Source organism: Streptomyces sp. NPDC044002 (assembly GCF_056434525.1).
In genome coordinates, this window is the sequence record NZ_JBWKEZ010000013.1 from 1 (window position 1) to 44497 (window position 44497).

A 44497-nucleotide genomic window follows, 5' to 3' on the forward strand; every position below is an offset into this window, starting at 1 on the left:
CGCGAGGTCTACAAACACCTCACCCAGCCACCAACCACAGCCAACCCCCTCCCACACACCACTTGACGATCCATAGGAGCTTCAGGCCGGCACGACACGGAAGGACGATGGGACTGACGGGAAACCCCCAGACTTCTCTGATCCGGTCCAGGGGGATACCGCCCACCCGGCCCCCGGCCCGCAGACGAGGGGGCGGGTGGGCAACCCCCGCCCCGCCCCCACCCCCTCGAGGGGGAGATAGCGGGCCCCCACCGCGAGCCCCCGCCCCCTACCCCCGCACCATCCCCGTCGACCCCCGGACCACCAGTTCCGGCTGGAACACGTACTCCGTGCGCTGGACCGGGGTGCCGGCCACCGCCTCCAGGAGGGCGCCGACCGCTGCCGTGGCCATCGCGCGGACCGGCTGGCGGACCGTCGTCAGCGGGGGGTCCGTGAAGGCGATGAGCGGGGAGTCGTCGAAGCCGACCACCGAGACGTCCTCGGGGACGCGCAGGCCCCGCTCCCTCGCAGCGCGGATGACGCCGAGGGCCATCATGTCGCTGGCGCAGACCACACCCGTGCAGCCCCGGTCCAGCAGGGCGCCGCCCGCCGCGTGGCCGCCCTCGACGGTGAACAGGGTGCGCTGGACCAGCCCTTCCTCCGCCGCCCCCGGCCGCGCGGCCAGGAACCCCTGCTCCTTGCGCGCGGAGGGGACGTACCGCGTGGGCCCGATGGCGAGCCCGATGCGCCGGTGTCCGAGCTCCTCCAGGTGCCGTACGGCCATCTCCGCCGCCGCCCGGTCGTCCGGGGAGACGAAGGGGGCGCTGATGGCCTCGTTGAAGCCGTTGATCAGTACGAACGGCAGCCCGCGCGCCGAGAGCCGCTGGTAGCGCGCCGGGTCGGCCGACGAGTCCGCGTGCAGGCCGGACAGGAAGACGATGCCGGTGACCCCCCGTTCCTCCAGCTGCTCGACCAGTTCGTCCTCCGTGGCGCCGCCCGGGGTCTGGGTGCACAGCACCGGCGTGTACCCCTGCCCGGCCAGCGCCTGTTCGATGACCTGTGCGAACGCCGGAAAGATGGGGTTGGTCAGTTCGGGGATCAGCAGCCCGACCAGACCGTTGCTGCGCCGCTTCAGCCTCACCGGCCGCTCGTAGCCGAGCAGGTCCATGGCGGCCAGCACCCGGTGCCGGGTGCCGGCCGCCACGCCCGCCTTGCCGTTGAGGACGCGGCTGACCGTCGCCTCGCTGACCTGGGCCTGCGAGGCGATGTCCGTCAGCCGCAGCGGGGAACTCACCCCTGCCACCACACCGCCGTGTCACCGGGCAGGACGTCCGCCTCCGGCAGCTCGCCGCTCGCCAGCAGCACCACGCCCACGCCCGCACCCGCACCCGCACCCGGTATCCGCACCGCGTCCGCCGTCGTGTTGGCCGCGCACACGAAGCCGCCCCGGCGGAACATCAGCACCCCTTCCGGGGCGTCCAGCCATTCCACGGCGTCCCCGGCGCCCAGGTCGGCGTGCTCGCGGCGGATCCGCAGGGCGGTGCGGTAGAGCTCCAGCGTGGAGTCCTGGTCCCCGGTCTGGGCCTCGACGCTCAGGCCGGCCCACTCCGCCGGCTGGGGCAGCCAGCTGCCGCCGGTCCCGAAGCCGTACGGGGCTTCCCCGCCCGACCACGGCAGCGGGACGCGGCATCCGTCGCGCAGCCCGTCCTGCCCGTTCGCCTTGAAGAACGAGGGGTCCTGGCGCACCTCGTCGGGGAGGTCGGTGACCTCGGGCAGTCCGAGTTCCTCGCCCTGGTAGACGTACGCGGATCCGGGCAGGGCCAGCATCAGCAGTGCGGCGGCGCGCGCCCGGTCCAGGCTGCCGAAGCGGGTCCGGTGGCGGACCACGTCGTGGTTGGACAGCACCCAGGTCGTCGGGGCGCCCACGGGCCGCATGGCGTCGAGCGACGCGTCGATGGTGGCGCGCAGCGCGGCCGCGTCCCATCCGGTCGTCAGGTAGTGGAAGTTGAACGCCTGGTGCAGCTCGTCGTGGCGTACGTAGAGGGCGGTGCGTTCGACGTTGGGGGCCCACGCCTCGGCGACGCCGATGCGGTCGCCGGCGTACTCGTCGAGGACGGTGCGCCACTTCCGGTAGATCTCGTGGACGCCGTCCTGGTCGAAGAAGGGCAGCACCTGGTTGCCGAGCAGCTTGAGCTGCTCGTCGCGCCCCAGGTCGGGCAGTCCGGCGGCCTTGACCAGTCCGTGGGCGACGTCGATGCGGAAGCCGTCCACGCCCAGGTCGAGCCAGAACCGCAGCACGGACCGGAACTCGTCCTGCACCGCCGGGTGTTCCCAGTTGAAGTCGGGCTGCTCCGGGGCGAACAGGTGCAGGTACCACTCCCCGTCCTCGACCCGGGTCCAGGCGGGCCCGCCGAAGATGGACTCCCAGTCGTTCGGCGGCTCCTCGCCCGACTCCCCCTTCCCCGGCCGGAAGTGGAAGCGCTCGCGCAGCGGGGTCCCCGGGCCTTCGCGGAGCGCCTGCTTGAACCATTCGTGCTGGTCGGAGCAGTGGTTGGGGACGAGGTCGACGATGATCCGCAGGCCCAGGCCGTGCGCTTCGCGGATCACGGCGTCGGCGTCGTGCAGGGTGCCGAACATGGGGTCGATGGCCCGGTAGTCGGCGACGTCGTAGCCGGCGTCGGCCTGCGGGGAGGCGTAGAAGGGGCTGAGCCACACGGCGTCGACACCCAGGTCGCGCAGGTAGGGCAGCCGGCTGCGGATGCCTTCGAGGTCCCCCATGCCGTCCCCGTTGGAGTCGGCGAAGCTGCGCGGATAGACCTGGTAGATCACCGCGTCTCTCCACCAGCCGGGCTGGGTCCCGGTCGGGGTGGGGAGTGCGTCGGCGAGGTGCTGGGTCATGGTGTCCTTGGAAGATCGGGCCGGTACCGGAAAACGGGAGACGGACGCCGGGTGGTCAGCCCTTGGTGGCGCCCGCCGTCATACCGGCGACGAGGTGACGCTGGGCGAAGAGGAAGAAGACCGCCGCCGGGATCGCGATGAGGACGGATGCCGCGCTCATGGCGCCCCAGTTGGAGGTGTACTGCGTGACGAAGGTCTGCAGGCCGCCCGCGAGGGTGAGGTTCTCCTCGCCGACCATGAAGGCGGAGGCGTACGCGACCTCGCCCCAGGCGGTGATGAAGGCGTAGAAGCCGGTCACGGCGAGGCCGGGCTTGGCGAGCGGCAGGATCAGGCGCCAGAAGGTGCCGAAGGGGTTGAGCCCGTCGACGCGGCCGGATTCGTCGATCTCGACCGGGATGGTGTCGAAGAAGCCCTTCATCATCCAGGCGCAGAACGGCACGGCGATGGTGAGGTAGGTGATGATCAGGCCGAGCGGCTGGTTGAGCAGCCCGAGGTCGCCCATCAGGTTGTAGAGCGGGACGATGAGGATGGCCATGGGGAACATCTGCGTGATGAGCAGGGTCCACATGAGCGGCTTCATGCCCGGGAACTTGAAGCGGCTGACGGCGTAGCCCGTCGTGGCGGCGATGAACACGCCGAGCACGGTGGTGACGCCGGCGACGAGCACGGAGTTCCAGAACCAGCTGAGGAAGTGGCTGTCCTCCAGCAGGTAGGAGTAGTTCGAGAGGGTGGGTTCCTTCACGAAGTCCGTGCTGATGGCGTACTTGGCCGGCTTGAGCGAGGTCAGCAGGATCCACAGCACGGGGAAGACGGCGATGACGGACGCGACGACGAGCGTGGCGTGCAGTCCGAAGGAGGCGAGCGGGGAGCGGCTGCCGCGCGGGCGCGCCGCCGGCGCCGGGGCCGGGGCCGTCGGCTTCGAGGCGTTGTCGTTGGTGGTCACGGTCACCACACCTCTCCCTGCTTGCGCAGCGAGCGCCGGTAGACCAGCGCGAAGATCATGAGCAGGCCGAGGATCAGCACGCCCCAGGTCGCGGAGCCGGCGAAGTCGCGCGGGCTGGCGATGAAGGCCTCGCGGAAGGCCTGGGTCACCAGGATCTCGGTGGAGTCGCCGGGGCCGCCCCGCGTCAGCAGGAAGATCACCGGGAACATGTTGAAGGTCCAGATGGTGGAGAGCAGGATCACCGTCATGCTCACGGCGCGCAGTCCGGGCAGGGTGATGTGCCGGAAGCGCTGCCAGGGGCCGGCGCCGTCCATCTCGGCGGCCTCGTAGAGCTCGCCGGGGATGGACTGGAGGCCGCCGAGGAGGGCGACCATCATGAAGGGGATGCCGAGCCAGACGTTGACGGCGATGACGGAGAACTTGGCCCAGGTGGGGTCGTCGAGCCACGGGATGGCGGAGATCCCGCCGCCGTCGAGGACCTTGTTGAGGATGCCGTTGTCGCGGTTGAAGAGGAACCGCCAGGCGAAGACGGAGACGAAGCCGGGCACGGCCCAGGGCAGGATGAGCGCCATGCGGTAGGCGGCGCGGCCCCGGAACTGCCGGTTGAGCATGGTGGCCAGGGTGAGGCCGAGGACGAAGGTGACGGAGACGCAGGCGACGGTCCACACCACCGTCCACACCAGCCGCTGCCAGAAGACGGGGTCGCCGAGGACCGCCGTGTAGTTGTCGAGCCCGACGAACTCGTACGTGGCGTCGATGTGGCGCACGCCGATGGTGCGGGCGACGTTGCGCTCGTTGGCGTTCGTCAGCGACAGGTAGACGCCGCGTACGAGTGGCCAGCCCACGATCACGCCGAGGACGATGACGACCGGGGCGGTCATGGCCCAGGCGTACCAGTGCGTGGCGAGGGCGCGGCGGAGGCCGCCGCGCGGGCTTCCGGCGTTCTTGGCAGTCGTGCGGCTGGGGCCGCGGGCGGCGAGGGTCGTCTCGCCGTCCGCGGCCTTCGCCACCGACCGGCTGGTGTCAGCAGCCATCGTCCGTACTACTTCCAGCCCTTGAGGATCTTGCGGAACTCGGCGCCGGCCGCCTTGGCCGCGTCCTCGGGGGTCGAGGCGCCGGTGACGGCCTTGGTGTACTCGACCTTCAGCGGCTCGAAGAGGGAGCCGTTCTCAGGGATCCAGGCGCGCTCGACGGCCTTGTCGACGGCCGGCTTGAAGAACTGGACCATCTCGCTGCTCTTGACGTCCGGCTGCTCGTAGGCGGCGGTGCGCGTGGGCAGCAGGCTCAGGTCCTTGGCGGACTGGACCTGGACCTCCTGGGAGGTCATGTACTCGACGAAGGCGTGCGCGGCGGCGGTGTTCTTGGAGCCGGCGTAGACGGCGAGGTCGTGGCCGCCCTGCGGGGCGCCGGCCTTGGCGGAGCCGGCCGGGACGGGGGCGACGCCGAGGTTGGACTTGTCCTTGAACTGGTCGCCGGCGTAGCTGTCCGCGACGGCCCAGGGGCCGTTGATCATCATGGCGACCTCCCCGGACTTGAAGGCGGTCTGCATGTTGGTCCAGCCGTCGGTGGCGTTGGTGACCGCCGCGCCGGAGGTGACCAGGTCGCGGGCGGCCTTGAAGCCCTTGACGCCGGCCGCGTTGTCGACGGTGACCGTCTTGGTCTTGGCGTCGACGAGGTCGCCGCCCTCGCCGTAGATGAAGGGCAGGAACCAGTAGGAGTCGTCGCCGCGCAGGTAGAGGCCGGTCTTGCCGGTCTTGGCCTTGATGGCGGTGGCGGCGGTCTTCAGCTCCTCAAGGGTCTTGGGGGGCTGGACGCCGGCGTCGGCGAGCATCTTCTTGTTGTAGAAGAGGCCGAGGGTGTCGATGACCTGCGGGACGGCGTAGGTCTTGCCCTCGAACTTGCCGCTGGCCGCGGCCTGCGGGAGGAACTCGGCGTCGATCTTCTTCGCGGTGTCGGCGGGGACCTCGTCGAGGTAGCCGAGCGAGGCGAAGTCGGCGACCCAGCCGACATCGGCGCGGATCACGTCGGGGGCGTCGGCGCCGCTGCTGAAGGCGTTCTTGACCTTGTTCTGGGCGTCGCCGTAGGGCACGTTGACGTACTTGACGGTCACCTTCGGGTGCTTCGCGGTGAACGCCTCGGCGATCTTCTGGAAGCTCGCCTTCTCGGCGTCGTTCGAGGTGTCCCACCAGGTGACGGTGCCGGACAGCTCGCCGCCGGCCTTCTGCCCACCGTCGTCCTTGGTGTCACCGCCGCAAGCCGTCGCCGCGAGCGCCAGGGTCGCGACCAGCGCGGTGGCCGCTATGCCACGCCGCATATGAACTCCTTCGATGATCCCGGCCGCGCCCTCGCGGTCCCGAGTTGCGAGGAACGTAACAAGCCTGAAAGCCGACGGAAAGACCTTGCGGCAATTTTCTGCAAGCGGAGGCGATCGTTACATCCGTGTGTCCCTACGGTTGCCGCAGCTTGCTGTTAGTTCGAGTCCGCTTCGATTGCGCAGGCCCGCAACCACGGGGTGTGTACGCGCGTTGACTGCGGTATGAACCACGAGTTGACGGCCGTCCCGCTTGCAAGAGCTTCCAGCAACGCTTTCAGCGGTGCTTCCGGCGACCCCGCCGTGAGCGGCGCCTGGTGGCGCGATGCCGTCATCTACCAGGTGTACGTCCGCTCCTTCGCGGACAGCGACGGCGACGGCGTCGGGGACCTGCGCGGGGTGCGCGAGCGGCTGCCCCACCTGGCCCGGCTGGGGGTGGACGCCGTGTGGCTCACCCCCTTCTACGTGTCCCCGCAGGCGGACGGCGGCTACGACGTCGCCGACTACCGGGCCGTCGACCCCCTCTTCGGCGACCTCGCCGACGCCGACGACCTGGTCCGGGCCGCGCACGCGCTCGGCCTGCGGGTGATCGTCGACGTGGTGCCGAACCACACCTCCGAGGCCCACCCCTGGTTCCGGGAGGCCCTCGCCGGCGTGCCCGGCGCCCGCGAGCGGTACCTGTTCCGCCCGGGGCGGGGCGCGGACGGGGAGCTGCCGCCCAACGACTGGGAGTCCGTCTTCGGCGGTCCGGCCTGGACCCGGGTGCCGGACGGCGACTGGTACCTGCACCTCTTCGCCCCCGAGCAGCCCGACCTGGACTGGGAGAACCCGGAGGTCGCGGCGGAGTTCGAGTCGGTGCTGCGCTTCTGGCTCGACCTGGGCGTCGACGGCTTCCGGGTGGACGTGGCCCACGGCATGGTCAAGGCCCCGGGCCTGCCCGACATCGGCCGGGGCGCGCAGGCCACCCTGATCGGCACCGAGCCGCTCCCCTTCTTCGACCAGGACGGGGTGCACGCCATCCACCGCTCCTGGCGGCGGCTGCTCGACTCGTACGGGGACGGGCGGATCGGGGTCGCCGAGGCGTGGGCGCCCACCTCGGAGCGGCTCGCGCTGTACGTGCGGCCCGACGAGCTGCACCAGGCCTTCAACTTCCGGTTCCTGAACTGCCCCTGGGACCCGGCGGCGATGCGGACCGTGATCGACGAGTCCCTGGCCGCGACCGCCTCCGTGGGCGCCCCGACGACCTGGGTGCTGTCCAACCACGACGTCGTGCGGCACGTCACCCGGTACGGGGGCGGGGCGCGGGGCCTGGCCCGGGCGCGGGCGGCGGCGCTGCTGATGCTGGCGCTGCCCGGGTCGGCGTACGTCTACCAGGGCGAGGAGCTCGGCCTGCCGGAGGTGACCGAGCTCCCGGACGCGGCCCGCCAGGACCCGGCGTTCCGGCGCGGCCGGCGGGGCGCGGGTGCCGACGGGGCCGGGGCGGTCGGGGCCTCCGGGGCCGAGGCCGCCTCGGCCGACGGGGCCGGGGCCGTCGAGGCCGAGGGGCAGGACGGGCTGCGCGACGGGTGCCGCGTACCGCTCCCCTGGTCCGGCGCGGAGGCCCCGTACGGCTTCGGCCCCGGCGGCAGCTGGCTGCCGCAGCCCGCCGGCTGGGCGGAGCTGAGCGTCGCCGCGCAGACCGGCGACCCGCACTCGACGCTGGAGCTGTACCGCGCCGCGCTGGAACTGCGCCGGGCCATGCCGGGGCTGGGCGCGCCGGAGTCGGGACAGGGCGGGTGCCGCGAGGAGTGGCCCGGCGTGGGGGCGGGACCTGCGGTGTTCGCACGCGGGATGCGCTGGCGGCCCGCGCCCGACGGGGTCCTCCTCTTCACCCGCCCCGGCTTCGCCTGCACCCTCAACACCAGGCCCGCCGCCGTGGAGCTGCCCTCCCCGGGCCGGCCGGTGCTCTCCAGCGCCCCGGTGGAGACCGACGGCCGCACCGTCCGTCTTCCCCCCGATTCCTGCACGTGGTGGGCGATGTGAGCCGGCTACCGGTACAGTCCAGTGCCGTGACCGCACGGCTAGCCGACATCGCAGCCCAGGCGGGGGTCAGCGAAGCCACAGTCAGCCGCGTGCTCAACGGCAAGCCCGGTGTGGCCGCCGGCACCCGTGAGTCCGTGCTGGCCGCGCTCGACGTGCTCGGCTACGAGCGGCCCGTGCGGCTGCGGCAGCGCAGCGCCGGGCTCGTCGGGCTGATAACCCCCGAGCTGGACAACCCCATCTTCCCGGCGCTCGCGCAGGTCATCGGGCAGGCGCTGACCCGGCAGGGGTACACGCCGGTGCTGGCGACGCAGACGCCCGGCGGGTCCACCGAGGACGAGCTGACCGAGATGCTGGTGGACCGGGGGGTCTCCGGGATCATCTTCGTCTCGGGGCTGCACGCCGACACCACCGCCGACATGGGCCGCTACGACCAGCTCCGGGCGCAGGGCGTCCCGTACGTCCTCATCAACGGTTTCTCCGACAAGGTGCGGGCCCCCTTCGTCTCCCCCGACGACCGGGCCGCGATGCAGCTCGCCGTGACCCACCTGACGGCGCTGGGGCACACCCGGATCGGCCTCGCGGTCGGCCCGAAGCGGTTCGTGCCGGTACTCCGCAAGATCGAGGGCTTCCGGGCCGCGATGCGGGACCGGCTCGGGCTCGGCGAGGCCGAGGCGGAGGAGCTGATCCAGCACTCCCTGTACACCCTGGAGGGCGGCCAGGCCGCCGCGGCCGCGCTCATCGGGCGGGGCTGCACGGCGGTGGTGTGCGCGAGCGACATGATGGCGCTCGGTGCGATCCGGGCCGCCCGGCAGCAGGGGCTGCGGGTGCCGCAGGACGTGTCGGTGGTCGGCTTCGACGACTCGCCGCTCATAGCGTTCACCGATCCGCCGCTGACCACCATCCGGCAGCCGGTGCAGGCGATGGGGCAGGCGGCGGTACGGACCCTGCTGGAGGAGATCGGCGGTACGCCGGCCCCGCACAGCGAGTTCGTGTTCCTGCCCGAGCTGGTGGTCCGCGGCTCGACGGCCTCGGGGCCGGCGCAGCGCCGCACCCCTTAGTACTGCCCGGTACCCCCTAGGGGTTACCGGGTAGTCCCCCGGGTTGAGAAGGGGCGGGGAAGACCGTCCCGAGGGATGATCGGAGGCGGTGACGCATCTGGCAGACTCTCTGCCCATGGGTGAAGCGAGCGTGAAGACACTGGAAACTCCCCCAGCTACCGCTGGCGGGACCCCCAGGGCGGACGTCTCGTCACCCACCGGGACAGAACACGGATCCCGTCCGGAGCCTCAGGGCGCGCTCCTGACCCGGCTGCGGGCCCCTCGACGGCCCCGGATCTGGTTCGAGATCCTGCTGATCGCCGTCAGCTACTGGACGTACTCGCTGATCCGCAACGCCGTGCCCGAGCAGAAGGCGGCCGCGCTCGCGAACGCCGACTGGATCTGGTCCGTGGAGCGCGGGCTCGGCATCGCCGTGGAGCAGTCCGTCAACCACGCCGTGAACTCGGTGACCTGGCTGGTCGTCGGGATGAACTACTACTACGCGACGCTGCACTTCATCGTGACGATCGGCGTGCTGGTGTGGATCTACCGCTTCCATCCCGGGCGTTACGCCGCCACCCGCCTCGTCCTCTTCGCCACCACGGGTGTCGCCCTGGTCGGCTACTACCTCTACCCGCTCGCGCCGCCCCGGCTGATGAACGGGGAGCACTTCATCGACACCGTGCTGGTGCACCACACCTGGGGTTCCATGGCCTCGGGGAACCTCAAGCACATGTCGAACCAGTACGCGGCGATGCCCTCCATGCACATCGGGTGGTCGCTCTGGTGCGGGCTGACAATCTTCGCGGTGGCCTCGGCTCCGTGGGCGCGGATCCTGGGGCTGCTGTACCCGACGGCGACCCTGGTCGTGATCGTGGCCACCGCCAACCACTTCTGGCTCGACGCCGTCGGCGGCGTGCTCTGCCTGGCCTTCGGGTACACCGTGTCCCGCGCCTGGTACGGATCGCTGCCGCACCGGCTGCCGCGCCGGCCGGTGCACACCGGTCCGCACCCGGCGTCGGAACTGCTGAACCGCTTCCGCAGGGCGTAGGCCTGCTGAACCCCGCTAGACCCCGTCGCGGTGGGTGATCCGGCCGCCCGAGACGGTCAGGCGTACGGGGGCCTCCGCGAGTTCACCGGGGGCGGCGGTGACCGGGTCGAGGGCGAGGGCCGTCAGGTCCGCGCGGTAGCCCGGGGCGATGCGGCCCGCGACGGCCTGCTCGCCGGCCGCGAGCGCCGCGTGGGAGGTCATGCCCTCCAGTGCCATCGCCCCGGTCAGGGCCCTGCCGCCGGATGCGGCGCCCAGGGGGCGCAGGGCGGTGGCGAGGACCCGGCGGGCGTCGTGGTGGGCGATGGGCCAGTCGGAGCCGAGGGCGAGGACCGCGCCGGCGTCGCGCAGGTCCCGGCAGCGCCAGGCGCGGGCGGCGCGTTCGCCGCCGAGCCGCCTGGACCACTCGTCGGTGTGGTCGGCGCGGGTGTAGGCGGTGTGCGGGGGCTGCATGGAGGCGATCACCCCGAGCTCGGCGAACCGCTTCAGCTGGTCGTCGGGGACGGTCTCGATGTGCTCGATCCGGTGCCGCATGCGGGCGCCCTCGCCGAGCGACGCGACCGTGTCCAGGACGTGCCGGACGGCCGCGTCGCCGATGGCGTGGGTGGCGGTGCGCACGCCGGCCGCGTGGAGGAAGCGCACGGCCCGCGCGTAGGCGTGCGGGTCGGGCCAGAAGGCCTCGGTGCCCTGGCCGTGGCAGTCGGCGTGGTCCAGCCAGGCGGTGCCTCCCTCGACGGTGCCGTCCATGAAGAACTTGACGCCGTCGACCTGCCAGTGGCGTCCGCGTACGCCCTGGAGCCCTACCAGCGCGGCCAGGGCCTCCTCGTCGGCGCCGGGCATGCACCAGGGGGCGAGGCGCAGCCGCAGCGGCAGGTCGGTCTCGTACTCGACGGTGGCGAGGAGGGCGGGGACGTCCCCGTCGCCGAGGTCCATGACGTGGGCGCCGGTGAGCCCGGTGGCGGCCATGGCGTCGAGGAGGGCGAGGAGGCGGGCGCGGCGTTCGGCGGGGGCGGGCTTGGGGGCGAGGGCGCCGACCAGGGACATGGCGGCGTGCTCGACGAGGTGCCCGGTGGGGCGGCCGTCGCCGTCGCAGACGATCTCGGAGCGCTGGTCGAAGGCGCGGGGGCCGGTGACGCCGGCGGCGGCCAGGGCCGGGCCGGTGGCGAGGGCGGAGTGGCCGTCGTAGAGGCGCAGGAAGGCGGGGGTGGCGCCGAGGACGTCCTCGACGAGGTCCCGGTCGACGGGGCGGCCGCCGAAGGCGTTGTGGTCGAGGCCGAAGCCGAGGACCCAGCCGCCGGTGCGGTCGGCGGTGCGGAGGGCGGCGCGCAGCTGGTCGAGGTCGCGGACGTGCGAGAGGTCGGTTCCGGTGGCCATCTCGACGCCCCAGACGGGGTGGCTGTGGGCGTCGGTGAAGCCGGGGGTGAGGGTGGCTCCGCCGAGGTCGAGGACCTGGGTGGCGGGGCCGAGCCAGTCGCGTACGTCGGCCGCGTCGCCGACGGCCGCGATCTCGCCGCCGCGCAGGGCGACCGCGCCGGCTTCGGGGCGGGCGGGGTCGAGGGTGCGGACGCGGGCTCCGGTGAGGACGGTGTCGGCAGCGGGCACGGGGCGGTTCTCCTTCTGGTTCCGGCCTGGGCTCGGGGTTCATCATGTCGCGGCGGCGGGGGTGGCGGGCATGCGTTCACCTCCATTCATTGCAATGACCACACACCCCGATCTTGCGTTCAATTCAGATCCACTGCAACGATTCACCCGCCTTGACCAGCGCATACACCCCCTCAATCAAAGATCTGATTGCCGGATCACTGAACGCTGCATAGCTTTCCCTTGTCGCGTACGAACCCGAGGGATCAGGAAGCGAGGCATTCCCATGCGCATCGTGCTGGGTGAATTCATCAGCCTGGACGGCGTCATCCAGGCACCGGGCGGCCCGGAGGAGGACACCGACGGGGGCTTCGCCCACGGCGGGTGGACGCACCCGTTCTTCGACCCGGAGGTCATGGGCGGCGCGCTGGCCGAGTGGGCCGCCGCCACCGACGCCCTGCTGTTCGGGCGCCGCACCTGGCAGGTCATGGCCGGGGCGTGGCCGGAGCGGGCCGGCGACCCCTTCGCGGACCACATGAACGCCGTCGCCAAGTACGTCGTGTCGGGCACGCTCGGCGAGTCCGACCTGACGTGGAACAACACCACGCTCATCCCGGCCGGCGAGGCCCTCGCGCAGATCCGCAAGCTCCGCGAGGCCGAGGGCCGCGACGTGGTGGTCATGGGCAGCGCCTCGCTGGCCCGGACCCTGCTGGCCGAGGACCTGGTCGACGAACTCCGGCTGATGATCATGCCGGTGCTCCTCGGCGGCGGCAAGAGGCTCTTCCCGGACGACGGCGTGCTCCGCACGTTCGACCTGGCCTCCACGGTCACCACCGGCACCGGCGTCCACGTCACCACCTACCGCCGCCCCGCGGCGTAGCCCCGCCCGGGCCGGCCGCCCCGAGGGGTGGCCGGCCCCCGCCGTCTCGGTCGGCGGCCTGCAGGTACACCCGGCTGGGCAGTGCGACACGGCCCGCGGGTGGACCGGGCCGCGGTCAGCGGCTACGCCCCGTAGAACAGTTCGTCCACCACCGCGCGGGCGCGGCGGGTGGTGCGGCGGTAGTCGTCCAGCATCTCGCCCACCCTGCCCTCCGGGTAGCCCAGGTAGCGGCCGACGGCGGCCAGTTCGCGGGCGTCCGCGGGGAAGGTGTCCCCGGCGCGGCCGCGGACCAGCATGACGGCGTTGCGGACGCGGGTGGCGAGGACCCAGGCCTCGTCGAGGATCTGCGCCTCCTCCGTCGGGAGCAGCCCGGCGGCGTGGGCGGCGGACAGGGCCCGGCGGGTGCGGGTGGTGCGCAGGCCCGGTTCGGCCCAGGCGTGCCGCATCTGGAGCAGCTGGACGGTCCACTCGACGTCGCTGAGCCCGCCGCGGCCGAGTTTGGTGTGCAGGGTGGGGTCGGCGCCGCGCGGCAGGCGTTCGGACTCCATGCGGGCCTTGAGGCGGCGGATCTCGCGGACCGCGTCCTCGCCGAGGCCCTCCGCGGGGTAGCGCAGCGGGTCGATCAGTTCGATGAAGCGGTTGCCGAGGTCGGCGTCGCCCGCGACGGGCTCGGCGCGCAGCAGGGCCTGGCTCTCCCAGGTCAGGGACCAGCGCCGGTAGTAGGCGGCGTACGAGGACAGGGTGCGTACGAGGGGGCCGGAGCGGCCCTCGGGGCGCAGGTCGGCGTCGATGAGGAGCGGCGGGTCGGCGGTGGGGAGCTGGAGGAGCCTGCGCATTTCGGCGATGACCGTCTGGGCGGCCTTGGCGGCCTCCTGCTCGTCGACGCCCTCGCGGGGTTCGTGGACGAAGAGCACGTCGGCGTCGGAGCCGTAGCCCAGCTCGTGCCCGCCGAAGCGGCCGACGCCGATGACGGCGAAGCGGGTGGGGAGGGTCTCGCCCCAGTGGTCGCGGACGGCGGCGCGCAGGGCGCCGGCGATGGTGGCGGCGGTGAGGTCGGAGACGGCGTCGCCGACCCGGTCGACGAGGGCGCCGCAGTCCTTCTCGGCGGGGCTGTCCTCGGTGCCGTAGGAGGCGATGATGTCGGCGGCGGTGGTGCGGAACAGCTCGCGGCGGCGGACCCCGCGGGCGGCGGCGACGGCCGCTTCCCCGCTGTCGGCGCGGCCGACGGCGGAGAGCACCTCCTGTTCGAGGGCCTCGTGCGTACGGGGCTGGAGGCCTTCCGGGTCGCCGAGCAGGGCGACGGCCTCTGGGGCGCGCATCAGCAGGTCGGGGGCGAGGCGTCCGGCGGAGAGCACGCGGGCGAGGTTCTCCGCGGCGGCGCCCTCGTCGCGCAGCAGGCGCAGGTACCAGGGGGTCTTGCCGAGGGCGTCGGAGACCTTGCGGAAGCCGAGGAGTCCGGCGTCCGGGTCGGCGGAGTCCGCGAACCAGCCGAGGAGGACCGGCAGCAGGGTGCGCTGGATGGCGGCCTTGCGGCTGACGCCGGAGGAGAGGGCCTCCAGGTGGCGCAGGGCGGAGGCGGGATCGGCGTAGCCGAGCGCTTCGAGCCGCTGGCCGGCGGCGCGCGGGGAGAGCCGGGTCTCGCCGGGGGCGAGCTGGGCGACGGCGTCGAGCAGGGGCCGGTAGAAGAGCTTCTCGTGGAGGCGGCGCACGACGGAGGCATGCCTGCGCCAGGCCTTGTTGAGCTCGGCGACGGGTTCGGTGCGCAGGCCCAGGGAGCGGCCGAGGCGGCGCAGGTCGGCCTCGTCCTCGGGGACGAGGTGGGTGCGGCGCAGCCGGTAGAGCTGGATGCGGTGCTCCATGGCGCGCAGGAAGCGGTACGCGTCGTGCAGCTGGGCGGCGTCGGCTCGGCCGACGTAGCCGCCGTCGGCGAGGGCGTGCAGGGCGTCGAGGGTGGTGCCGGAGTGCAGGGTGGCGTCGCTGCGGCCGTGGACGAGCTGGAGCAGCTGGACGGCGAACTCGACGTCGCGCAGGCCGCCGGGGCCGAGCTTGAGTTCCCGGTCGACCTGGGCGGCGGGGATGTTGTCGACGACGCGGCGGCGCATCTTCTGGACGTCGGCGACGAAGTTCTCGCGTTCGGCGGCCTGCCAGACGAGGGGGGTTATGGCGGCGACGTACTGGGCCCCGAGGTCGGGGTCGCCGGCGACGGCGCGGGCCTTGAGCAGGGCCTGGAACTCCCAGGTCTTGGCCCAGCGCTGGTAGTAGGCGAGGTGGGAGGCGAGGGTGCGCACGAGGGGGCCGTTGCGGCCCTCGGGGCGCAGGTTGGCGTCGACGGGCCAGATGCTGCCCTCGACGGTGGTCTCGGAGCAGATCCGCATGAGGTGGGAGGCGAGGCGGGTGGCGGCCTGGAGCGCCTTGTGCTCCTCGGCGCCTGGGACGGCCTCGCCGACGAAGATCACGTCGACGTCGGAGACGTAGTTGAGCTCGTTGCCGCCGCACTTGCCCATGGCGATGACGGCGAGGCGGCAGCGGACGGCGTCCTCGGGGGCGGCGGCGGTCGCCATGCGCAGGGCCGCGCGGAGGGTGGCGGTGGCGAGGTCGGCGAGTTCGGCGGCGGTCTGGGCGACGTCGGTGGTGCCGCAGACGTCGCGGGCGGCGATGGAGAGCAGGCAGCGGCGGTAGGCGACGCGCAGGGCGACGGGGTCGTGGGCGTCGGCGAGGCCCTGCTCGAACTCGGCGAGGCCGGGGTGCAGGTCGGCGGCCTCGTAGGTGACGAGGGCCTGCCAGTCGCGGGGGTGGCGGGCGAGGTGGTCGGCGAGGGCCTCGGAGGCGCCGAGCACGCCGAGGAGGCGGTCGCGCAGGGGTTTGGCGCTGACGAGGGTGTCGAGGAGCAGGGGCAGGTCCTCGGGGGTCTGGGCCTCGGCGAGGCGCACCAGCCCGTGCAGGGCGAGGTCGGGGTCGGCGGTTGCGCCGAGGGCGTCGAGGAGGACCGGGTCGGCGCGTACGGAGGCCAGCGCGTCGGCGTCGAGGAGCCGGGCGGCGTGCGTGGGGTCGGTGAACCCGCTCCGCAGCAGCCTGATGAAGGTGCTGCTCCTGCGTCCCGGGACTGTCATCCCGCCGCCTCCCGAGTGGTCTCGCGGCCGGTCGGTCCTGCCGGCCTGGGGGCGAGCCTAGCCGGAGCAGGCGTTCGACTCACCGGGTGCCGTGGCCGATATCATGAGGCGGATTATCGGATTATCTGCTTACTTGTTAGATCTATGTCCGAGGGGCCCGGTCCCCGCCCGACCGGCCGCGAGGAGCCCCCATGTCCGACGGACCCCACGGCTCCGCCGCGACCCCACCCTCCACGCGCAACCCCGAGCCGCCCTCGACCCCCGCTGCACGGGTCCCCGAGCAGCGCGGCACCGAGCCCCTCGCGGGGAGCCCCGGGACCAACACGGCGGCCGCGCCCGAGCCCGCCGGGCCCCTCGCGGGCAGCTCCGAGGACGACGCCCGCACCACTGAGGCCCCCGAGCCCGCCGGGCCCCGCCCCACCGCGGACGCGGCCCACCCGTCCCCGGAGGCCCCCGCCCCCGCGGCAACCTCCGCCGGCGGTCCCGCCGAGCCCCGCGCAGGCGAAACCCCGGCCGGCGCCGCCCGCCGCGCCGGGGATGCCGGGGGCCCCGGGGACGCCCCCGCGCCCCGGATCACCGCGCAGGCTGCGGCCCCCGAAGCCGCCGGGATCCGCCCCGACGACGCCCCCGGCGCGGACGCGCCCGAGACGCGCACCCCCTCTCCCGTCCGCGGGGCCCGCGGGGAGGCCGACGCCGCCCCGGCGGACAGTCCCGCAGCCGCCGCGCGCGAGGCCGGCCCCGCAGCCCCCGCCTCCGCGCCCCGCGTACCGGCTCCCCGGGCCGCCGACCCCGCAGCCACGCCCCGGCGGGGCGACACGCCGACGGCCCGCACGCCCGGCCCGGCCGGCAGCCGCCCCGACGGCGCCCCGGGGCCGGGCCCCGGCCCCGGCCCCGGAACCGGAGCCGGGCCCGCCCGCAACACGCACGGCGCAGCCGCCCGGCATCCGGTCGCCCGGAAGATCGTCAAGGCCGTCGGCCTCGTCGCCGCCACCGCCGCCGGCGGCATGCTCGTCATCCGGGGCAACGAGGCCCTGGCCGCCTACGACGCCCCCACCGCCGCCGACTCCAGGGCCACCACCGCCACCGCCGTGGACGCCCCCGACCCCGGCCGGGTGCTGCAGATCGTCGCCCACCCCGACGACGACCTGTACTTCATGAACCCGGACCTGCGGTACTCCATAGCCGCCGGCCACCCCGTCACCTCCGTCTACCTCACCTCCGGCGAAGCCGACGGCATCAACGCCGGCGCCGCCAAGCAGGCCTCCACCCGGCCCGACAAGCCCGCCTACGCCGAGGCCCGCCAGAACGGCATCCGCGCCGCCTACGCCAAGATGGCCACCGGCGACCGCAGCAGCGCCTGGAAGCGCACCGTGATCCCGACCAAGGGCGGCGGCCAGGCCGAGGTGGACGTCCTCGTCGCGAAGCCCGAGATCAACCTCGTCTGGCTCCAGCTCCGCGAGGCCGGCAACGTCTACGCGGACGTCCCCGACAGCCTCCACGGCCTGTGGGACGGCCGCGTCCCGCACCTGGAGTCGGTGCTCGCCTCCGGCTCCCCGGTCCGGCACGGGTTCACGTACACCAAGGACCAGGTCGTCCAGACCATCAAGGGCATCCTGGAGCACTACCGGCCCACCACCATCCGCGCCCAGGACCCGACCCCCGGCCGGTTCCAGGACACCAAGCGGTACACCGACCACCAGGACCACTTCTACGGCGCCCGGTTCGCGCAGATGGCCACCGCCGCCTACGCGCAGGAGGTCAAGGACCGCCCGCACTTCGCCGTGCAGAACTACATCGGCTACTTCAACGGCTCGCTCCCCAGCGCCCTCGACCCCGGCGAGGCCAAGGAGAAGCTGGACATCCTGGACACCTACGCCTGGCTCGACAAGGAGAACCACTGCGGCAGCGAGGCCGGCTGCGGCGACCTCAAGGTCGCCGACCACCCCTCCGGCAACCGCTGGACGCAGTCCATCAACTACGCCCGCGGCACCAGCACCTCCTGGCTGGCCTCCGACGCCGAGCACGGCCTGTGGGCCTTCAAGGTGCTCGACGGCCAGGTCGCCGTCTGGCACCGCACCGGCCTGATCGGCAGCTGGACCGGCCCCCGCCTGCTTCCCGGAACCGGGATGGACCAGGGCATATCCACCGTCACCCTCAAGGACGGCCGGATCGCCGCCTTCGGCACCCGCACCTCCTTCGGCGACAAGCCCGCCGGCTACCTCCGCGAGGTCGTGTACGCGGTCCAGCAGGCCCCCGGCTCCGCCGAGTTCGGCCCCTGGCAGTCACTCGGCACCCCGGAGGGCGCCGACGACACCTGGACCTCCGACATCAGCGCGCCCGCCGTCTCCGTCGACGGTACCGGGGCGCTCGCCGTGTACGTCCGCGACGGCGCCTCCACCCTGCGCGGCCGCGTCCAGCGCCCCGACGGGGAGTGGGGCCCGTGGGACTCCCTCGGCGGCTCCGACCTGCACGGCACCCCCGCCACCGCGACCGACGGCGCCGGGCGGCGGATGGTCTTCGCCGCCACCACGAAGACGGTGACGGCCTGGGCGCAGCCGGAACCCGGCGCCCCGCTGGGCCCGGCCACCCCCACCGGGCTGCCGGACACCACGCTCCCGCTGACGGCGCAGGGGCGCGAGGGCGGCGTACGGCTGCTGTTCCGCAAGCCGGGCTCGGGCAACGTGCGCTCCGCGCTGGTGACGGCGACGGCCGACGGAGGGCTCAAGGCGGACGCCCTCACCGACCTGGGCGGGCTGCAGGGCTACGGCCCGGTGACGGCGAGCGGGCACGTGCTGGCGGGCCGCTCGGCCGGCGGGCAGCTGGGTTCGGACGTCGGCCCGGGCGGGGCGTGGCAGCGCTCGCCGCTGATGTTCGTGGGTGCCCCGTCCAGCACGATGACCGGGAAGAACCTGGTCAGCCTGGCCGTGGTCGGCCTCGACGCGCGGCTGTACGTCACCTCCTCGACGGACGACGCCGACGCGTACCTCGCGCCGTGGCAGCCGGTGGGCCCGCGCAACACCGCCCCGTAGCCGGCTCCAACCCCGTCCACGATCCGGGCGGTTCGGCACCGCCCGGGCACCGGCAGGGCACAATCACATCCGGTCGTTTTCGGAAAAGCGTGCGTCATCGGCGAAATCGGTGAACCAACTCCCCCGATTTGGCCTCTCACTGACTGCACAGCGGTTCTTCCTGCCCGAAGCGACCTCAAGAGGCCGTGACCATGCCCCTTTCCCGCCGCCGCTTCCTCCTCGCGGCCGTGCTGCCCATGCTGACCGTGGGCGCCTCCGGTGTCCTCTCCATCGCCTCCGGCCAGCAGACCTCGGCCGAGACCGCCGACGGGAAGGGCCCGGCCGCCGCCCTGCCCGCCAGCACCACCTCCGGCACGGTCGTCCAGATCGTCGCGCACCCCGACGACGACCTCTTCTTCATGAACCCCGACCTCAGCCGCTCCCTGCTGGCGGGGATCCCCGTCACCACCGCCTACCTCACCTCCGGCGAGGCCGACGGCCGCAACGAGGCGCGCGGCGGCGAGGCCAAGGACCCGGAGCAGCCCGCCGACCGCGCCCGGTACGCGGAGGCCCGGCAGAACGGCATACGGTCCGCCTACGCGCAGATGGCCACCGGCGACCGCACCAGCGCGTGGAAGCGCACGGTCATACCCACCGCCGGCGGCGGGCAGGCCGAGCTCGACGTCCTCGTCGCCCGCCCGCAGGTCAACCTGGTCTGGTTCCAGCTGCGCGAGGCCCGCAACCCGGCCGCGGAGAACCCCGACAGCCTGCGCGGCCTGTGGAACGGGCGGATACCGGCGCTGGAGGCGCAGCTCACCACGGGCACCCCGGTCAAGCAGCAGTTCTCGTACACCAAGGACCAGGTGGTCCGGTCGATAGCCGGGATCCTGGAGCGGTACCGGCCGACGACGATACGGATGCAGGACCCGACGCCGGGCCGGTACGCGGACACCGGCAAGTACACCGACCACCAGGACCACATGTACGGCGCCCGCTTCGTGCAGGCCGCCACCGCCCTGTACGCCGAGCGGGTCACGGACCGGCCGCGGTTCTCGGTCCAGAACTACCTCGGGTACCACAACGGCACCCTCCCCCACGCGCTCGACCCGCAGACCGCCGAGACGAAGATCGGCTTCCTGAAGACGTACGCCTGGCAGGACCGCGCCGACTACTGCGGCGGCTCCCCCTCCGGCTGCGGCGACCGCAAGGTGGCGGGCAGCCCGACCGGCCGCCACTGGGCCCAGTCGCTGCGCTACGCCCGCGCCGACACCTCCTCCTGGCTCACCGAGGGCAGCAGCCCCGGCCGGCTCTGGGCCTTCGCCGTGCTGGACGGGCGGATGGCCGTCTGGAACCGCGACCGGGCCGGGACCTGGACCGGGCCCGCCCTGCTCCCCGGCACCGGCATCGACCCCGGCGCCACCACTGCCCGCTTCCCCGACGGCCGCGTCGCGGTCCTCGCCACCCGCACCACCCTCGGCCCCCGGCCGGCCGACTACCGTCGCGAGGTGGTGTACGCCGCCCAGGCCGCGCCCGACGGCCCGTTCGGGGCGTGGCAGTCGCTCGGCACCCCCGAGCCGGACGACGAGCCCGGCACCTCGGCCGTCAGCGCCCCCGCCGCCGCCGTCGACGCCGGGGGCCGGCTCACCGTCTACCTCCGCGACACCCGCCGGACCCTGCGCGCCCGCGTGCAGCAGCCGTCGGGGGCCTTCACCGACTGGCAGCAGCTGGGCGGCGAGGACCTCCAGAGCGACCCGGTCACCGCCGTCGACTCCGCCGGCCGGCACCACGTCTACGCCACCACCACGAAATCCGCCCTGGCCTGGACCCAGCCCGCCCCCGGCGCCCCCCTCTCCGGCCCGCACCCGACCGGCCTCCCCGCCACCACGGTCCCCCTGTCGGCGGCCCGGGACGGCGCGGGCGTCCGGCTCTACTTCCGCCGCCCCGACTCCGGGGTGGTGCGCAGCGCCCTCGTCACCGCGGGCCCGGGCGCCCCGCAGGTCTCCAGCGTCTCGGAGTCCGGCGGCCGGGCCGGCTACGGTGCGGTCGGCGTCGCGGGCCGCTCGGTGACGGGCCGCGCGGACTCCGGCACCGTCGCCGCGACCACCCTGGGCGGGCCGCCCGCCTGGACGGAGTCCCGGATGCTGTACGCGGGCGCGCCCTCGGCCGTCCTCGACCCGTCCGGCACCACGACGACGGCGGTCCTGGGCCTGGACGCCCAGCTCCACACCACCACCGGCCGCCCCACCGCACCCGCCCCCACCTGGCACCCGGCCGTCCTGCCGCCGCCCGCCTGACCCGCCGATATCCTGGGAGGAGCATCGGGGGCTTTCCCGTCCCGGAGGGCAGCACGATGATCCGGCACCGCCACCTCACGCTCCTCGCCGCCCCCCTCCTCCTCTCCCCGGCCGCCGCCGCCCTCGCGTCCCCGGCGTCCGCGGCCCCGCTGCGGGCCGCCTCGTGCGAGCTGGTCGCGGCCGGGGAGGGCGGCAGCGGCCCGTACACCCTGGTCCTGGAGGGCTTCGAGCCGAACCAGTCCGTCACGATCAACGGCCCGCAGGGCAGCCAGCGCACCCGGGTCGGCGACGACGGCACCCTCGACAAGCAGGGCGTCCGCTACGGCCAGTACAACGTCAACGCCAAGGGCAAGCGCACCGCCTGCCTGACCCCGCCCAGGGAGAAGCCGGACGGCGGCGGCAAACAGGGGAAGGTGCGCATCACCAAGGCCGAGGTCGTCGTCCTCACCAAGCAGGGCACCCCGGTCGACTGCTCTCAGGGCGCGATGAGCAGGGTGGAGTTCGACGGCAAGCTCACCGGCACGGGCAAGGGCAAGGTGCCCTACTTCTGGACCCTCATCTCCAGCAACGACCGGATCGCCCAGGGCACGGCCGAGTTCACCGGCGGCACCCTCACCCACTCCCTCCTCGTGGTGACGAACTTCTACTCCGTGGGCGGCAGGCCGCCCACCGGATACGTCACCCTGCACGTCCCCTCGGCGGGCATCACCGTCAAGAGCCCGGAGCTCACCCTCTCCTGCATCAAGCCCTGAAACGGCCGGGCCCCCGGTCGACGACCGGAGGCCCGGAGCAGAGGCGCGACCGCCCCTACAGCACCGGCAGGTTCTTGCGGAGCTCGAAGGCGGTGACCTCGCTCCGGTACTCCTCCCACTCCTGCTTCTTGTTGCGCAGGAAGAAGTCGAAGACGTGCTCGCCGAGGGTTTCGGCGACCAGTTCGCTGCGTTCCATCAGGGAGATGGCCTCGCCCAGGTTCTGCGGGAGGGGTTCGATGCCCATCGCGCGGCGTTCGGCGTCGGAGAGGGCCCAGACGTCGTCGTCGGCGCCCGCCGGGAGTTCGTAGCCCTCCTCGATGCCCTTGAGGCCCGCCGCCAGGAGGACGGCGTACGTGAGGTACGGGTTGGCGCCCGAGTCGATCGAGCGGACCTCCACCCGGGAGGAACCGGTCTTGCCCGGCTTGTACATCGGGACGCGGATCAGGGCCGAGCGGTTGTTGTGGCCCCAGCAGATGTACGAGGGGGCCTCGCCGCCGGAGCCGGCGGTGCGGGAGGAGCCGCCCCAGATGCGCTTGTAGGAGTTGACCCACTGGTTGGTCACGGCGGCGGTTTCCGCCGCGTGGCGCAGGAGGCCCGCGATGAAGGAGCGGCCGACCTTCGAGAGCTGGTACTCGGCGCCGGACTCGTAGAAGGCGTTGCGGTCGCCCTCGAAGAGGGACAGGTGGGTGTGCATGCCGGAGCCCGGGTACTCGGAGAAGGGCTTCGGCATGAAGGTGGCCTGGACGCCCTGTTCGAGCGCGACCTGCTTCATGACCAGGCGGAACGTCATGATGTTGTCGGCCGTCGAGAGGGCGTCGGCGTAGCGGAGGTCGATCTCCTGCTGGCCGGGGGCGCCCTCGTGGTGGCTGAACTCCACGGAGATGCCCATGGATTCGAGCATGGTGATCGCCTGGCGGCGGAAGTCCATGCCCACGTTCTGCGGAGTGTGGTCGAAGTAGCCGGAGTTGTCGGCGGGGACGGGGCGGGTGCCGTCCAGGGGCTTGTCCTTCAGCAGGAAGAACTCGATCTCCGGGTGGGTGTAGAAGGTGAAGCCCAGGTCGGAGGTCTTGGCCAGGATGCGCTTGAGGACGTAGCGCGGGTCCGCGAAGGACGGGGAGCCGTCCGGCATCAGGATGTCGCAGAACATCCGGGCCGTCCCGGGTGCCTCGGCGCGCCACGGCAGTATCTGGAAGGTCCCCGGGTCCGGCTTGGCGATCATGTCGGACTCGTAGACCCGGGCGAAGCCCTCGATCGCGGAGCCGTCGAAGCCGATGCCCTCGTCGAAGGCCTGCTCCAGCTCGGCGGGGGCGACCGCGACGGACTTCAGGAAGCCCAGCACATCGGTGAACCACAGGCGCACGAAGCGGATGTCGCGCTCCTCGAGCGTCCGGAGGACGAATTCCTGCTGCTTGTCCATGCCTTCATCCTCGCAGTTCAGACGATCTGTGCACCACCACCCCAAAGGGACGGGGGGCGCAGCCGGGCCCGTCCAGTATCGCCAGTGGTGGTTTCCGCCACATTACGCACCCCCGAAGGCCGATGGCACCCCCGCTCTGACCCAGGGGCCGTCATGAGCATTACCATCAGCGCCCATGGGGGGCTGGGAGCACACGCGGAGCGGGCGCCGAGGGCGCCCCTTCCGGCGTGCCGTGCTCGTGCTGCTCGTCGCGGCCGGGGTGGCGGCCGGCATGGCCTTCCTGTGCGTGCGGCCGGCGGCGGAACCCGGACGGGTGCACGCCGGACACGGGGCGCACGCCACCTGCGTGTCCCCGTACGACCCTCCGGGCTGCTCCCCCCTCTCCCATGTGACCCCCGCCGTGCTGCCCGCCCCGCCGCCCGCCGCGGCCCTGCCCGGGAGCGGGCCGGTACCGGCCGCCCGCCCGGGTGCGGCCGCGGGGCCGGTGCGGCCGCCCGGCACCCTCGCGCGCGCCCCCGGCCTGCACGTCCTGCAAGTGCTGCGGACCTGAGCGCTCCGGCGCACCGCACGGCATTCACGGCACCACCCCCACACCCCCCTCAGCAGAAGGAATCAAGGGCACATGGCCAGCAGGACGTCACAGCAGAACTCCCGCCAGCAGCGCATAGCCGAGATGCGCCGCGCCGAGCAGTCGCGCGAGCGGCGCAACAAGTTCCTCGCGATCGGCATCTCCACGGCGATCGTCGCCGGGCTCGTCGGTTTCGGGGCCTGGGTGCTGATCGACCAGAAGCAGAAGGAGAAGGACGAGGAGGCGGCCCGCAAGGCCCCCGTCTCGGGCGAGCAGACCTGGGACGCGAAGAAGCTCGGCCGCAACCACGTCGAGACCCCGGTCAAGTACGAGATGAACCCGCCCGTCGGCGGTGACCACAACCCGCGCTGGATGAACTGCAACGGCGACGTGTACAAGAACGCGGTCCCCGAGGTGAACGCCGTGCACTCGCTGGAGCACGGCGCGGTCTGGGTGACGTACAACGAGAAGGCGGACAAGGCCGAGGTCGACAAGCTCGCGGCGAAGGTCGGCAAGACCCCCTACACGCTGCTGAGCCCCGTCAAGGAGCAGGCCGGGGCGATCATGCTCAGTGCCTGGGGCAAGCAGCTGACGGTGGACAAGGCGGACGACCCCCGGGTGGCGCAGTTCTTCACCAAGTACGTGCAGGGCCCGCAGACCCCGGAGCCGGGCGCGGCCTGCACCAACGGGCTGGGCGAGAAGTGACCCGTACGTACTGGGCGGCGGGCGCGGCGGTCGTGCTGGCCGTGCTGTTCGCGGTGGGGGCCACGGTCGCCACCGCGAACGGCCCGGACGGCCGCGGTGGCGACCGCGCCGCGGCCGCCGCGCCCGCCCTGTACTCGCCGGACGCGGGCTTCGCCCGGGACATGGCGGTGCACCACCAGCAGGCGGTGGAGATGTCCTTCATCGTCCGCGACCGCACCCAGGACGAACCGGTGCGCGGGCTCGCGTACGACATCGCGAACACGCAGGCCAACCAGCGCGGCATGCTGCTGGGCTGGCTGGACCTGTGGGGGCTGCCGAAGGTGGTGGCCGACGAGCCGCCGATGTCCTGGATGCAGGCCGGCGAGGGGCACGGCGGCCACGCGGGGCACGGCGCCGCCAAGGCCGGGGCGCTGATGCCCGGCATGGCCACCAAGGAGGAGCTGGAGCGGCTCGGTGCGGCAAACGGCCGGGACGCCGAGGTGCTGTACCTCCAGCTGATGACCGACCACCACAAGGGCGGCGTCGCGATGGCCGAGGGCTGTGCCCGCCAGTGCGCCACCCCGGCGGAGAAGGCGCTGGCCCAGGGCATGGTCGAGGCGCAGCAGTCGGAACTGAAGCTGATGGAGGACATGCTCCGCCAGCGCGGGGCGGCCCCGCGCTAGAGGGTGTCCAGGATCGCCCGTGCCACCTGGTGCGGGCGGTCGAGCATGACCAGGTGCCCGGCCGGGGCGGCGACCTCGAAGCGGGCGCCGAGCGCGTCGGCCAGGGCCGCCTGACGGACGAGCCAGTGCGGCGCGGGGCCGACGGGCGGGCCGTCGTGGCCGGCCAGGACGGTGGCGGGCGCCTTCAGCGGGTGCTCCGCGCGCAGGGCGAGCAGCTCGGCGGCGGTGTCCGGGTAGCGGGAGTTCTCCAGGAGGGCCCCGCGCCAGACCCGGCCCGTGCGGTAGCAGCGGCGTACGAGGTCCCGCGCGGCCGGGTCCGTGGCCCGGCCGGCCCGGGAGGCCCGTACGGCCGCGCCCCGCAGCGCGGGCCCCAGCGCGGCGGGGAGCCCGGCGGCCGTGACGGCCCGGCCGAGGGCGCGGGCGGCGCCGGTGCGCAGCGCGGCGGGGAGCAGCGTGCGGGAGGCCTCCTCGACGCTGGAGTCGACCAGCACCAGGGCGGCGGTGCGCTCCGGGTACAGGCGGGCGAAGGCCTCGGCGTGGAACCCGGCGATGGAGTGCCCGACGACGGTGACGGGGGCGGTGACGGGGGCGGCCCCCGGCCCCGCCGCGCCCGTTGCCAGCGCGTCCAGCAGTCCGGCGATCCGGCGGGCCTCGGCGGCGGCGCCGGAGGGCCCGTCGGCCGGGGCGCTGAGGCCGTGCCCGGGGCGGTCGAAGCGGATCACGGTGCGGCCCCGGGCCACGAGCAGGGCCGCGACGGCATCCCAGTCGAACCAGGCCATGGCGAGCCCGGCGCTCAGCACCACCGGGGGCCCCTCGCCCTCGACGACCACGTGCAGCGGGATGCCGTCGACCCGGACGAAGCGGGTGTTCACGTACGGCCCTCCTGGTGGACGGAGTGGGCCAGCAGCCCCAGCCAGAGCGCGACCAGCAGTACCTGGAGCCGCTGCCCCGCCCCGAGCGCCCAGGTCCCGTGCCCGGCGGTGAACAGGGCGATGGCGGTCAGGGTCCAGGTGGTGGCGAGCAGTTCCAGGACGACGAGGGCGGGGCCGTAGCGGGCGAGGGGCGCGTGCCGCCGGTAGCGGCGGGCCGCGACGGTGAGGGCCACTATCCCGATGAGGGCGCCGGTCATGGCGAGGCTGCTGCTGACGGCGTGGGCCTGGTGGGTGGCCGGGACGAGGCCGGCGGTCTCGCGGGCGGCGCACTCCGGGTCGGCGGTCGGCTGGCAGCTGAGCGGCAGCCAGGCGTCGGCGGCGGTGGCCGCGCCGAAGAGGGTGACCCCGGCCCAGCCCGTGACGGCCCAGAAGCCCCGGGACCCGGCATGGCGGACCAGGCGGGCCAGGGCGAGCAGCCCGCCGAGGAAGACGAGCATGCCGGCGGTGAAGTCGGTGGCCCGGAAGAGGCCGCCGAGGGGCTGGTCCTGGGCGGCGAGCTCGCTGACGTAGGTCTCGATGGGGTTGAGGCCGGTGGAGAGGACGACTTCGAGCACCCAGGCGGTGTAGGCGGCCGCGCCGAGACCGACGAGGAGGACGACGGGCCAGGTGGTGGGGGGTGGGGCTCCTTCGGGGCGGTACGGGCGGTTCGGGCGTTCTGTACGCATGGTGTGAATGATCCTCAGCAGATCCGGCGTCGGCGTGCGGCGCCCCCGGGCGGCGCCGCCGCTGGGGATCGCCGGGATGCGCGTCCTGGGCCATCCGGCCGAGTCCCACGGGGTGAGAACGTGCGGGTCCGCTGCCGCGTTCCCTCCGGGGGCCCCGGCGGATCCCGGCCCGGCCGGGCCGGCCGGGGCCTCCCCCGACTGCCGCCCGGGACATGCCCGGGCCCCCGGCGGGCGTCCGGCCGATCACGGCCGGACGGCCCGGATCCCCCCGGCGGGTGTCCGGGGCCGCCGGGCCCGGCCCTGATACGCCGGACAACCCCCTGCCGCCTGCCCCCCTGGCCGGGTGGAGGTCCTGATTCCGGCACATCGGCCGATACCGTTCCGCGGTGCGGGAGCCGGGGCCGAAACGGCTTGGAGGGGGCCGGAGGGCATGGCAGTCTGCCCGCATCGTCCGTACACCGCGTTCCCCGCCCCGTACGCCGCACACTCCAAGGACGCCGCCAGGTATGAGCACGCCCCCGAACCCGCCCGGGACCCCGTCCGGTCCGCCGTCCGAGCCCGAGGCCACGCCCATACCCGGGGCGGCGAAGCCGTCCCTGGAGAAGACCCCGCCCACGGACGCCCCTCCGGCGGAGACCCAGGCGCCGGAGCCGGAGCCGGAGCCTGCGAGGCCGTCGCTGACCAAAACCCCGCCGGACGGGGCCACACCGGCGGAGCCCGCCGCCCAGCCCGCAGACGCCCCGCCCGCGCAGGCCCCGCAGGACGGAGCCGCACCGGCGGAGCCCCCCGCGCAGCCGGGCCCGCCCCCGGCCGTGGAGTTCGACCCCTGGGCGACCCCCTCCCCCGGAGCCGCCCCGCAGCCCGCGCCGCCCGCCGCCGCGTGGGGCGCGCCCGGGCAGCCCCCGACGGCGCCCTACGCGGCGTACCCCGGCTACCCCGGCCACCCGGGTTACGCCGCGTACCAGCCCGTGCCCCCGGCGCCCTCCAACGGGATGGCCGTCGCCGCGCTGGTGCTGGGTCTGGCGGCGGTGCCGGTCGCCCTCGTGCCGTTCGTGTTCTGGGTCGGCACGCTGCTCGCCCTGACCGCCGTCGGCCTCGGCATCGGCGCCTTCGTGCGCGCCCGGGCCGGCGCCCCGCGCAGGGTGATGTCCCTGTTCGGCATCGCCCTCGGCGTCATCGGCCTCGGCGCCTCCGCCGGCGGGCTGCTCTTCACCGTGAACCTCGTCGACAAGGCCGTCGACCGCGCCCGCGAGGCCGCCGCGGTCGAGCCCGACTGGGACGAGGACTGGGAGGACGGCGAGGACTGGGAGGTGGACCCGCTCCCCACGCCCCCGCCGGGCCCCGGCATGACGACCCCGCTCGAATTCGGCCGTACGTTCACGTACCCCAACGGCGTCAAGGTGACCGTCGAGGCGCCCCGGAAGTACACGAGCAGCAGCAAGTGGACCGAGGTGGCCAACGCCGTCGAGGTGCCCTTCACCATCACCAACACCTCCACCGAGCCCCTCCGCGTCGTCCACGCGATCCCCGAGGTCCGCGACGGCAGGGGCAACACCGGCAGCCTCGTCTTCGACGGCCGGATGCCCAAGCGCGTCGACCGGTTGCTCGAACCCGGCCAGACGGCCTCCGGCAGTGCCGCGTACGAGCTGCCCGGGGGCACCACGCGGATCAGCGTGGAGCTGTCCCCCGGCGTCCTGCTGCCCCCGGTGAAGTTCGCCGGCCCCGTCGGCCAGCCGTCGTCGAACCGCTCCTGAGCCGGCCCTGAACCGCCCCTGAACCGCCCGGAACGGCCGGGGCCCAGGACATCGCGTCAGAAAGACGATTAGACTGGGCTCCGTGCCTCAACTTCGCCTCGCTCTGAATCAGATCGACTCGCAGGTCGGCAACATCGCCGCCAACTCCGACTCGGTCGTGCACTGGACGCGGCACTCCGCCGAGCAGGGCGCCCACCTGGTGGCGTTCCCGGAGATGACGCTGACGGGCTACCCCGTCGAGGACCTGGCCCTGCGGGCGTCCTTCGTCGACGCCTCCCGCACCGCCCTGACCGCGCTGGCCCGGCGGCTGGCGGACGAGGGGTTCGGCGGGCTCCCGGTCATCGTCGGCTACCTCGACCGCAGCGAGCGGGCCGCCCCCCGGCTCGGCCGCCCCGCCGGCTCCCCGGAGAACGCCGCCGCCGTGCTGTACGGCGGCGAGGTCGTGCTCAGGTTCGCCAAGCACCACCTCCCCAACTACGGCGTGTTCGACGAGTTCCGGTACTTCGTGCCCGGCGACACCCAGCCCGTGGTCCGGGTCCACGGCGTCGACGTGGCCCTCGCCATCTGCGAGGACCTCTGGCAGGAGGGCGGCCGCGTGCCCGCCACCCGCTCCGCCGGGGCCGGCCTGCTGATCTCGGTCAACGCGTCCCCGTACGAGCGCAACAAGGACGACGTACGCCTCGAACTGGTCCGCAAGCGCGCCCAGGAGGCCGGCTGCACCCTCGCCTACCTGGCGATGATCGGCGGCCAGGACGAGCTGGTCTTCGACGGCGACTCGATCGTCGTCGACGCCTCCGGCGAGGTCGTCGTCCGGGCCCCGCAGTTCTCCGAGGGCTGCGTCCTGGTCGACCTGGACCTCCCGGCCGCGCGCCCCGACGCCCCCGAGGGCGTCGTGGACGACGGGCTGCGCATCGACCGCGTGATCCTCTCCGAGGAGCCGCTGGAGGCGTACGAGCCGGTCGTGACCGGCGGCTACGCCGAGCGGCTGGACGACGACGAGGAGGTGTACGACGCGCTGGTGGTGGGCCTGCGCGCGTACGTCCGCAAGAACGGCTTCCGCTCCGTCCTGATCGGGCTCTCCGGGGGCATCGACTCGGCGCTCGTCGCGGCCATCGCCTGCGACGCGGTCGGCGCGCAGAACGTGTACGGCATCGCCATGCCCTCGAAGTACTCCTCCGAGCACTCCAGGGGCGACGCCGCCGATCTGGCGGCGCGCACCGGGCTGAACTTCCGCACCGTCCCGATCGAGCCGATGTTCGACGCCTACATGGGCTCGCTGGGCCTGACCGGCCTGGCCGAGGAGAACCTCCAGTCCCGGCTGCGCGGCACCATGCTGATGGCGGTCTCCAACCAGGAGGGCCACATCGTGCTGGCCCCGGGCAACAAGTCCGAGCTGGCCGTCGGCTACTCCACCCTGTACGGGGACTCCGTCGGCGCCTACGGGCCGATCAAGGACGTGTACAAGAGCGACGTCTTCCGGCTGGCCCGCTACCGCAACCGGGCCGCCGAGGAGCGGGGCGAGACCCCGCCCATCCCGGAGAACTCGATCGTGAAGCCGCCGAGCGCCGAGCTGCGCCCGGGGCAGGTGGACACGGACTCGCTGCCGGACTACCCGGTGCTCGACGCGATCCTCGACCGGTACGTGGACCGGGACCAGGGCCTGGAGGAGATCGTCGCGGCCGGCTTCGACCGGGAGCTCGTCGCGAAGACCCTGCGGATGGTGGACACGGCGGAGTACAAGCGCCGCCAGTACCCGCCGGGCACCAAGATCTCCGCGAAGGGCTTCGGCAAGGACCGCCGGCTGCCCATCACCAACGGCTGGCGCGAGCGACCGTAGGCCGTAGGCCGTGCGGGGCCGGCCGCCGCGGCAACGGCCGGCCCGCGCGCTACTTGCGCACGCTCAGCCGGGCGGCGACCGGCAGGTGGTCGCTGCCCGTGCGCGGCAGGGTCCAGGAGGCCTCCGGCTTCGCGCCGCGGACCATGATCTGGTCGATCCGGGCCATCGGGAACTGCGCGGGCCAGCTGAAGCCGAAGCCGTTGCCCGCGGCGCCCTGCGTGGAGCGCATCTGCGAGGTGACCTCGGACAGGGAGCGGTCGTTCATGGTGCCGTTGAGGTCTCCGAGCAGGATGACGTTCTTCAGCGGTTCGTTGGCGAGGGCGGCGCCGAGCGCGTCGGCGCTGTTGTCGCGCTGGTTGGCGGTGAAGCCGGCGTTGAGCTTGACGCGGACCGAGGGCAGGTGGGCGACGTACACGCCGATCTCGCCGAAGGGGCTCGCGACGGTGGTGCGCATGGCGCGGGTCCAGCCGAGCCGGATGTCCACGGGCTTGCTGGAGGTCAGCGGGTACTTGCTCCACACCCCGACCGTGCCCTCGACCGCGTGGTACTTGTACGCGCCTTCGAGGGCCTTCTCGTAGACGGGGACGGCGCTCGCCTTGAGCTCGGTCAGGGCCAGGACGTCGGCCCCCGACTTGGCGACCGCCTCGGCGGTGCCCTTCGGGTCCGGGTTGTCGGCGTCCACGTTGTGGGTGGCGACCGTCAGGTTGCCGCCGGAGCCCGACTTGTCGGTGACCAGGCCGCCGAAGAGGTTCACCCAGACCGCGGCCGTCAGCAGTATCGCGATCAGGGCGGTCGCGGACTTGCGGACCACCGCGATGGCCAGCAGTACCGGTACGAACACGCCCAGCCAGGGCAGGAAGGTCTCGGTGAGGCTGCCGAGGTTGCCGACGTCGTTGGGCAGCTCGGCGTGGAAGATCATGATCAGCGAGATCAGCGCGGCGAACCCGGCGGTGACGGTCCCGCGCTTCCAGATGCCCCGGTCACGGCGCAGCTCGGCCAGCCGGCGCTTCAGTCCGGATCCGGAGGGCCCGGGCTCGGAGCCGCCGTTCCCCGTCTCCGTCATGTACGCCTGTGCCATGCCCATTCCTCGCTGCCGTGCTCGCGCTCCGTCCCCGCCCCTTGACCCTAGGCGATGTTCGGAGCCTTCCGTGCCGACCTCGCGGCCGTACAACCGGGAGGACGAACGGCCGTGCGGCAAGGGTTCCGGTTGTCACGAAACGCGCACATTGACTGCGGCGCGCCCGGAAGCGGGCCGGGAGTGTGACGGACGGGTCAGCGCGTCGCGGCTCGGGCACTTCCGTCCACGGCCGGACGGGTGCCACCATGGTGGGTGAGTCCGGGGACGCCGTGAGGGCGCCTCGAGATGACACAAGGAGCAGTTGCAATGACGCATGCCGTTTCGCCTGCCCGCGAAGCCGCCTCCCCCACCCTGTACGGAGGCACTGGCACCCGGCGGATCACCGTCCGCGACCTCATGCTCGCCAAGGAACGCGGCGAGAAGTGGCCCATGCTCACCGCCTACGACGCCATGACGGCGTCCGTGTTCGACGAGGCCGGCATCCCGGTGATCCTCGTCGGCGACTCGATGGGCAACTGTCACCTCGGCTACGACACCACCGTCCCCGTGACGATGGACGAGATGACCCTGCTGTCGGCGGCCGTCGTACGGGGCACCGGCCGTGCCCTGATCGTCGGCGACCTGCCGTTCGGCTCCTACCAGGAAGGCGCCGTGCAGGCGCTGCGCAGCGCCACCCGGCTGGTGAAGGAGGCCGGTGTCGGAGCGGTCAAGCTGGAGGGCGGCGAGCGCTCTCTGCACCAGACCGAGCTGATCGTGCAGTCCGGCATCCCGGTCATGTCCCACCTGGGCCTGACCCCGCAGTCCGTGAACGCCATGGGCTACCGGGTGCAGGGCCGCACCGACGAGGCCGCGCACCAGCTGCTGCGCGACGCGAAGGCGGCGCAGGACGCGGGCGCGTTCGCGGTGGTGCTGGAGCTGGTCCCGGCCGAGCTGGCCGCCGAGGTCACCCGGTCCCTGCACATCCCGACGGTCGGCATCGGCGCCGGCTCGGAGTGCGACGCGCAGGTGCTGGTGTGGACCGACATGATGGGCCTGACCGGCGGGAAGATGCCGCGCTTCGTGAAGCAGTACGCCAACCTGCGCAAGACCATGGGTGACGCGGCGAAGGCCTTCGCCGAGGACGTGGTCGGCGGAACGTTCCCGCAGGAGGAGCACGCCTTCCACTAGTCCCGACGGTCACCGACAGCCCGCCGACAGATCCGTCGGCGGGCTGTCGTTCGAAGTCCGCTCGCCCGTCGGTGGGCTGTCGGTCGACTGTCGGAGCTTTGTCAGTGACGGCTGGTCCCATGGTGGACATGACGCGAAACGACAAGAACCCCAACGCCGTGGAAGTGCGGGGGCTGGTCAAGCACTACGGCGAGACCAAGGCCCTGGACGGGGTCGACCTGGACGTCCGCGAGGGCACCGTACTCGGTGTCCTCGGCCCGAACGGCGCCGGAAAGACCACCCTGGTCCGCTGCCTGTCCACCCTGATCGTGCCCGACGCGGGCACCGCCACCGTCGCCGGCTTCGACGTGGTCCGCCAGCCCCGGCAGCTGCGCCGCACGATCGGCCTCACCGGCCAGTACGCCTCGGTCGACGAGAAGCTCTCCGGCTGGGAGAACCTCTACATGATCGGCCGGCTGCTGGACCTGTCCCGCAAGGACGCCCGGGCCCGCGCGGACGAGCTGCTGGAACGGTTCTCCCTCACGGAGGCCGCGAAGAAGGCGGCGATGAACTACTCCGGCGGCATGCGCCGCCGCCTCGACCTGGCCGCCTCGATGATCGGCCGCCCGGCGGTGCTCTACCTGGACGAGCCGACCACCGGACTGGACCCCCGTACCCGCAACGAGGTGTGGGACGAGGTGCAGCGGATGGTCGCCGAGGGCGCCACCGTCCTGCTCACCACCCAGTACATGGAGGAGGCCGAGCAGCTCGCGAACGAGCTGACGGTCATCGACCGCGGCAAGGTCATCGCCAAGGGCGGGGTCGACGAGCTGAAGGCCCGGGTCGGCGGCCGCACCCTGCGGATCCGTCCGGTGGAGGCCTCCGACCTGCCGGGCATGGCCCGCGCGCTGGCGGAGACCGGCCTGGACGGCGTCGCCGGCTCCCAGGCGGTGCCGGACGAGGGCGTGCTGCTGGTCCCCATCCTCAGCGACGAGCAGCTGACCGCGGTGGTCGGCCTGCTGGCCGCCCGCGGGTACGCGGTCGCCGACATCGGCACGTACCTGCCCAGCCTGGACGAGGTGTTCCTGTCCATCACCGGCCAGAAGCCGGAGAAGGCCGAGGACGCCGCGCCCGCCCGGAAGACCGAGACGGATCAGGAGGTCGCGGCATGAGCACCGTAACCACGACGAAGCCCAGCACCACCGCGGCCGCCCCGGCCGCCTCCCCGCTGCCCGGCGAGGGCCGGATCGGCCTGCGGGGCAACATGCGCCACATCGGCGCGCTCGTCCGCCGCAACGCCCTTCAGATCAAGCAGGACCCGGAGTCGATGTTCGACGTCGTGTTCATGCCGATCATCTTCACGCTGCTGTTCGTGTTCGTCTTCGGCGGCGCGATCTCCGGCAAGGGCAACAACGGCGAGTACGTCAACTACGTCGTGCCGGGCCTGATGGCGATGATGGGCATGAACATCGCCATGGGCGTCGGCACCGGCGTCAACGACGACTTCAAGAAGGGCGTGATGGACCGCTTCCGGTCCATGCCCATCGCCCGCTCCTCGGTCCTCATCGCGAAGATCGTGGTCGAGCTCGGCCGCATGATGGTCGCCATCACGATCCTGCTCACCGTGGGCTTCATCCTGGGCCTGTCCATCAAGTCCTCGGTACTGGACCTGTTCCTGGCCATCGGGCTGTCGGCCGTCTTCGGCGCCTCGCTGATGTGGATCTTCATCCTGCTCGGCCTCACCCTGAAGACCGCCCAGGCCGTCCAGGGCATGGCGATGATCGTCCTCATGCCGCTCCAGTTCGGCAGCTCGATCTTCGCCCCGCCGACGACGATGCCCGGCTGGCTGCAGAGCTTCACCGACGTCAACCCGCTGTCCAACCTGGCCGACGCGGCCCGCGGCCTGATCAACGGCACCCCGCTGGGCAACTCCGTGTGGATCACCCTCGCCTGGTCGGTCGCCATCACGGCGGTCACCATGCCGATCGCGGTCCGCAAGTTCCGCCAGAAGACCTGATCCCGGGCGGCCGGTCCGTCCGGATCGCGTCCCGGACGGCACCGCACGGGGGAGCCGGCCGGATCAGATGAGGGCGGTGGCCTCCTCCAGGGAGAGGCCGCCGCCTTCGGCGTACGCGGCCTCGTACGCCGCATCACCCAGCGCCGCCCTCGCCCCTTCCTCGGTGCGGGCGGCGTCCTCGCGTTCCGTGGAGACCGGGACGTGCCCGGCCGGCAGCTGGGCGCGGTAGGCGCCGACCAGCCGGGCGGCCTCGTACGCCCGCTCGGGGCCGCCGAGGCCGAGCCGGGCCACGGCGGCCGTCAGCAGGTACAGGGCCGGCATGTACGGGGCGACCATCATCGCCAGCGGGTGCCGGACGGCCCCCGCGGCCTCGCGGGCCTGTCTCAGGGCGTCCTCGTACTTGCCCTCCTGGTTGTCCAGCCAGGCCGTCGTGGCGAGCAGGAACACGTCGAAGACGGCGAACGCGCCCGTCGCGAACTCCTCGCGCAGCAGCCGGACCTGCTCGCGGGCCGCGGGGATCCGGCCGGTGCGGCCGTAGACGGAGGCGAGGAACATCCGCGCGGCGGGCACGGACTCGTTGGCGAACCGCACCGAGGTGGTGAGGGTTTCGGTGAGGATCCGCTCGGCCTCCTCGATCCGGCCGCTCTCCACGAGGGAGCCGGCCATCCGCACGCGCAGTACCGTCACCTGCGCCTTGGCGCCCAGGCGTTCGGCGTGCTCGATGGCCGCGAGGTAGTCCTGGGCGGACAGGTCGTACTCCCCGCGCTTCTCCCGGGTCTCGGCGCGGGCCGACAGGGCCTCGGCGCAGCCCCAGTCGTCGCCGAGCTCGCGGAAGAGGACCAGGCTCTCGTCCGCGTCGCGGGAGGCGTCGCCGGCCCAGTCGGCCCGGTTGGCGAGGATGTTGGCCCTCAGCTGGAGGCCGGAGGCGAGCTCCCAGCGGTAGCCGAGCTCGCGGGCGGTGTCGATGGTGGCGTCCACGACCCGCTTGAGCAGGCCCGGGTCCCCGGCGATCATCACGGCGTAGATCCACAGGGAGGCCGGGGTGCGGCAGGTCTGCGGGAGGCCGGGCCGGTAGGTGGCGAGCACCCCGGCCACCTGCTCGCGGACCTCCGGGCTGTCCCAGTCGGTGTTCGTCTGGTCCCGGGCGGCGAGCCGTACGAGGTGCAGGGCGCGCCAGCCCTCGGCGAGCACCTCGCCGGAGTAGGGCGGGGGCGAGTCGACGAGCCGTTCATGGACGGGCTCGGCGGGGGTGTGGGGCGGGAGGAAGGGGTCGGGGCCGAGCTCGGCGGCGGCGTCGGACCAGTGCCGGGACTCGGCGCGCAGGTCCTGCATGTGCCAGTACCAGCCGAGGGAGTGGACCAGGCACAGCGCCTCGTCGGCGTCGCGGGTGGCGACGGCGCGGCGCAGGGCGCTGCGGAGGTTCTCGTACTCGGTGGCGATCCGGTCGGCGGCCGCGCGCTGGCCGTGGCCGCGGAGCAGGGGTTCGGTGGTGCGGGCGAGTTCGCGGTAGTGGACGAGGTGGCGGTGCTCGGTGGCGGCGCGGTCGCCGCCGGCGGCGGAGCCGGCGCCGGAGCCGGCTTCGGCGAGGCGCTCGGCGGCGTACTCGCCGACGGTCTCCAGGAGGCGGTAGCGCATGTCGCCGGCGGGGCCGGGGGCGGCGACGACGAGGGACTTGTCGACGAGGGTGGCCATGGCGTCGGCGACGTCGACGAGGTCCTCGGCCCCCGCGCAGACGGCTTCGGCGGCCTCCAGGTCGCAGCCGCCCGCGAAGACGGACAGCCGCCGGAGCACGGCCCGTTCGGGCTCCTCCAGCAGTTCCCAGGACCAGTCGACGACGGCGCGCAGGGTCTGCTGGCGGGGCAGGACGGTGCGGGCGCCGCCGGTCAGGAGGCGGAAGCGGTCGTCCAGCCGGTCGGCGATCTGGCGGGGGGTGAGCAGCCGCAGCCGGGCGGCGGCCAGCTCGATGGCGAGCGGCAGGCCGTCCAGGCGGCGGCAGATCTCGGCCGCGGCGGCCGGGTCGGCGGTGACACTGAACCCGGGCCGGGCCGCGGCCCCGCGGTCGTCGAGGAGCCGCAGCGCTACGGGGTCCGGCAGGGGTTCGACGGGGCGCAGGAACTCGCCCGGCACGCCGAGGGGTTCCCGGCTGGTGGCGAGTATCCGCACGCCGGGGCAGTGGGTGAGGAGGCGTTCGGCGAGGTGGGCGGCGGCGCCGATGACGTGCTCGCAGTTGTCGAGGAGCAGCAGGAGCCGGCGGCGGGAGCAGTGCTCAGCGAGGCGGTCGAGGGGGTCGTCCCCGCCCCGGTCGGTCAGCGCGCGCAGTTCCTCGGCGGCGGCGCCGCGCAGCTTGGTCTCGCGGGCGCCGAGCGCGGCGAGGACCGCCTCGGGGACGTCCTCGGGATCCTCGACGGGTGCCAGCTCGACGAACCACACCCCGTCGGGCCAGCCGTCGCCGCCGCCGGCGGTGCGGGCGTGGGTCTCGGCGGCCTCCTGCGAGAGCCGCGTCTTCCCGGCCCCGCCGGGCCCGAGCAGGGTGACGAGCCGGGCCCTGCCGAGGTCGTCGCCGATGACGCGGATGTCCTCCTCCCGCCCGACGAAGGTGGTCAGCCGCGCCCGCAGGTTCCCGGGGACCAGGGCGGCCGGGGCGGCGGGGTGCGGGGCCGGGGCGTGGCCGGCGGGCGCCGTGGCGCCGGGAGCCGCGGTGGTCGGGTGCGGGGGCGTCGGGGCGCCGGGCCACGGGGTCGGGGCGGGAGCGTGCGGGGCCGCCGGCGTGCCGCCGGGGGCGGGCGGGGCCGGGGCGGGTGGGGGTGTGAGGAGTTCCGCGTGGAGGGTGCGGAGGGCCGGGCCCGGGTCCGTGCCGAGGCGGGCGGCGAGGTCCTGACGGACGGTCTCGTAGGCGGCCAGCGCCTCCGCCGGGCGGCCCGCCGCACGCAGGGCCCGGATCCGCAGCACCTGCAGGGACTCGTCCAGGGGCTGCCGCGCACACAGCTCGGTCAGCTCCGGGAGGGCCGACGCCGCTTCGCCCAGCGCCAGCGCCGCGCCCAGGCGGCCCCGGCGCGCGTCCATCCGTACGGCCTCCCAGCGCGCGGACTCGGCCGCCGGGTCGGGGAGGGAGGCCAGCGCGGGGCCCCGCCACAGGGCGAGCGCCTCGTCGTACAGGGCCGCCGCCCGGGCCGGGTCCCGGTCCGCCGCGGCGGCGCGCGCGAGCCGTTCGAAGCGGTACAGGTCGACGTCGTCCCGCTCCGCCTCCAGCTGGTAGCCGCCCTCCACGGACCGCACGGCCGCGTGCCCCAGCGCCCGCCGCAGCCGCCCCACCAGCGCCTGGAGCGCTGCGACGGCGTCGGCCGGCGGGTCGGCGTCCCACACCTCGGCGACCAGCAGCCCGGCCGGGACCGCGCGGCCGGGGCGCAGGGCGAGGGCGGTCAGGAGCGCGCGCAGGCGTGCTCCGCCGACGGCGACGGGGCTGCCGTCGTCGCTGATTGCCTGGGCGGTGCCGAGAATCGCGTAGCGCACCGCCCCATTCTCCCCGGCCCCGCACCCCGCCGTCGCCGAGCCCGGGATAGGTTTCGCCGCATGGGTCATCAGGGCGTCCGCGGCGAGCGGCAGATCAGTTCCGTGTTCCTCGGCATCGTCGCCGTCATGGCGGTGACCGGCTGGGCGGTGTGGACGGGCTACGCGGCGAGCCCGGGGCTGGCGGTGTTCCTCTTCGTCACGTCGGCGTGGGTGGTCTCGCTGTGCCTGCACGAGTACGCGCACGCCCGCACCGCGCTGCACGGCGGTGACATCACGGTCGGCGCCAAGGGCTACCTGACCCTGAACCCGCTGAAGTACACGCACGCGCTGCTCAGCATCGTGCTGCCGGTGGTCTTCGTGATCCTGGGCGGGCTGGGCCTGCCCGGCGGGGCCGTGTACATCGAGCGCGACCGGATCCGGGGCCGCTGGAAGCACAGCCTGGTCTCGGCGGCGGGCCCGCTGACGAACGTGGCCTTCGCCGTGGTCTGCACGGCGCCGTTCTGGCTGGACGCCCTCGACGGGGTCCCGCTGCCCTTCCGCTTCGCGCTGGCGTTCCTGGCGCTGCTCCAGGTCTCGGCGGCGATCCTGAACTTCCTGCCGGTCCCGGGCCTGGACGGCTACGGGATCATCGAGCCGTGGCTGTCCCACCGCGTCCGCCGCGAACTGGCCCCGCTGGCGCCGTTCGCGCTGATCGGGGTGTTCGCGCTGCTGTGGATCCCGGAGGTGAACGCCGTGTTCTTCGACGCGGTGCGCGGGGTCCTGCGCGCGCTGGGCGTCTCGGACCTGGAGACGTACTGCGGCCGCGACCTGTACCGCTTCTGGCAGGACTCCGAGGGGTTCTTCTGCACGGCCCAGCAGGACTGAGCCACTGACCCGGCGGGCTACGCCGCCCGCTGCTTCTCGGCCTTGGCCTTGCGGATGTAGAACCAGGCCATGTTGGACGTGACGCCGGCCAGCAGCACCCACACGATCCCGAGGAAGCTGCCCTCCACGAAGGCGACCACGGCCGCGGCCACGGCGAGGACGCAGACGACAATGGCGAACAGGGCAAGGCGGGGCATCCGGAACAGCTCCTCGGCGACACGGAAGGGGGGTCGAACCCCTCCAGTGTCCCCCATCCCCGGTGGGGGTCGATTTCCCCCTTTGCCTGATCTTCCCCCCTGCTCCCGGTTACGGTTCGCCCGGCGCGCGATTCGATCGTGCGAGAGCAGCGGAAAGAGAACGACAGCCCGGGATCCCGTCGTCGGCGGCGGGAGGATCCGGGCAGGTGGGGGGAGTGCCATGCAGGAAATCCAGAAGGGTGCGAACGTCAGCCTGAACGCCCTCAGCGAGGACGTCGGCGCGGTCGTGGTGAGCCTGGGATGGACCAGCGCGTCGGGTGCGGGGGACGCGGACGTCTCCGTGCTGCTGGTGGACGAGAACGGCAAGATCCGCAGCGAGGACGACTTCTACTTCTACAACAACCCCGCCGCGCCGGACGGAAGCGTGCAGCTCCTGGGCAAGACGCCCACCGACAGCGGGGACGAGGACCGCATCAGCCTCGACCTGACCGCGGTGCCGCAGGACGTGGCGCGGATCGTGGTGGCGGCCAGCCAGTACGCGGGTGCCCGCTTCGGGGACCTCGACGACCTGCGGGTGACGGTCGCGGACCGGTCCGGCGAGCCGCTGGTGGGGTTCTCCATCGACGACGCGGGGGTGGAGACGGCCTTCATCTTCGGGGAGCTGTACCGGCGGGGCGAGGAGTGGAAGTTCCGCGCCGTGGGACAGGGCTACGAGACCGGGCTGGCCGGGCTCGCCACGGACTTCGGCGTGGTGGTGGAGGAGGAGGCCGACGAGCCCGAGGTCTCCGGACCGGACGCGGCGGCCGCGGACGCGGTGACTGCGGACACGGTGGCCGCGGACGCGGTGGACGCGGAGGGGACGGCGCAGGGAGCGGCCCCGGCCGAGGCCGGGGAGGCGGCGGGTGCGGCCCCCGCGGCCCCCGGGGCGGACGCCGACGCGGAGGCCGCCCAGGAGGCGCGGGACCCCGCGCCCGCACCCGTGCCCGCCGCCGGGCCGGACGCGCCGGACGTGCCGGGCGTGCCGGCGCAGACCCGCGGCAGGAGCCGTACGACCAGGAAGAAGGTCACCCTCCCCAAGGTGGCCAAGAAGTCCCTCGCCGAGAACGACTCCTGGCGCCCCGCGCGCCTGTTCCCCGTCCCCTCCCTCAAGAGCGACCGGGAGCGCGAGGTCCGCGCGACGTCCGTGCTGCTGGCCGTCATGTCGCAGGTGCCGGAGCTGGGCCGCCGGCTGACGGCGGGCTTCGGCGCGCCCGCCGGACGGATGCAGACCTTCACCGAGGTGTCCCTGCCCCACGGCGAGACGCCCCGGCGCCCGGACGGCGTGATCCGGGTCGAGCGGGCGGGCAAGCTGTGGACGGCTCTGGTCGAGACCAAGACCAACGGGAACCCCCTCAAGGCGGAGCAGGTCCAGGAGTACATGGACATAGCCGCGCGCCGTGGCTACGAGGCCGTGATCACGCTCTCGAACGACGTGGCGCTCGACGGGGCTCCCATGGTTGACGTGAAGATCGACGGCCGGCGCAAGCACAAGGTGAGCCTGTGGCACCTGTCGTGGGCGGAGGTGGCGCATCAGACCCAGATGCTGATCCGGCACGAAGGGGTGGCCAACGCCGCGCACGCCTGGCTGCTCCAGGAGCTGCTGGAGTACCTCCGGCACGAGAACTCGGGCTGCCACGGCTTCCAGAACATGGGGCCGTCCTGGGTTCCCGTGCGCAAGGGGATCGACGATGAGACGCTGAGCACCGGCGATCCGCGCGCCGTGGACGTCGTGGAGAGCTGGGAGCGGCTCATCCGGCAGGTCTGCCTCCGCCTGGGCGGGGAGCTGGGGCAGAAGGCGCTGCCGGTGCAGCGGGCGCGGCGCGGCAGCGACCCGCAGGCCCGGCGGGTCGCGGCGGCGGAGCGGCTCTGCGCGGAGGGGCGGCTGGCGGCGGAGCTGCGGATAGAGGGGACGAGTACGGTCATCGCGGTCACGGCGGATCTGCGGACGGCGAAGGTCCGCACGTCCGTGGACGTGCCGGCCCCGGTCGGCTCGTACCCGCTGACCACGGTGAAGCGGCTGGTGCGGGTGCTGGCGGAGGCGCCGGCCGACCTGCACGTGGAGAGCCTCGTGGAGGGGGCGAACGGGCCGCGCGGCACGCTGGAGCGGCTGCGGCCGGAGCCGGGTGACCTGCTGCCCAGGGACGGTGCTCAGCTCACCGGGTTCCGGCTGTCGCTGGTCAAGGGGACGGGGACCACGCGGGGGAACACGGAGTCCGGGTTCATCCGGAGCGTCGACGAGGCCGTGGAGCGCTTCTACCACGGCGTGCTGACCCACCTGGGCGCCTTCGAGACCCGTCCGGGACGCAAGGGCTGACCCCTGCCCCCGGGCCCCGCCGCCGGTGCGGGGCCCGGGGGCGGGGCGGCGGGGCGGCGGGGCGGCGGGGTCACACGTCGGTGAGGCGGAGGCCCGCGTGGGCCTTGTAGCGGCGGTTGGTGGAGATGAGGTTGGCCACCATCGCCTCGACCTGGTGGGCGTTGCGCAGCCGGCCGGCGAAGACGCCGCGCATGCCGGGGATGCGGGCCGCGAGGGCCTGGACGAGGTCGGTGTCGGCGCGGGACTCGCCGAGGACCATCACGTCGGTGTCGATCTCCTCTACCGAGGCGTCCTGGAGGAGGACGGCGGAGAGGTGGTGGAAGGCGGCGGTGACGCGGGAGCCGGGGAGCAGGGCGGCGGCCTGCTGGGCGGCGCTGCCCTCTTCGACCTGGAGGGCGTAGGCGCCCTGCTTGTCGAAGCCGAGGGGGTTGACGCAGTCCACGACGAGCTTGCCGGCGAGGTCCTCGCGGAGGGCTTCGAGGGTCTTGGCGTGGCCCTCCCACGGGACCGCGATGATCACGATGTCGCTGCGGCGGGCGCACTCGGCGTTGTCGGCGCCCTCGACGCCGAGGCCGAGCTCGGCGGCGGCGGTCTCGGCGCGGTCGGCGGCGCGGGAGCCGATGATCACCTTCTGGCCCGCGCGGGCGAGCCGGTAGGCGAGGCCGCGGCCCTGGTCGCCGGTGCCGCCGAGGACGCCGACGACGAGGCCGGAGACGTCGGGGAGGTCCCAGGGGTCCCTGGCCGGCGGCTTCTGCGTGCTGTCTGAGGAAGTCATGCTGGCGAGCGTACTGCCGGGTAGGCCGGACGAGGAGGGTCGGATGGTGCAGGATGCGGCCATGGACGCTGCCGTGGATGCCGCATGGATGCCGTGAGGGTGGCGCTGCTGCGCGAGGTGCTCACCGGGACGCGGTGGCCTGACGAGGCCCGGCGCTTCGCGGGTTCGCTGCGGCGGTCGGTGGCGCCGGCCGGCGGGAGCCTGCTGCTGGTGGGCACCGAGCAGTACGAGCCCTGGCACCTGGCGGCGCACCTGGTGGACGAGGCCGCCTGGTCGGGTCAGCCGGAGCTGGCGCCGACGCTGGTACGCCATCACGTGCGGCCGGGTGAGCCGCCGCACCTGTCGGTGGGGCTGGGCCGGCTGGAGGCCGCCCGGCGCGGGCACACGCTGCTGGTGGTGGCTCCGGAGCGGCCCGGCGGGGGGCTGCTGGAGCGGGTGCACGACGCCCGGCGCGCGGGGGCGACCGTACTGTCCCTGGACGGCGGGGACCCGGACCTGACCGCCCTCGCCCATGACGCCCTGTCGGTGCCGGCCGCCGGCTCCGAGCTGGACCTGGACACCGTTCAGCACCTGGTCAGCGCGGCGGCCGGGGAGAACGTCCCGCCGGAGCGGCGCGGCCCGCGGCGGCTGCGCGACCGGCTGGCGCGGCTGGCCGACCAGCTGACCGCCCCGCCGTCGCCCGGCCGCTGGTGAAGCAGGAGGTGCAGCCGGCGGTGCGGCCGGAGGTGCAGCCTCAGGGGGTGGCGCCGCCGCCTTCCTCCTCCTCGCGGGTCTTGTCGTTCCACTTGGGGTCGTTCTGCCATTCGAGGTTGCGCTCCTGCGCCGTCTCCATGGCGTGGGCGGCCTCCTCGCGCGTGGTGTAGGGGCCGAAGCGGTCCTTGGCGGGGCACTCGGGGCCCTCCTCCACCTTGCGGTGGACCAGGCAGTAGTACCACTCGCCCGGTTTGCCCACCTGACGCTTCTTGAACAGGGCCATCGCCTTCGGACTCCTTCCGGCGCGGTCTCCCGGTACCGCCGCTCGATACCGTTCGATACCGCTCCTCGTCGCCATGCTGCCCCATCGCCGCTGGATACACTCGCTTGCATGTCTGGCCAGTCGCTGCTCGTTCCAGGCGAGCTCTCTCCCGTCCGTTCCGTTCCCGGAAACATCCGCCGGCCCGAGTACGTGGGCAAGCCCGCGCCCGCTCCGTACACCGGACCGGAGGTGCAGTCGGCCGAGACCATCGAGGCCATGCGCATCGCCGGCCGGATCGCCGCGCAGGCGATGGAGGAGGCGGCGAAGCACATCGCTCCGGGGGTGACCACCGACGAGCTGGACCGGGTCGCGCACGAGTACATGTGCGACCACGGGGCCTACCCGTCGACGCTCGGCTACCGGGGGTTCCCGAAGTCCCTGTGCTCCTCGCTGAACGAGGTCATCTGCCACGGGATCCCGGACTCGACCGTCCTGCGGGACGGCGACATCGTGAACCTCGACGTGACCGCGTACATCGGCGGGGTACACGGCGACAACAACGCGACCTACCTGTGCGGCGAGGTCGACGAGGAGTCGCGGCTGCTGGTGGAGCGCACGCGCGAGGCCCTGAACCGGGCGATCAAGGCGGTCAAGCCCGGCCGTCAGATCAACGTCATCGGCCGCGTCATCGAGTCGTACGCGAAGCGCTTCGGGTACGGGGTGGTCCGGGACTTCACCGGGCACGGCATCAACTCGTCGTTCCACTCGGGCCTGATCATCCCGCACTACGACAGCCCGCACGCCACGACCGTCATCGAGCCCGGGATGACCTTCACCATCGAGCCGATGCTGACGCTGGGCACCCACGAGTACGACATGTGGGAGGACGGCTGGACGGTCGTCACGAAGGACCGCAGGCGGACGGCGCAGTTCGAGCACACGCTGGTGGTGACGGACACCGGCGCGGAGATCCTGACCCTGCCGTAGGGGCGGCCGGCGGACCCCGGCGGCGAGATTCCCGCCGCCCGGAGGTTTTTACCGACAAGACGTCGGGAACACATTGACTTAGGTAAGCCTAAGCAGGAGGATCGGGCGTGGCGGCGGGGGGGCGCCCCCGCCCGCCCCCCCCCCCACCAAGGGCCAGCCTTGGAGCGCTCTCCCCCGTTATCCCCGTTGCCCCGCACAAACAAAACAAAAAA

The 44497-nt window shown here is 73.5% G+C and carries 34 protein-coding genes; 19 read left to right on the top strand and 15 right to left on the bottom strand.

What is annotated here, in order from left to right; translation table 11 throughout:
- Positions 1–268 precede the first annotated feature (268 nt).
- The 5 genes from AC07A6_RS12450 to AC07A6_RS12470 are packed head-to-tail and all read right to left on the bottom strand — an operon-like array spanning position 269 to position 6134.
- The gene (locus tag AC07A6_RS12450) at positions 269–1282 is read right to left on the bottom strand and encodes a LacI family DNA-binding transcriptional regulator (protein WP_362466480.1); all 1014 of its coding nucleotides are present in this window, start codon (positions 1280–1282) and stop codon (positions 269–271) included.
- On the bottom strand, positions 1270–2877 hold the full coding sequence (locus AC07A6_RS12455; RefSeq protein WP_478777063.1) for a glycoside hydrolase family 13 protein: 1608 nt from the start codon (positions 2875–2877) through the stop codon (positions 1270–1272). The genes AC07A6_RS12450 and AC07A6_RS12455 overlap by 13 nt, the downstream gene beginning before the upstream one ends.
- 55 nt (positions 2878–2932) lie before the next feature.
- The gene (locus AC07A6_RS12460) at positions 2933–3826 is read right to left on the bottom strand and encodes a sugar ABC transporter permease (RefSeq protein ID WP_478777064.1); all 894 of its coding nucleotides are present in this window, start codon (positions 3824–3826) and stop codon (positions 2933–2935) included.
- Positions 3823–4854, bottom strand: a complete 1032-nt coding sequence (locus AC07A6_RS12465; protein WP_362466474.1) for a carbohydrate ABC transporter permease — start codon at positions 4852–4854, stop codon at positions 3823–3825. Before AC07A6_RS12465 ends, AC07A6_RS12460 begins: the two co-directional genes overlap by 4 nt.
- Positions 4855–4862: 8 nt before the next feature.
- On the bottom strand, positions 4863–6134 hold the full coding sequence (locus tag AC07A6_RS12470) for an extracellular solute-binding protein (RefSeq protein WP_386273976.1): 1272 nt from the start codon (positions 6132–6134) through the stop codon (positions 4863–4865).
- A gap of 222 nt (positions 6135–6356) precedes the next feature.
- Here AC07A6_RS12470 and AC07A6_RS12475 point away from each other — a divergent pair, with 222 nt between their 5' ends.
- The 3 genes from AC07A6_RS12475 (at position 6357) to AC07A6_RS12485 (ending at position 10241) form a co-directional block, all read left to right on the top strand.
- The gene (locus AC07A6_RS12475) at positions 6357–8153 is read left to right on the top strand and encodes a glycoside hydrolase family 13 protein (protein WP_478777065.1); all 1797 of its coding nucleotides are present in this window, start codon (positions 6357–6359) and stop codon (positions 8151–8153) included.
- Between the two features lie 26 nt (positions 8154–8179).
- Positions 8180–9211 (top strand): LacI family DNA-binding transcriptional regulator, encoded by a 1032-nt coding sequence (locus AC07A6_RS12480; protein ID WP_362466465.1) that lies wholly within the window; start codon positions 8180–8182, stop codon positions 9209–9211.
- A 115-nt stretch (positions 9212–9326) separates the two neighbouring features.
- Entirely contained in the window at positions 9327–10241 is a 915-nt protein-coding gene (locus AC07A6_RS12485) for a phosphatase PAP2 family protein (RefSeq protein WP_478777066.1), read from the top strand.
- A 15-nt stretch (positions 10242–10256) separates the two neighbouring features.
- Here the strand turns inward: AC07A6_RS12485 and AC07A6_RS12490 are convergent, their stop codons facing one another.
- The gene (locus AC07A6_RS12490; protein WP_478777067.1) at positions 10257–11840 is read right to left on the bottom strand and encodes an amidohydrolase; all 1584 of its coding nucleotides are present in this window, start codon (positions 11838–11840) and stop codon (positions 10257–10259) included.
- Between the two features lie 265 nt (positions 11841–12105).
- Here AC07A6_RS12490 and AC07A6_RS12495 point away from each other — a divergent pair, with 265 nt between their 5' ends.
- The gene (locus tag AC07A6_RS12495; RefSeq protein ID WP_478777068.1) at positions 12106–12699 is read left to right on the top strand and encodes a dihydrofolate reductase family protein; all 594 of its coding nucleotides are present in this window, start codon (positions 12106–12108) and stop codon (positions 12697–12699) included.
- 122 nt (positions 12700–12821) lie between these two features.
- Here the strand turns inward: AC07A6_RS12495 and AC07A6_RS12500 are convergent, their stop codons facing one another.
- Positions 12822–15809 carry a bifunctional [glutamine synthetase] adenylyltransferase/[glutamine synthetase]-adenylyl-L-tyrosine phosphorylase gene (locus tag AC07A6_RS12500; RefSeq protein ID WP_478777069.1) on the bottom strand — a complete coding sequence of 996 codons (2988 nt, stop codon included), beginning with the start codon at positions 15807–15809 and terminating at the stop codon, positions 12822–12824.
- A gap of 191 nt (positions 15810–16000) precedes the next feature.
- On the opposite strand from AC07A6_RS12500, the gene AC07A6_RS12505 reads away from it, so the two are divergent.
- The 3 genes from AC07A6_RS12505 to AC07A6_RS12515 all read left to right on the top strand — a co-directional run bounded on the left by AC07A6_RS12505 (position 16001) and on the right by AC07A6_RS12515 (position 21863).
- On the top strand, positions 16001–18838 hold the full coding sequence (locus tag AC07A6_RS12505) for a PIG-L family deacetylase (protein ID WP_478777070.1): 2838 nt from the start codon (positions 16001–16003) through the stop codon (positions 18836–18838).
- Between the two features lie 191 nt (positions 18839–19029).
- Positions 19030–21111: a PIG-L family deacetylase gene (locus AC07A6_RS12510; protein ID WP_478777071.1), complete on the top strand. Its 2082-nt coding sequence runs from the start codon at positions 19030–19032 to the stop codon at positions 21109–21111.
- 56 nt (positions 21112–21167) lie between these two features.
- Complete coding sequence (locus tag AC07A6_RS12515) at positions 21168–21863, top strand: hypothetical protein (protein ID WP_478777072.1); 696 nt, start codon at positions 21168–21170, stop codon at positions 21861–21863.
- A 55-nt stretch (positions 21864–21918) separates the two neighbouring features.
- Here the strand turns inward: AC07A6_RS12515 and AC07A6_RS12520 are convergent, their stop codons facing one another.
- Entirely contained in the window at positions 21919–23280 is a 1362-nt protein-coding gene (locus AC07A6_RS12520; protein ID WP_007263785.1) for a glutamine synthetase family protein, read from the bottom strand.
- Positions 23281–23455: 175 nt separating this feature from the next.
- Here AC07A6_RS12520 and AC07A6_RS12525 point away from each other — a divergent pair, with 175 nt between their 5' ends.
- The 3 genes from AC07A6_RS12525 to AC07A6_RS12535 all read left to right on the top strand — a co-directional run bounded on the left by AC07A6_RS12525 (position 23456) and on the right by AC07A6_RS12535 (position 25215).
- Complete coding sequence (locus tag AC07A6_RS12525) at positions 23456–23830, top strand: hypothetical protein (RefSeq protein WP_362466437.1); 375 nt, start codon at positions 23456–23458, stop codon at positions 23828–23830.
- A gap of 72 nt (positions 23831–23902) precedes the next feature.
- Entirely contained in the window at positions 23903–24553 is a 651-nt protein-coding gene (locus tag AC07A6_RS12530; protein WP_478777073.1) for a DUF3105 domain-containing protein, read from the top strand.
- Entirely contained in the window at positions 24550–25215 is a 666-nt protein-coding gene (locus AC07A6_RS12535) for a DUF305 domain-containing protein (RefSeq protein WP_478777074.1), read from the top strand. The genes AC07A6_RS12530 and AC07A6_RS12535 overlap by 4 nt, the downstream gene beginning before the upstream one ends.
- Here the strand turns inward: AC07A6_RS12535 and AC07A6_RS12540 are convergent.
- Both AC07A6_RS12540 and AC07A6_RS12545 read right to left on the bottom strand, forming a co-directional pair.
- Positions 25212–26087 (bottom strand): alpha/beta fold hydrolase, encoded by an 876-nt coding sequence (locus AC07A6_RS12540; protein ID WP_478777075.1) that lies wholly within the window; start codon positions 26085–26087, stop codon positions 25212–25214. The two genes, AC07A6_RS12535 and AC07A6_RS12540, sit on opposite strands and share 4 nt — an antisense overlap.
- A complete protein-coding gene (locus tag AC07A6_RS12545; protein WP_478777076.1) occupies positions 26084–26812 on the bottom strand; it encodes a DUF998 domain-containing protein in 729 nt (242 codons plus the stop codon). The genes AC07A6_RS12540 and AC07A6_RS12545 overlap by 4 nt, the downstream gene beginning before the upstream one ends.
- Before the next feature lie 506 nt (positions 26813–27318).
- On the opposite strand from AC07A6_RS12545, the gene AC07A6_RS12550 reads away from it, so the two are divergent.
- Together AC07A6_RS12550 and AC07A6_RS12555 are read left to right on the top strand one after the other, a co-directional pair.
- The gene (locus AC07A6_RS12550; RefSeq protein ID WP_478777077.1) at positions 27319–28566 is read left to right on the top strand and encodes a DUF4190 domain-containing protein; all 1248 of its coding nucleotides are present in this window, start codon (positions 27319–27321) and stop codon (positions 28564–28566) included.
- A gap of 82 nt (positions 28567–28648) precedes the next feature.
- The gene (locus AC07A6_RS12555) at positions 28649–30403 is read left to right on the top strand and encodes an NAD+ synthase (protein ID WP_478777078.1); all 1755 of its coding nucleotides are present in this window, start codon (positions 28649–28651) and stop codon (positions 30401–30403) included.
- 49 nt (positions 30404–30452) lie between these two features.
- On the opposite strand, the gene AC07A6_RS12560 is transcribed toward AC07A6_RS12555, so the two are convergent.
- Positions 30453–31481: an endonuclease/exonuclease/phosphatase family protein gene (locus tag AC07A6_RS12560; RefSeq protein ID WP_362466419.1), complete on the bottom strand. Its 1029-nt coding sequence runs from the start codon at positions 31479–31481 to the stop codon at positions 30453–30455.
- A gap of 306 nt (positions 31482–31787) precedes the next feature.
- On the opposite strand from AC07A6_RS12560, the gene panB reads away from it, so the two are divergent.
- The 3 genes from panB (at position 31788) to AC07A6_RS12575 (ending at position 34644) form a co-directional block, all read left to right on the top strand.
- Positions 31788–32648 (top strand): 3-methyl-2-oxobutanoate hydroxymethyltransferase, encoded by an 861-nt coding sequence (gene panB / locus AC07A6_RS12565; protein ID WP_362466417.1) that lies wholly within the window; start codon positions 31788–31790, stop codon positions 32646–32648.
- A 119-nt stretch (positions 32649–32767) separates the two neighbouring features.
- Positions 32768–33799 carry an ATP-binding cassette domain-containing protein gene (locus tag AC07A6_RS12570; protein WP_478777079.1) on the top strand — a complete coding sequence of 344 codons (1032 nt, stop codon included), beginning with the start codon at positions 32768–32770 and terminating at the stop codon, positions 33797–33799.
- Entirely contained in the window at positions 33796–34644 is an 849-nt protein-coding gene (locus AC07A6_RS12575) for an ABC transporter permease (protein ID WP_386272522.1), read from the top strand. Before AC07A6_RS12570 ends, AC07A6_RS12575 begins: the two co-directional genes overlap by 4 nt.
- 63 nt (positions 34645–34707) lie before the next feature.
- On the opposite strand, the gene AC07A6_RS12580 is transcribed toward AC07A6_RS12575, so the two are convergent.
- A complete protein-coding gene (locus AC07A6_RS12580; protein WP_478777080.1) occupies positions 34708–38154 on the bottom strand; it encodes an AfsR/SARP family transcriptional regulator in 3447 nt (1148 codons plus the stop codon).
- A gap of 60 nt (positions 38155–38214) precedes the next feature.
- Between AC07A6_RS12580 and AC07A6_RS12585 the strand changes: the two genes are divergently transcribed.
- Positions 38215–39018: a site-2 protease family protein gene (locus AC07A6_RS12585; protein ID WP_478777081.1), complete on the top strand. Its 804-nt coding sequence runs from the start codon at positions 38215–38217 to the stop codon at positions 39016–39018.
- A gap of 17 nt (positions 39019–39035) precedes the next feature.
- Here the strand turns inward: AC07A6_RS12585 and AC07A6_RS12590 are convergent, their stop codons facing one another.
- Positions 39036–39215, bottom strand: a complete 180-nt coding sequence (locus AC07A6_RS12590) for a hypothetical protein (protein ID WP_362466403.1) — start codon at positions 39213–39215, stop codon at positions 39036–39038.
- A 220-nt stretch (positions 39216–39435) separates the two neighbouring features.
- Between AC07A6_RS12590 and AC07A6_RS12595 the strand changes: the two genes are divergently transcribed.
- On the top strand, positions 39436–41568 hold the full coding sequence (locus AC07A6_RS12595; RefSeq protein ID WP_478777082.1) for a TerD family protein: 2133 nt from the start codon (positions 39436–39438) through the stop codon (positions 41566–41568).
- A gap of 70 nt (positions 41569–41638) precedes the next feature.
- Here the strand turns inward: AC07A6_RS12595 and npdG are convergent, their stop codons facing one another.
- A complete protein-coding gene (gene npdG / locus AC07A6_RS12600; protein ID WP_478777083.1) occupies positions 41639–42343 on the bottom strand; it encodes an NADPH-dependent F420 reductase in 705 nt (234 codons plus the stop codon).
- 84 nt (positions 42344–42427) lie between these two features.
- On the opposite strand from npdG, the gene AC07A6_RS12605 reads away from it, so the two are divergent.
- Complete coding sequence (locus AC07A6_RS12605) at positions 42428–43036, top strand: hypothetical protein (RefSeq protein ID WP_362466395.1); 609 nt, start codon at positions 42428–42430, stop codon at positions 43034–43036.
- Positions 43037–43076: 40 nt separating this feature from the next.
- Here AC07A6_RS12605 and AC07A6_RS12610 read toward each other — a convergent pair whose 3' ends face one another.
- Entirely contained in the window at positions 43077–43319 is a 243-nt protein-coding gene (locus AC07A6_RS12610) for a hypothetical protein (RefSeq protein ID WP_125599636.1), read from the bottom strand.
- A 108-nt stretch (positions 43320–43427) separates the two neighbouring features.
- On the opposite strand from AC07A6_RS12610, the gene map reads away from it, so the two are divergent.
- On the top strand, positions 43428–44285 hold the full coding sequence (gene map, locus AC07A6_RS12615; protein WP_362466392.1) for a type I methionyl aminopeptidase: 858 nt from the start codon (positions 43428–43430) through the stop codon (positions 44283–44285).
- Positions 44286–44497: the final 212 nt, after the last annotated feature.

Bases quoted from the DNA above. Each gene is read 5' to 3' on its own strand.
- AC07A6_RS12455 (WP_478777063.1), bottom strand. From the start codon at position 2,877: ATGACCCAGCACCTCGCCGACGCACTCCCCACCCCGACCGGGACCCAG.
- AC07A6_RS12465 (WP_362466474.1), bottom strand. From the start codon at position 4,854: ATGGCTGCTGACACCAGCCGGTCGGTGGCGAAGGCCGCGGACGGCGAG.
- AC07A6_RS12470 (WP_386273976.1), bottom strand. From the start codon at position 6,134: ATGCGGCGTGGCATAGCGGCCACCGCGCTGGTCGCGACCCTGGCGCTC.
- AC07A6_RS12475 (WP_478777065.1), top strand. From the start codon at position 6,357: ATGAACCACGAGTTGACGGCCGTCCCGCTTGCAAGAGCTTCCAGCAAC.
- AC07A6_RS12485 (WP_478777066.1), top strand. From the start codon at position 9,327: ATGGGTGAAGCGAGCGTGAAGACACTGGAAACTCCCCCAGCTACCGCT.
- AC07A6_RS12495 (WP_478777068.1), top strand. From the start codon at position 12,106: ATGCGCATCGTGCTGGGTGAATTCATCAGCCTGGACGGCGTCATCCAG.
- AC07A6_RS12500 (WP_478777069.1), bottom strand. From the start codon at position 15,809: ATGACAGTCCCGGGACGCAGGAGCAGCACCTTCATCAGGCTGCTGCGG.
- AC07A6_RS12505 (WP_478777070.1), top strand. From the start codon at position 16,001: ATGTCCGACGGACCCCACGGCTCCGCCGCGACCCCACCCTCCACGCGC.
- AC07A6_RS12510 (WP_478777071.1), top strand. From the start codon at position 19,030: ATGCCCCTTTCCCGCCGCCGCTTCCTCCTCGCGGCCGTGCTGCCCATG.
- AC07A6_RS12515 (WP_478777072.1), top strand. From the start codon at position 21,168: ATGATCCGGCACCGCCACCTCACGCTCCTCGCCGCCCCCCTCCTCCTC.
- AC07A6_RS12520 (WP_007263785.1), bottom strand. From the start codon at position 23,280: ATGGACAAGCAGCAGGAATTCGTCCTCCGGACGCTCGAGGAGCGCGAC.
- AC07A6_RS12525 (WP_362466437.1), top strand. From the start codon at position 23,456: ATGGGGGGCTGGGAGCACACGCGGAGCGGGCGCCGAGGGCGCCCCTTC.
- AC07A6_RS12530 (WP_478777073.1), top strand. From the start codon at position 23,903: ATGGCCAGCAGGACGTCACAGCAGAACTCCCGCCAGCAGCGCATAGCC.
- AC07A6_RS12545 (WP_478777076.1), bottom strand. From the start codon at position 26,812: ATGCGTACAGAACGCCCGAACCGCCCGTACCGCCCCGAAGGAGCCCCA.
- AC07A6_RS12550 (WP_478777077.1), top strand. From the start codon at position 27,319: ATGAGCACGCCCCCGAACCCGCCCGGGACCCCGTCCGGTCCGCCGTCC.
- AC07A6_RS12560 (WP_362466419.1), bottom strand. From the start codon at position 31,481: ATGGCACAGGCGTACATGACGGAGACGGGGAACGGCGGCTCCGAGCCC.
- panB (WP_362466417.1), top strand. From the start codon at position 31,788: ATGACGCATGCCGTTTCGCCTGCCCGCGAAGCCGCCTCCCCCACCCTG.
- AC07A6_RS12570 (WP_478777079.1), top strand. From the start codon at position 32,768: ATGGTGGACATGACGCGAAACGACAAGAACCCCAACGCCGTGGAAGTG.
- AC07A6_RS12575 (WP_386272522.1), top strand. From the start codon at position 33,796: ATGAGCACCGTAACCACGACGAAGCCCAGCACCACCGCGGCCGCCCCG.
- AC07A6_RS12585 (WP_478777081.1), top strand. From the start codon at position 38,215: ATGGGTCATCAGGGCGTCCGCGGCGAGCGGCAGATCAGTTCCGTGTTC.
- AC07A6_RS12590 (WP_362466403.1), bottom strand. From the start codon at position 39,215: ATGCCCCGCCTTGCCCTGTTCGCCATTGTCGTCTGCGTCCTCGCCGTG.
- AC07A6_RS12595 (WP_478777082.1), top strand. From the start codon at position 39,436: ATGCAGGAAATCCAGAAGGGTGCGAACGTCAGCCTGAACGCCCTCAGC.
- npdG (WP_478777083.1), bottom strand. From the start codon at position 42,343: ATGACTTCCTCAGACAGCACGCAGAAGCCGCCGGCCAGGGACCCCTGG.
- AC07A6_RS12605 (WP_362466395.1), top strand. From the start codon at position 42,428: ATGGATGCCGTGAGGGTGGCGCTGCTGCGCGAGGTGCTCACCGGGACG.
- AC07A6_RS12610 (WP_125599636.1), bottom strand. From the start codon at position 43,319: ATGGCCCTGTTCAAGAAGCGTCAGGTGGGCAAACCGGGCGAGTGGTAC.
- map (WP_362466392.1), top strand. From the start codon at position 43,428: ATGTCTGGCCAGTCGCTGCTCGTTCCAGGCGAGCTCTCTCCCGTCCGT.